At 64.8% G+C, this 55,277-nt stretch carries 59 protein-coding genes (1 of these 59 running past the window's edge); 35 read left to right on the forward strand and 24 right to left on the reverse strand.

Annotated features, from left to right (window positions below):
* Positions 1–120 precede the first annotated feature (120 nt).
* Together otsB and J1M87_RS06815 are read right to left on the reverse strand one after the other, a co-directional pair.
* Entirely contained in the window at positions 121–2,673 is a 2,553-nt protein-coding gene (gene otsB, locus J1M87_RS06810; protein WP_206488818.1) for a trehalose-phosphatase, read from the reverse strand.
* Between the two features lie 59 nt (positions 2,674–2,732).
* Positions 2,733–3,476 (reverse strand): FadR/GntR family transcriptional regulator, encoded by a 744-nt coding sequence (locus J1M87_RS06815; RefSeq protein WP_206488819.1) that lies wholly within the window; start codon positions 3,474–3,476, stop codon positions 2,733–2,735.
* A 79-nt stretch (positions 3,477–3,555) separates the two neighbouring features.
* Between J1M87_RS06815 and J1M87_RS06820 the strand changes: the two genes are divergently transcribed.
* Positions 3,556–4,113 (forward strand): gluconokinase, encoded by a 558-nt coding sequence (locus tag J1M87_RS06820; protein ID WP_206488820.1) that lies wholly within the window; start codon positions 3,556–3,558, stop codon positions 4,111–4,113.
* A gap of 254 nt (positions 4,114–4,367) precedes the next feature.
* Positions 4,368–4,670, forward strand: coding sequence for a WhiB family transcriptional regulator (locus J1M87_RS06825; protein ID WP_206488821.1), 303 nt, complete (start codon positions 4,368–4,370; stop codon positions 4,668–4,670).
* 58 nt (positions 4,671–4,728) lie between these two features.
* On the opposite strand, the gene J1M87_RS28530 is transcribed toward J1M87_RS06825, so the two are convergent.
* Positions 4,729–5,067: a hypothetical protein gene (locus J1M87_RS28530; RefSeq protein ID WP_241256527.1), complete on the reverse strand. Its 339-nt coding sequence runs from the start codon at positions 5,065–5,067 to the stop codon at positions 4,729–4,731.
* Here J1M87_RS28530 and J1M87_RS06835 point away from each other — a divergent pair.
* Positions 5,066–5,848 (forward strand): DUF2637 domain-containing protein, encoded by a 783-nt coding sequence (locus tag J1M87_RS06835; RefSeq protein ID WP_206488822.1) that lies wholly within the window; start codon positions 5,066–5,068, stop codon positions 5,846–5,848. The genes J1M87_RS28530 and J1M87_RS06835 overlap by 2 nt on opposite strands.
* Before the next feature lie 36 nt (positions 5,849–5,884).
* Complete coding sequence (locus tag J1M87_RS06840; protein WP_206488823.1) at positions 5,885–6,397, forward strand: DUF427 domain-containing protein; 513 nt, start codon at positions 5,885–5,887, stop codon at positions 6,395–6,397.
* Between the two features lie 4 nt (positions 6,398–6,401).
* On the opposite strand, the gene J1M87_RS06845 is transcribed toward J1M87_RS06840, so the two are convergent.
* The 3 genes from J1M87_RS06845 to J1M87_RS29245 are packed head-to-tail and all read right to left on the reverse strand — an operon-like array spanning position 6,402 to position 10,344.
* A complete protein-coding gene (locus J1M87_RS06845) occupies positions 6,402–7,445 on the reverse strand; it encodes a hypothetical protein (RefSeq protein WP_206488824.1) in 1,044 nt (347 codons plus the stop codon).
* Positions 7,442–8,062, reverse strand: a complete 621-nt coding sequence (gene bluB, locus J1M87_RS06850; protein WP_206489071.1) for a 5,6-dimethylbenzimidazole synthase — start codon at positions 8,060–8,062, stop codon at positions 7,442–7,444. The genes J1M87_RS06845 and bluB overlap by 4 nt, the downstream gene beginning before the upstream one ends.
* An 11-nt stretch (positions 8,063–8,073) precedes the next feature.
* Positions 8,074–10,344, reverse strand: coding sequence for a bifunctional diguanylate cyclase/phosphodiesterase (locus tag J1M87_RS29245; RefSeq protein WP_206488825.1), 2,271 nt, complete (start codon positions 10,342–10,344; stop codon positions 8,074–8,076).
* A gap of 133 nt (positions 10,345–10,477) precedes the next feature.
* Here J1M87_RS29245 and dinB point away from each other — a divergent pair, with 133 nt between their 5' ends.
* A complete protein-coding gene (gene dinB, locus J1M87_RS06860; RefSeq protein ID WP_206488826.1) occupies positions 10,478–11,698 on the forward strand; it encodes a DNA polymerase IV in 1,221 nt (406 codons plus the stop codon).
* Here dinB and J1M87_RS06865 read toward each other — a convergent pair whose 3' ends face one another.
* Positions 11,699–13,096 (reverse strand): cytochrome P450, encoded by a 1,398-nt coding sequence (locus J1M87_RS06865; protein ID WP_241256528.1) that lies wholly within the window; start codon positions 13,094–13,096, stop codon positions 11,699–11,701.
* A gap of 96 nt (positions 13,097–13,192) precedes the next feature.
* Here J1M87_RS06865 and J1M87_RS06870 point away from each other — a divergent pair, with 96 nt between their 5' ends.
* Together J1M87_RS06870 and J1M87_RS06875 are read left to right on the forward strand one after the other, a co-directional pair.
* Entirely contained in the window at positions 13,193–13,768 is a 576-nt protein-coding gene (locus J1M87_RS06870; RefSeq protein ID WP_206488828.1) for a TetR/AcrR family transcriptional regulator, read from the forward strand.
* A 22-nt stretch (positions 13,769–13,790) separates the two neighbouring features.
* A complete protein-coding gene (locus J1M87_RS06875; protein ID WP_206488829.1) occupies positions 13,791–14,066 on the forward strand; it encodes a DUF2277 domain-containing protein in 276 nt (91 codons plus the stop codon).
* A gap of 8 nt (positions 14,067–14,074) precedes the next feature.
* Here the strand turns inward: J1M87_RS06875 and J1M87_RS06880 are convergent, their stop codons facing one another.
* Positions 14,075–14,494, reverse strand: a complete 420-nt coding sequence (locus J1M87_RS06880; RefSeq protein ID WP_206488830.1) for a helix-turn-helix domain-containing protein — start codon at positions 14,492–14,494, stop codon at positions 14,075–14,077.
* 269 nt (positions 14,495–14,763) lie between these two features.
* Here J1M87_RS06880 and J1M87_RS06885 point away from each other — a divergent pair, with 269 nt between their 5' ends.
* Positions 14,764–15,435 (forward strand): hypothetical protein, encoded by a 672-nt coding sequence (locus tag J1M87_RS06885; protein WP_206488831.1) that lies wholly within the window; start codon positions 14,764–14,766, stop codon positions 15,433–15,435.
* Between the two features lie 22 nt (positions 15,436–15,457).
* Here the strand turns inward: J1M87_RS06885 and J1M87_RS06890 are convergent, their stop codons facing one another.
* Positions 15,458–16,621 carry a globin domain-containing protein gene (locus J1M87_RS06890; protein ID WP_206489072.1) on the reverse strand — a complete coding sequence of 388 codons (1,164 nt, stop codon included), beginning with the start codon at positions 16,619–16,621 and terminating at the stop codon, positions 15,458–15,460.
* 213 nt (positions 16,622–16,834) lie between these two features.
* Here J1M87_RS06890 and clpB point away from each other — a divergent pair, with 213 nt between their 5' ends.
* From clpB to pyrE, 5 genes are all read left to right on the forward strand, one after another.
* Positions 16,835–19,381 (forward strand): ATP-dependent chaperone ClpB, encoded by a 2,547-nt coding sequence (gene clpB / locus J1M87_RS06895; protein WP_206488832.1) that lies wholly within the window; start codon positions 16,835–16,837, stop codon positions 19,379–19,381.
* Positions 19,382–19,472: 91 nt separating this feature from the next.
* Positions 19,473–20,504: a DUF5666 domain-containing protein gene (locus J1M87_RS06900; protein WP_206488833.1), complete on the forward strand. Its 1,032-nt coding sequence runs from the start codon at positions 19,473–19,475 to the stop codon at positions 20,502–20,504.
* Between the two features lie 85 nt (positions 20,505–20,589).
* Complete coding sequence (locus J1M87_RS29250) at positions 20,590–21,657, forward strand: hypothetical protein (protein ID WP_206488834.1); 1,068 nt, start codon at positions 20,590–20,592, stop codon at positions 21,655–21,657.
* Between the two features lie 57 nt (positions 21,658–21,714).
* Entirely contained in the window at positions 21,715–22,290 is a 576-nt protein-coding gene (locus J1M87_RS06910) for a LemA family protein (RefSeq protein WP_206488835.1), read from the forward strand.
* A 119-nt stretch (positions 22,291–22,409) separates the two neighbouring features.
* Entirely contained in the window at positions 22,410–22,958 is a 549-nt protein-coding gene (pyrE, locus tag J1M87_RS06915; RefSeq protein WP_206488836.1) for an orotate phosphoribosyltransferase, read from the forward strand.
* A gap of 37 nt (positions 22,959–22,995) precedes the next feature.
* On the opposite strand, the gene J1M87_RS06920 is transcribed toward pyrE, so the two are convergent.
* From J1M87_RS06920 to J1M87_RS06940, 5 genes are all read right to left on the reverse strand, one after another.
* Positions 22,996–23,493: a class F sortase gene (locus J1M87_RS06920; RefSeq protein WP_307830748.1), complete on the reverse strand. Its 498-nt coding sequence runs from the start codon at positions 23,491–23,493 to the stop codon at positions 22,996–22,998.
* Positions 23,494–23,590: 97 nt separating this feature from the next.
* Positions 23,591–25,426 (reverse strand): hypothetical protein, encoded by a 1,836-nt coding sequence (locus J1M87_RS06925; protein ID WP_206488838.1) that lies wholly within the window; start codon positions 25,424–25,426, stop codon positions 23,591–23,593.
* Positions 25,427–25,698: 272 nt separating this feature from the next.
* Entirely contained in the window at positions 25,699–26,925 is a 1,227-nt protein-coding gene (locus J1M87_RS06930; RefSeq protein WP_206488839.1) for an MFS transporter, read from the reverse strand.
* Positions 26,922–27,383: a MarR family transcriptional regulator gene (locus J1M87_RS06935; RefSeq protein WP_206488840.1), complete on the reverse strand. Its 462-nt coding sequence runs from the start codon at positions 27,381–27,383 to the stop codon at positions 26,922–26,924. Before J1M87_RS06935 ends, J1M87_RS06930 begins: the two co-directional genes overlap by 4 nt.
* 75 nt (positions 27,384–27,458) lie before the next feature.
* Positions 27,459–28,058 carry a hypothetical protein gene (locus J1M87_RS06940; protein ID WP_206488841.1) on the reverse strand — a complete coding sequence of 200 codons (600 nt, stop codon included), beginning with the start codon at positions 28,056–28,058 and terminating at the stop codon, positions 27,459–27,461.
* A gap of 123 nt (positions 28,059–28,181) precedes the next feature.
* Between J1M87_RS06940 and J1M87_RS06945 the strand changes: the two genes are divergently transcribed.
* Positions 28,182–28,820: a lysoplasmalogenase family protein gene (locus J1M87_RS06945; RefSeq protein ID WP_241256529.1), complete on the forward strand. Its 639-nt coding sequence runs from the start codon at positions 28,182–28,184 to the stop codon at positions 28,818–28,820.
* Here J1M87_RS06945 and J1M87_RS06950 read toward each other — a convergent pair.
* Positions 28,788–29,240, reverse strand: a complete 453-nt coding sequence (locus J1M87_RS06950; RefSeq protein ID WP_206488842.1) for a hypothetical protein — start codon at positions 29,238–29,240, stop codon at positions 28,788–28,790. The two genes, J1M87_RS06945 and J1M87_RS06950, sit on opposite strands and share 33 nt — an antisense overlap.
* A gap of 48 nt (positions 29,241–29,288) precedes the next feature.
* On the opposite strand from J1M87_RS06950, the gene J1M87_RS06955 reads away from it, so the two are divergent.
* The 4 genes from J1M87_RS06955 to J1M87_RS06970 all read left to right on the forward strand — a co-directional run bounded on the left by J1M87_RS06955 (position 29,289) and on the right by J1M87_RS06970 (position 32,742).
* Positions 29,289–30,119, forward strand: coding sequence for an SDR family oxidoreductase (locus J1M87_RS06955; protein ID WP_206488843.1), 831 nt, complete (start codon positions 29,289–29,291; stop codon positions 30,117–30,119).
* 86 nt (positions 30,120–30,205) lie between these two features.
* Positions 30,206–30,859 (forward strand): DUF6636 domain-containing protein, encoded by a 654-nt coding sequence (locus tag J1M87_RS06960; protein ID WP_206488844.1) that lies wholly within the window; start codon positions 30,206–30,208, stop codon positions 30,857–30,859.
* The gene (locus J1M87_RS06965; protein ID WP_241256530.1) at positions 30,856–31,542 is read left to right on the forward strand and encodes an RNA methyltransferase; all 687 of its coding nucleotides are present in this window, start codon (positions 30,856–30,858) and stop codon (positions 31,540–31,542) included. The genes J1M87_RS06960 and J1M87_RS06965 overlap by 4 nt, the downstream gene beginning before the upstream one ends.
* Positions 31,543–31,605: 63 nt before the next feature.
* Positions 31,606–32,742: a glycoside hydrolase family 76 protein gene (locus J1M87_RS06970; RefSeq protein ID WP_206488845.1), complete on the forward strand. Its 1,137-nt coding sequence runs from the start codon at positions 31,606–31,608 to the stop codon at positions 32,740–32,742.
* A 60-nt stretch (positions 32,743–32,802) separates the two neighbouring features.
* On the opposite strand, the gene J1M87_RS06975 is transcribed toward J1M87_RS06970, so the two are convergent.
* A complete protein-coding gene (locus J1M87_RS06975) occupies positions 32,803–33,396 on the reverse strand; it encodes a DedA family protein (RefSeq protein ID WP_241256554.1) in 594 nt (197 codons plus the stop codon).
* Positions 33,397–33,541: 145 nt separating this feature from the next.
* On the reverse strand, positions 33,542–34,282 hold the full coding sequence (locus tag J1M87_RS06980) for a VTT domain-containing protein (protein WP_374222364.1): 741 nt from the start codon (positions 34,280–34,282) through the stop codon (positions 33,542–33,544).
* Between the two features lie 184 nt (positions 34,283–34,466).
* On the opposite strand from J1M87_RS06980, the gene fbaA reads away from it, so the two are divergent.
* Entirely contained in the window at positions 34,467–35,507 is a 1,041-nt protein-coding gene (gene fbaA, locus J1M87_RS06985) for a class II fructose-bisphosphate aldolase (protein ID WP_206488847.1), read from the forward strand.
* Positions 35,508–35,571: 64 nt separating this feature from the next.
* Here fbaA and J1M87_RS06990 read toward each other — a convergent pair whose 3' ends face one another.
* Positions 35,572–36,369: a hypothetical protein gene (locus J1M87_RS06990; protein WP_206488848.1), complete on the reverse strand. Its 798-nt coding sequence runs from the start codon at positions 36,367–36,369 to the stop codon at positions 35,572–35,574.
* 146 nt (positions 36,370–36,515) lie between these two features.
* Between J1M87_RS06990 and J1M87_RS06995 the strand changes: the two genes are divergently transcribed.
* The 3 genes from J1M87_RS06995 to J1M87_RS07005 all read left to right on the forward strand — a co-directional run bounded on the left by J1M87_RS06995 (position 36,516) and on the right by J1M87_RS07005 (position 39,094).
* Positions 36,516–36,947, forward strand: a complete 432-nt coding sequence (locus J1M87_RS06995) for a DUF3151 domain-containing protein (protein WP_206488849.1) — start codon at positions 36,516–36,518, stop codon at positions 36,945–36,947.
* Positions 36,948–36,987: 40 nt separating this feature from the next.
* A complete protein-coding gene (locus tag J1M87_RS07000) occupies positions 36,988–38,079 on the forward strand; it encodes an aromatic acid exporter family protein (protein ID WP_241256531.1) in 1,092 nt (363 codons plus the stop codon).
* An 88-nt stretch (positions 38,080–38,167) separates the two neighbouring features.
* On the forward strand, positions 38,168–39,094 hold the full coding sequence (locus J1M87_RS07005) for a cation diffusion facilitator family transporter (protein ID WP_206488850.1): 927 nt from the start codon (positions 38,168–38,170) through the stop codon (positions 39,092–39,094).
* Here J1M87_RS07005 and J1M87_RS07010 read toward each other — a convergent pair.
* Positions 39,084–39,548, reverse strand: a complete 465-nt coding sequence (locus J1M87_RS07010) for a pyridoxamine 5'-phosphate oxidase family protein (protein ID WP_206488851.1) — start codon at positions 39,546–39,548, stop codon at positions 39,084–39,086. The genes J1M87_RS07005 and J1M87_RS07010 overlap by 11 nt on opposite strands.
* Before the next feature lie 53 nt (positions 39,549–39,601).
* Between J1M87_RS07010 and J1M87_RS07015 the strand changes: the two genes are divergently transcribed.
* On the forward strand, positions 39,602–40,543 hold the full coding sequence (locus J1M87_RS07015; protein WP_206488852.1) for a YafY family protein: 942 nt from the start codon (positions 39,602–39,604) through the stop codon (positions 40,541–40,543).
* Position 40,544: 1 nt separating this feature from the next.
* On the opposite strand, the gene J1M87_RS07020 is transcribed toward J1M87_RS07015, so the two are convergent.
* Complete coding sequence (locus J1M87_RS07020) at positions 40,545–41,318, reverse strand: site-2 protease family protein (RefSeq protein ID WP_206489077.1); 774 nt, start codon at positions 41,316–41,318, stop codon at positions 40,545–40,547.
* The gene (locus J1M87_RS07025) at positions 41,315–42,019 is read right to left on the reverse strand and encodes a hypothetical protein (protein WP_206488853.1); all 705 of its coding nucleotides are present in this window, start codon (positions 42,017–42,019) and stop codon (positions 41,315–41,317) included. The genes J1M87_RS07020 and J1M87_RS07025 overlap by 4 nt, the downstream gene beginning before the upstream one ends.
* A gap of 163 nt (positions 42,020–42,182) precedes the next feature.
* Between J1M87_RS07025 and J1M87_RS07030 the strand changes: the two genes are divergently transcribed.
* From J1M87_RS07030 to J1M87_RS07065, 8 genes are all read left to right on the forward strand, one after another.
* A complete protein-coding gene (locus J1M87_RS07030) occupies positions 42,183–43,472 on the forward strand; it encodes an adenylosuccinate synthase (protein WP_206488854.1) in 1,290 nt (429 codons plus the stop codon).
* A gap of 433 nt (positions 43,473–43,905) precedes the next feature.
* Positions 43,906–44,454, forward strand: a complete 549-nt coding sequence (locus J1M87_RS07035) for an alternate-type signal peptide domain-containing protein (RefSeq protein ID WP_206488855.1) — start codon at positions 43,906–43,908, stop codon at positions 44,452–44,454.
* Between the two features lie 10 nt (positions 44,455–44,464).
* Complete coding sequence (locus J1M87_RS07040) at positions 44,465–45,025, forward strand: hypothetical protein (RefSeq protein ID WP_307830749.1); 561 nt, start codon at positions 44,465–44,467, stop codon at positions 45,023–45,025.
* Positions 45,022–45,621 carry a signal peptidase I gene (locus J1M87_RS07045; protein ID WP_206488856.1) on the forward strand — a complete coding sequence of 200 codons (600 nt, stop codon included), beginning with the start codon at positions 45,022–45,024 and terminating at the stop codon, positions 45,619–45,621. Before J1M87_RS07040 ends, J1M87_RS07045 begins: the two co-directional genes overlap by 4 nt.
* Positions 45,618–46,127, forward strand: a complete 510-nt coding sequence (locus J1M87_RS07050; RefSeq protein ID WP_206488857.1) for a hypothetical protein — start codon at positions 45,618–45,620, stop codon at positions 46,125–46,127. The genes J1M87_RS07045 and J1M87_RS07050 overlap by 4 nt, the downstream gene beginning before the upstream one ends.
* A gap of 86 nt (positions 46,128–46,213) precedes the next feature.
* Entirely contained in the window at positions 46,214–46,735 is a 522-nt protein-coding gene (locus J1M87_RS07055; protein WP_241256532.1) for a SipW-dependent-type signal peptide-containing protein, read from the forward strand.
* A 3-nt stretch (positions 46,736–46,738) separates the two neighbouring features.
* Positions 46,739–48,382 carry a signal peptidase I gene (locus tag J1M87_RS07060; protein WP_206488859.1) on the forward strand — a complete coding sequence of 548 codons (1,644 nt, stop codon included), beginning with the start codon at positions 46,739–46,741 and terminating at the stop codon, positions 48,380–48,382.
* 90 nt (positions 48,383–48,472) lie between these two features.
* Positions 48,473–48,886 (forward strand): LGFP repeat-containing protein, encoded by a 414-nt coding sequence (locus J1M87_RS07065; RefSeq protein WP_206488860.1) that lies wholly within the window; start codon positions 48,473–48,475, stop codon positions 48,884–48,886.
* 70 nt (positions 48,887–48,956) lie between these two features.
* On the opposite strand, the gene J1M87_RS07070 is transcribed toward J1M87_RS07065, so the two are convergent.
* Entirely contained in the window at positions 48,957–49,481 is a 525-nt protein-coding gene (locus J1M87_RS07070) for a methylated-DNA--[protein]-cysteine S-methyltransferase (RefSeq protein ID WP_206489079.1), read from the reverse strand.
* Positions 49,482–49,572: 91 nt separating this feature from the next.
* On the opposite strand from J1M87_RS07070, the gene J1M87_RS07075 reads away from it, so the two are divergent.
* Positions 49,573–51,054: a PLP-dependent aminotransferase family protein gene (locus J1M87_RS07075; RefSeq protein ID WP_206488861.1), complete on the forward strand. Its 1,482-nt coding sequence runs from the start codon at positions 49,573–49,575 to the stop codon at positions 51,052–51,054.
* A gap of 118 nt (positions 51,055–51,172) precedes the next feature.
* Here the strand turns inward: J1M87_RS07075 and J1M87_RS07080 are convergent, their stop codons facing one another.
* Positions 51,173–52,249 (reverse strand): CaiB/BaiF CoA-transferase family protein, encoded by a 1,077-nt coding sequence (locus tag J1M87_RS07080; protein WP_206488862.1) that lies wholly within the window; start codon positions 52,247–52,249, stop codon positions 51,173–51,175.
* Between the two features lie 86 nt (positions 52,250–52,335).
* Here J1M87_RS07080 and purT point away from each other — a divergent pair, with 86 nt between their 5' ends.
* Both purT and J1M87_RS07090 read left to right on the forward strand, forming a co-directional pair.
* Positions 52,336–53,541, forward strand: a complete 1,206-nt coding sequence (gene purT, locus J1M87_RS07085) for a formate-dependent phosphoribosylglycinamide formyltransferase (RefSeq protein WP_206488863.1) — start codon at positions 52,336–52,338, stop codon at positions 53,539–53,541.
* A 39-nt stretch (positions 53,542–53,580) separates the two neighbouring features.
* Complete coding sequence (locus tag J1M87_RS07090) at positions 53,581–54,063, forward strand: DUF456 domain-containing protein (RefSeq protein ID WP_206488864.1); 483 nt, start codon at positions 53,581–53,583, stop codon at positions 54,061–54,063.
* Here the strand turns inward: J1M87_RS07090 and J1M87_RS07095 are convergent.
* Positions 54,060–54,794 carry an amidohydrolase gene (locus J1M87_RS07095; RefSeq protein WP_206489080.1) on the reverse strand — a complete coding sequence of 245 codons (735 nt, stop codon included), beginning with the start codon at positions 54,792–54,794 and terminating at the stop codon, positions 54,060–54,062. The two genes, J1M87_RS07090 and J1M87_RS07095, sit on opposite strands and share 4 nt — an antisense overlap.
* 67 nt (positions 54,795–54,861) lie before the next feature.
* Between J1M87_RS07095 and J1M87_RS07100 the strand changes: the two genes are divergently transcribed.
* Positions 54,862–55,277, forward strand: partial view of an SMP-30/gluconolactonase/LRE family protein gene (locus tag J1M87_RS07100; RefSeq protein ID WP_241256534.1) — the start only. Its footprint extends 454 nt past the window's final position; 416 of the gene's 870 nt are visible here — the first part of the coding sequence; it begins with the start codon at positions 54,862–54,864; its stop codon lies off the right edge, out of view.

The raw sequence follows: 55,277 nt of genomic DNA on the forward strand, positions 1-55,277 counted from the left end.
CTGCACGGCTCAGACGTATGCAACGCGCCATTGACGCAGCCGAGCCCAGCGGGTCAATGAACCACTGCAGCGGTCAGACGTATGCACTGGTCCATTGACGCGGGGGCAGCGGGCGAGGGGTCAGGCAGGCTGAGCGCTGAGCAATCTGGCGCAGCGCAGCAGACCCAGGTGACTGTAGGCCTGCGGATGGTTGCCGAGGGAGCGTTCGGCGATGGGGTCGTACTCCTCGCTGAGCAGTCCGGTGGGCCCGGCGGCGCTGACGAGTTGTGCGAACAACGCCTCAGCCTCCTCGCGCTGGCCGACCAGCAGATAGGCCTCCACGAGCCAGGCCGCGCAGAGGTGGAATCCGCCCTCTCCGCCGGGCAGGCCGTCGTCGTGGCGGTATCGGTACACCGTGGATCCGCTGCGCAGTTCGGCTTCGGTGGCGGTGACGGTGGCGGCGAAACGAGGATCGGCCGGATCGATCAGCCCGGACAGGCCGATGAACAACGTCGCGGCGTCGAGGTCGGTTCCGTCGTAGGCGGCGGTGAAGGACTGGACCTCGTCGTTCCATCCATTCGCGAGGACTTCCGCACGGATGGTCTCACGCAGAGTCGTCCAGCTCGATTCTGCTCTGCGGCCGAAGGTTTCGGCGAGTCCAATGGCTCGGTCGACGGTGATCCAGCCCATCACCTTCGAGTAGACGTGGTGACGGGGATTGTCGCGAATCTCCCAGATGCCGTGATCAGGCTCGAACCAACGTCGCTCGACGGCCTCGACCATCGCGCGGACGAGTTCCCAATCGTCGTCGGACAGTGCGTTTTCGCCGCCTTTTGCCTTGCGTGCATGGGCGAGGGCGGAGACCAACTCCACGATTGGGCCGAAGACGTCGAGCTGAACCTGTTGGTTGGCAGCGTTTCCCACGCGGACCGGACGCGAACCTGCGTATCCGGGCAGTTCGTCGATGACAGCTTCCGGGGGAAGCCCGAGGCCCCAGATGGTGTACAGCGGGTGCAGCCGCTCGGGGCCGGACACCGATTCGAGTACGCCGTGGATCCAGGAAAGGTAGTTCTCTGCTTCGGCAACCGATCCCACGTCAACCAGTGCGTTCGCGGTGAGTGCTGCATCACGCAGCCAGCAGTATCGGTAGTCCCAGTTGCGCACCCCGCCTATGTCTTCCGGTAGCGACGTGGTGGCAGCTGCCATGATCGATCCGGACTCGGCGTGCACCAGCCCACGAAGAGTCAGCGCCGAACGCTTCATCAGATCGCGCTTGAGTGGTGGGAGGTCGAGGCCGTCGGCCCAGTCTTTCCAGTAGGCCTCGGCGGCGCGTCGACGGTCCAGCTCGGGCGTGGAGTGTTCACCGAGATTGTCTGTGCCCAGCCGCAATTCGAGGATGATCGGCCCGTTCGAGGGATCGACCTCTGCATGCGCGGTCTGCTGCGATCCATCGGAGACGATGTTCCACGTCACGCCGGGGCTACGCAGCACCATCGGGTCCGCAGTTCCGAGAATGCGTAAGCCGTCGGCATCGGGTTCGATCGAGGCCCAGGCCTTTCCGAACTCCGGACGCGGCGCGAAGGTCACCACGGCAGAGGCCTTGCCGGTGATGACGCGGGTGAGGGCCGTCTGGCCCTGGCCGATGTCGTGTGGCAGATAATCGGTGACCTGCAGGCTGGCCCACTTCGTCTGCACCGTCATCGTGCCGTCCACGTACTGCTGGCTGAGCGGCAGTGATGCCCGGGTGGGGCCGACGCTGAAGTGTCCGGCCTGGTCGCCGCCGAGCAGGTGCGCGAACACGGCTGCGGAATCGGGTTCGGGGTGGCACAGCCAGGTGACGTCTGCGTCGGGAGTGAGCAGGGCGATGGCGTTGGGGCTGGCGAGCATCGTCAGCCGCTCGATGCGGGGGGCGTCGGCTCCCGAGAGCCATTGTCGGCGCTCCTCCAGTAGGAATGCCAAGGCCAGCGCGACCTGCTCGGTACTGTCGATGCGGAACTCGGCCAGAGTGTCGCCCGGCCCGATCTTGACTCCGATATCGGGCCCGTGGAGATGCGAGAAGGCCTTCTCGTCGGTCACGTCGTCACCGAAGAAGACTGCGGCGGTGGATGCTTCCTGATGGCGGAGAATATCGAGGGCGACGCCCTTGTCGGTGACGATGACGGCGAGCTCGATGACGGACTTGCCTTCGGTCACCTGAACTCCGTCGCGGGTCGCCGCGCCGGCTCGGACGGCCGCGAGTGCCTTCTCTCCGTCAGCAGCTTCGGCATTGCGTACGTGCAGCGCAACACTGGCGGGCTTGGTCTCGACGCTGACGCCGGAATAGGCGTCGGCGATGGTTTGTAGTTCGCCGGTGATGACGATGAGAAGTTTCTTGGCGTCCTCGTCGATGGCGCTGACGAAACCGGCATCGAACTCGCTGCCGTGGCTACCCACGAGCTGCACCTCCGAGGGCAGCCGGGACAAGATCGCGAGATCACGGAGTGCACGGCCGGAGATCACGGCCGCATTGGTGCCGACGAGTGAGGCGAGCCCGCGCATCGCGCTGACCGACTCGGGGTGCGGAAACGCCTTCTGCGGGTCGGAGACGATCGGTGCCATGGTGCCGTCGTAGTCCGAGGCCACGAGTAGGCGCGGCGTTCGCGCTACCCCCACTAGTGCGCGGCGAAGGTCGAGCGGCAATTCGAGAGCAGTCACCAGTCGAATCTAGGCGATAATCCTCGGGTCGGTGCACCTGGCTTCGGGCGCTCGGTGCATCACTGCTGGTCGGGCACCAGACCGGGCGAAGGCGTCACACCGGAGGCGGCCGACATCGATGCGGCGGACATGGTGACGATGGCCAACATCGCCCTTTGCGCGGCGTCGGCATCGCCGGATTGGATCGACGAGGCCACCACGCCGTGCAGACGAATCGCCTCCGGATCGGCCTGCCGTGACATCAGCGCGTGGCGGGTGCGTCCGGCGAGTACCTCCACCACGATGTCCGACATGGACCGCAACATGGGATTGCCCGACGCGGCGAGCAACGTGCGATGGAAATTGCAATCGTGCTCGAGGTAGGCCTCCGAATCGGCGGACCGTGACGTCGAGGACATGCCGATGACGGCTGCTGTCAATGCGCCGCACTGCTCTGGTGTGGCTCGGTGGGCTGCCAGCTTGGCGGCCAAAGGTTCGATGCCCGAACGTAATTCGCTGAGCAGGAGCAACTGTTCGGCACGTGCGGGACCGGCCAGCTGCCAACGGATGACGACCGGGTCGAGTGAGTTCCAGTTCTCCGAACTCTGCACTGTGATTCCGACGCGTCGACGAACGGTGAGTAGACCGAGCGACTCGAGCACGCGGACGACTTCGCGGACGACGGTCCGCGAGACGTTGAACCGGACAGCGACGTCGTCCGCCGAGATTCGGGTCCCGCTGGGGACAGCGCCGCTCACGATGTCGCGCCCGAGCTCGTCGAGCACCGAATCGTGCAGCTGGCGGAAATCGTTGGTCTCGGTCATGTCCACCGATCGTCCCACGGGTGGCCCGGATTCTCGCGTCTGTCCGATCCGCTTGGCTCGGATGGAGCAGTATCGAGGGATGGCACAGACGACAGGCAGAGCGCACCATCCGGTTCTCGTGGTGATGGGAGTGTCCGGATCCGGCAAGTCCACAGTGGCGGGCATTCTCGCCGGAGCGTTGAAATGGGACCTGCAGGAGGGCGACGATCTTCACCCGGACGCCAACGTGGCAAAGATGGCGGCAGGTGAGCCACTGACCGACGAGGATCGGTGGCCGTGGCTGGACGTCATCGCCCAATGGATCACCGACCACACCACCGAGGGCATCTCGGGCATCGTGACGTGTTCGGCCCTCAAGCGCTCGTATCGGGACGTGTTGAGCGCGGGGTCCAGGGAGGGTTCGGAGGTGATATTCGTGCATCTGGCGGGAAGCAAGGACCGGATCAGTGGACGCCTGAATGCTCGAATGGATCACTTCATGCCGTCGTCGCTGCTCGACACCCAGATCTCGACGCTGGAGCCACTCGGGGAGGACGAGAATGCGATCGTCGTCGACATCGGTCCTCCGCCGACCAAGATCGCCGAGAAGGTCCTCATCGAGTTGGAAAAGCGTGCAGGGATGTCGGAAAGCCACTGACCTGTCGGGCGGTCGGGTGTCGTGGTTCGTACGCCCTGGTGGCAACGGATGCGACATTCGATCGCCGAGGGCATGAACGGGGCATTCGTCCATGTCCGGCGAACCATCGGCCGGCGAGGACCAGATCATCGGCGCGGTGCTGTTTTCAATCAAGCACGCTTGATTTTAAGTACTACGAATGAACGAAGGAACTTGTAAAAGTATGACGAATGCGGGAGAGTGACCTTGTTCACCTTTTAGCGAGGAGGCAGCTCATGGTGCGAGGCGCACCCGCCAGACCGGTACAACTCCCCGTCCCCAACGCAGACGTCTGGGACTGGCAACTCGACGGTCTGTGTCGTGGATTCGACTCGTCCGTGTTCTTCCACCCCGAAGGCGAACGAGGCCGCGCCCGTGCCTCGCGGGAACAATCAGCGAAACAGGTCTGCGGCCGTTGCCCGGTGCTCGAGCAGTGCCGTCAGCACGCGCTCGAAGCGAACGAGCCCTACGGTGTGTGGGGCGGAATGTCCGCTCACGATCGCGCCGACTTCTACCGCAGAGCCGTCCGTACCGCTTGATTCTGCTGCGCCGATTGGGCCGGTAGCGGTACGGTAAACCGTTCTTGCTGAACGAGATTCAGTCTTGCACGCTCGTTGCAGGCAACCATTCCAGTATCGCAGCGACGAACTCCTCCGGTGCGTCGGATTCGACGTATGTGCCCGCACCCTCGACGATCACCGTCTTGTGGTCGGGGAACGTGGCTTCGAGCCGTTCGCGCTCCTGAGGTCGAGAAGCGATGTCGGCACCACCTTCGTCGACGGGCTTGCAGCCGGCGCACTCGATGTCGATACTGCTCAGGCACTCGGTCTTGTCGACATCGACGGCGACGACGCCATCGTCCGAGCCGCCTTTGCTTGTTGACCTCGCGGCCGCGGAGGGAAGTTGTCGGTGGTGTCGTGTTTCATGACGACCCATGAACAAGGTCCTGCGTGCGACGCTCATCAGTGCGGTCGTCATCACCACCGTCATCGGTATCGCGTCCTTCGTGCTGAGTTTTGCCGCGTTGTGGGACCTCGCCACGATGGCAGGCGTCCCGCGCTCGCTCTCGTGGTTGTGGCCGGTGATCGTCGACGGCACCATTCTCCAAGCCACGATCTCCGTCATCGCACTCGCTCAATTCGAGGATCAACGCAGTGGCCGACGCTTCTTCTGGGGTGTGTTGATCACCGCAGCATTGGTGAGTATCAGCGCAAATGCCATGCACGCCTTCATCGCCGACGCCGGCATGCTGCATCCGGCGCTGTCGGCGGCAATTGCGACAGTGGCACCGGTGAGCCTCTTGGCCGCGACGCATGGCCTCGGCATCCTCGTCCGCGTCCCTGCGGAATCGCCGCAGGCCGCCGCTGCCTCGGACGCCGCAGCGATTGATACCGAGGTGCTCGATACCGCCGTGCCAAATATCTCTGTGCCCGATACCGCGGTGCCAGCTACCGCCGTGCCCAATACCTCTGTGCCCGTCGCTGTGGTTTCGACAGCCGACGCGGCGGCTCCCGGACGGCCCAGCCAGGAGACGCCGGTGCCCGCGATGTCGGTGCGATCGGTGCCTCTCCCGGATGACGCACCCACCCAGCGGGTCCGCATCGAAAACCCCGCACCCGAGCCTTCGGTCCGCACCACCGAGCCCCTCGACGAGGTCGATCGCTGGATTCTCGACGAGGAACGGGCGGACGATCTCTACCCCGTCGACGCACCATGACAGACACCAAGTGAGATCCGGTGGCACCATCGAAGGATGAGTTCACACCTGCCGAGATCGGTCGTTCCCGAGAAGCCGAAGCCGGGCCAGGAGTCGGTCTGGGATTATCCCCGTCCGCCCAAGCTCGAGGCCTCGAACCGTTCCCTCGTCGTTCGGCTCGGCGGCGAGGTGGTGGCCCGCACCACCGCCGCGTACCGAGTTCTGGAAACGAGCCACCCGCCGACCTGGTACATCTCACCCGCCGACATCGTCCCGGGTGCGCTGACACCCTCGCAGGCCCATTCGACTCACTGCGAGTGGAAAGGTGCCGCCACGTACTGGGACGTGCACGGCGGAGACGCCATCGCCGAGGCCGCCGGGTGGAGCTACGAGAATCCCACCCCTCGGTTCGCCGAGATTGCCGGATACCTGGCGTTCTCGCCCAGCCGCCTGGACTGCGAAATCGACGGTGAAGCGGTCCGGCCCCAGGAAGGCGGATTCTACGAGGGCTGGATCACCGACGACGTCGTCGGACCGTTCAAGGGAATCCCGGGCTCCTACGGGTGGTGACGCCTCAGCTACCGGGCAACTCGGCCCGAGCGATGATCTGAATCGAACTCGTTGCGCCGGGGTCGCTGCCGGTCACCAGCACATTGCCGGTGCGCGGATCCACCGCGACGGAATTGGCCTGCGTCACTGTCGGGACGTCGCCGAGTATGCGGGGCGCAGCGGGATTCGATACGTCGACCACACGCAACAGATTCGACGCTGTCAATGTCACGAACAGCAGCTGACGGTCGGAGTCCACGGCAAGCCCGTACGGGTTGCCGGGTGCGTCTATCGACGCGATCTGACGGATGCCACCGGCGGCGTCGACGGTCGCGAGAATCACTGCCCCGCCGTCGGTGTCGGCGAATCCGGCTGTCGTCTCGTTCACCGTCACCGCGTGCGTGAGTTTGACACCGATCGGGGCCTGAGCGACCTCCCGCCGCGTCGCACCGTCGTACACCCACACTCCGTTGCCCTGCACATCCGCGACGGCCGCGTACGGCCCGAGGGCGGCCACTCCACCGGGCTGGACGGGGCCCGGCGGCAGTTCCGAGACCACCGAGCCGTCGCGCAGAAATATCACGCCGCCACCCATCTCGTTGGTGGCCACGATCGTGCCGTCGGAGGTCGCAACCGCATCGTGTGGTTGCCGGCCGACACCGGTGGCGGTCGACAGGATCGCGCCATCGTCGAGCGAGACCTCGACCAGCTCGTCACTGCCCTCGAGTGGTGCCAGCACCGGACCGTCGGGCCCGGCGAGGGAGAGGTGGCGCGGCGCACCGCTCGTCGAGACCATCTGTCGAACGACTCCGGTGGCCGCGTCGAACAACACAACACCGTCGGGCCCACGGACCGCGGCTGCAGCGATCCCGGACGAGCCGACCACCACACCCTCGGGAGCACCGGGAAATGCGATGACGGTTCCGATCGGGTCGGACGATTCGGGGGCCTGCGCGGGCTCGGCCGCGGGAGTGGTTGCCGGAGTGGATGGTTCGGGAGGCGATTCGGGCGTCGAGCAACCGGCTGCCATCAGGCAGGCCGCGGCGACTGCAACCAGGCGCGCCCTCATCGTCGGTACTGCTCGAAGTGCACGGCGTCGTCGAGAGGTCGACGAGTACGCCAGCCGAAGCGCTCCAGGTCGGGTACCTCCTGAAACGATTCGACCGGACCCACACACAGCCAGGCGATCGGACGGACCGGAGCAGGGATGTCGAGCATCTGCGTCAGGTAGCCCTCGTCGTAGAACGAGACCCAGCCGACGCCGACGTTCTCGGCTATCGCTGCCAGCCACAGGTTCTCGATGGCCAGAACAGCCGAGAACAGCCCGGTGTCGTCGACGGTGTCGCGGCCCAGCACGTGCCGTCCGCCCCGGCTCGGATCGTAGGTGACCACCACCCCGGTACCGCTGGACTCGATACCCTCGATCCGGATGGGATCGAATGTCTTGCGCCGTTCCGGATCGAGTTTGTCCGCGAAATCCTGCCGACAGTCCGCGACATGTGCGGCGAAAGCACGCAGCGTCTCGGGCCTACGGACCACGACGAAATCCCAGGGCTGGGTGTTGCCGACACTGGGGGCCTGATGGGCTGCGCCGAGGATGCGGCGCAGAGTCTCGTCCTCGACGACGGTACCGTCGAACTCCGCGCGCACATCGCGACGCGATCGAATCGCGGCGTATACCGACAGGGCTGCCTCGGTCATGATATCCGTTCTCCTGTAGCAGTTTTCAGATGTGCATTCACTTCGGCGACGACGGCGGGTATGCGGTGTGCCGTGCTCGGCCTGCCGAGGTGGAAACCCTGGGCCCGGCTGCAATGCAGTTCGCGCAGCGTGGTCATCGTCATCTCGTCCTCCACGCCCTCGGCGGTCACCGACAGTCCCAGCGTACGGGCGAGGTCGATGGTCGATCGGACGATGGCCGCGTGGGCTGGGCTGTGCGCCATCCCGCTGACGAAGGCTCGGTCGATTTTGAGTTCCTGCACCGGCAATCGTTCGATGTAGGCGAGTGAGCTGTACCCCGTTCCGTAGTCGTCGATGGCGACCTGCACCCCCATCGCGTGCAGTGCCGACAACACCTCGGTGGCACCCGCCGGATCTGTCATGGCCGAGGTCTCGGTCACCTCGAGCGTCAACAGTTCTGCACGGCAATCGAATTCATCCAAGATGGTGCGAACCTGATCTATCAGGGTGTCGTCGAACAGGTTGCGTGTGGAAATGTTGACGGCCATCCTCAGCGGTAACCCCTCCTGCTCCCACGATGCATGCTGAGCAAGCGCCTGGGTGAGGACGTAGCGAGTCAGCGGCCTGATGAGGCCGGTGCGCTCGGCGGTGGGCAGAAATGCGCTGGGGCCAAGGACTGTGCCGTTCGGATGGTGCCATCTCAGCAACGCCTCCACGCCTACGACCGTCATCGACGCGAGATCGACTTGAGGCTGGTACAGCAGTTGCAGCTGGTCCGATTCCAGTGCGGTGGTGAGTTCGCCGAGCATGATCAGCTGCTCGCTCTTGTCTCGGTCCATCGACCGGTCGTAGAACGCAACGCGTGATTGCGTTGCCTTCGCCGCTTGGACGGCGAGGTCGGCGCGTTGCACGAGCCGGTCCGGCGTGATCTCGTCGTCCTCGGCGGCGGGAGAGTTCGATGCCACACCGACACTCGCTTCGATCAGCAGCGTCATGTTCCCCAGTTCCACCGGGGTGGCGAATCTGCGCTGAATATCGAGGGCCAGGGCGGCCGGATCCATCGAATCCGTCGGCCCGCACAGTGCGAACTCATCACCTGCCAAGCGCGCCAACATGATCGACTCGTCGACGACGCCGTGCAGGCGCTCGGCGACGGCGACGAGAACGCGGTCGCCGAGGCCGCGTCCGAAGGTGTCGTTGATTTCCTTGAATCGGTCGATATCGACGGCCAGCACGGTGGTGTCGCCCGCACCTTCCCAGATTCTGTGTTCGAGGGCGCGCAGGTTGGCCAGGCCGGTGAGGTGATCGGTGTCGGCGACGGCGCGGAGCTGCACAGTTTGGGTGTGCAGCAACCGCAGCAGATCGGTGATGCGGAGGATCACGAGGATCACCAGGGCTCCTGCGGAAATCAGTACCGCCCAGCCCCATTCCGAGATGGGTTCGGCGCGGATCACCTCGATGTACATCACGATCGGAGCCGTGAGGGTCGCCGCGGTCAGCACGACCACGGTGGGAGTGGTGAACGACGCCATCAGGTGGGCGTCGGGTTCGATGTTCGGCCTGGTGATTCTCCGCATCGAAGGATGGAGTGCGGCGACCCCGGCGAGCACGTACGACAGCGTCCACCCGACGTCGAGTATCGAGCGGTCGGCGGAGGATTCGGACACGATAGCGAAGTTGGTGAGGGTGTCGGTCACCACGAGGAGCAGCACTGCAGCGGTCAGTAGCCGGTAGGACACCGCACGCCACTGATGCGAGCCGACGAAGTGGGCCAACAATCCCAGGAGGAAGATGTCCATGGCGGGGTATGCGACGTCGACGAGCCCCGCGGTTCCCGAGATGCCGCCGTCGGACAGTGCGGGCTGGACCGCGAACGTCCAGGTCAACAAGCCGAATGCGACCATGACGATGGCGCTGTTGGCGACATGGCCGCGTTCGCTGGCTCGCCACTTGTGCCGAACCAGCAGGAACAGGCCGAAGCCGTACACCGGATAGCCGACGAGGTACAGCGCATCGGCGAACGACGGATACGGGACGCTGCCTTCGGTGATGTGGATCCACTCGAAGGCGATGTCGCCGAGCACCCACAGTGCGGTTCCTGCAGCGATGGTCAACCATGCCGTGTGGTTGCGCGGTCGGTGCATCCTGGTGCCGATCACGGTGGCTGCAACGGCGGAGGCTCCGACGAGTACGAACACTGATTGCGCCATGACCACGGTCGGGACGAGGAAGTAGGCGACGCAGCCGAATGCGCCGAGTACTGCGTACCACCGCCACCAGGCCGTCACGATTCTCTCCAGCCGTTCACGCCGATCCGACGGTTTCAACAATGACACACTTGGTGATCTGGGTCACTTCGTCCATCCCGATTGCTCGGGTTGTGTCCACAGGAGTGTCGGTAGCACGTGCGAGCATGATTTCGTGGAGTCGAACAATCGAAATCCGGCGAGCATCATGCACGCCGACCTCGACTCTTTCTATGCCTCGGTGGAGCAGCGCGACGATCCTCGGCTGCGGGGTAAACCGATTATCGTCGGTGGGGGAGTGGTGCTCGCCGCCAGCTACGAGGCCAAGGCGTTCGGGGTGCGCACGGCGATGAGCGGCGGTCAGGCGCGGGCGGTGTGCCCGCAGGCCATCGTGGTCCCGCCGCGTATGGAGGCGTATTCGCAGGCGAGCAAGGATGTGTTCGACGTCTTCCACGACACGACCCCGTTGGTGGAGGGCATTTCGATCGACGAGGCGTTCCTCGACGTCGGCGGCCTCCGGAATATCGCGGGCAGCGCCCTCGAGATCGGGGAACAACTGCGACGCGACGTCGCCGAGCAGGTGGGGTTACCGATCACCGTCGGCATCGCGACCACCAAGTTCTTGGCCAAGGTGGCCAGCGCCTTCGCCAAGCCCGACGGCCTGCTGCTCGTTCCGCCCGGCGGCGAACTGGAGTTTCTGCACCCGTTGAACATCGAAAGGCTCTGGGGCGTGGGTAAAGTGACCGCTCAGAAGCTGCACGTCCTCGATATCAGGACCGTTGGCGATATCGCAGCCTACGGCGAGCGATCGTTGGCTGCGGTGCTCGGCAAGGGTGCGGGCGCACACCTGTCCGCGCTGGCCATGGGCCAGGATCCGCGACGCGTCACGCCGGGGAAGTCGCGTAGTTCCATCGGCGCACAGCGAGCGCTCGGACGCGGCAGGCACGACGCGGCCGAGGTGGAGGCCTCGTTGATCGGGCTCGTCGACCGCGTCACGCACCGGATGCGTGGGGCGCAGCGAACCGGTCGAACCGTGATGTTGCGCTTGCGGTTTGCCGATTTCACCCGGGCCACCCGGTCGCATACTCTCGATCGTGCGACCGCCGACACCCAGGTCATCCTCGAGGCGGCACTGGCGTTGCTCCGCCAAGCAGCACCGCTGATCGCGGACAAGGGCATCACTCTGGTCGGTGTGACGGTGTCGAGCATCGACAAGGGCGGGTCCGAGCAACTGGAGTTGCAGTTCGACAGCAAGGCGGTGCGGACCCCGCCGGAGGCGTCAGCGCTCGATCGTGCCCTCGACGGGGTGCACAAGAAGTTCGGGTCCACCTCGCTGACCCGCGGGGTGCTGCTGGGGCGCGATCCGGGAATCTCCGTTCCGTTGCTGCCGGACTGATCAGCGGCGGGTCGAGGGTGTCACGCGAAATTCGCTTGGCATCATGGTCAGTCTTTCCTGAATCCGTAGTCGGTACGAGGGATCGGCCCGCAGATCGAAGCGCTGCAGAATTGTTCCGAGTACCAGGACCGCCTCGTGGATGGCGAATTGCCTTCCGATGCAAGCTCGTTCGCCGGTTCCGAAGGGCTTGTAGACATGGGCCGGGCGAGCTTTGATGCGCTCGGGTAGAAAGTTGTCCGGGTCGAACTCGCCGGGGTGATCACCCCACACCGGATCGCGATGAAGGGCCGTCACCAGCACGACGGCCCAGTCCCCGGCGTCCATGCGGTAACCGTCGCCGATGACGGTCTGTGCTCGTGCGGCTCGGCCGAACGCGGGAACCGTAGGCCACAGCCGCAGGGACTCGTCGAGGACTCGGCGAACGTACCGGAGTTTGGGTACCTGGCCGAACTCCGGCGAGCCCGTGCCCCAGACCTCGTCGACCTCGGCGCGGGCGCGCTCGAACACCTCGGGATGCGTCGCCAAGTAGTACAACGCGAACGACAGCGCTCCCGAGGTCGTTTCGTGGCCGGCGATCAGGAATGTCAGGATCTGGTATCCGATGTTCGCTTCGCTGAGCGCATTCGGATTGTCGACATCGCGCGCTGCGTCCATCATGATCTGCAGCAGGTCGGTGAAGTCTCCGGTGGATTGCCGACGGGTGCGAACGACATCGGCGAGAACCTCGGCCAAGTACTGCTTGTTGCGGCTGTATCGACGATCCGACCGGGCGAACAGTGGCCGGGCGAACGCGGGCACCGACAGAAGCGATCGCCGCTGGTTGTAGGTCAGGGCCCCGACCATGGCGGACACGAACGGGTGTGTCTCGACGGACGCGAACGAATCGAAGCTGTAGCTGAATCCTGTTCGGCCGATGGTCTCGAGGGTCAGCTTCGTCATGTCCGAGGACACGTCGGTCGGCGAACTGTTGCGCGAGAGGCGTTCCCAGTGCTCGATCAGATCGTCCGCGACCTCGACCATGATCCGGTGGTATCCGCGCATGGCACCGGCCGTGAACGCCGGGCGGAGCAGATCGTGGGCTCGTCGCCAGTTCGGTTCGTGGTTGTACGCGGTGAACAGCCCGTCGGCTCCGATATCGCGCAGACTCTCCACTCCAGGGGGTAGGAACTTCTCGAAGCGCTTCTCGTCGCACAACTCGCCCACCACGTCGGCACCAGAGGCGAAGACGAAGCGCCGGCCGAGGATCTGTCGCTCGAACATCGGGCCGAGCCGAGCCGCCAACGCGGTCGAATCCTGAATCGGAGTGCGCGGGTCGACGCCGACGATGTCACCGAGCACGGGAAGTCGGTGCGGTGGATGCGGGAGCGAGTAGCCCTGTGCTGCGAATCGTGTCGACATCGGCACCCCATCGAGTCGAGGCCGACCCTTGTTGAATCGGCGTCTAATAGAGACCGTACCCACTGTTGAACCCGTGTCAACTAGCATTCGAAGCCCATGACGAATCGCCGCACACGCATGACGCCCGAGCAGCGGCGTGCGCAATTGATCGAGATCGGATCGGCCCTGTTCGCCGAGCGGCCCTACGAGGACGTGTGGATCGAGGAGGTGGCCGACCTCGCGGGAGTCTCGCGAGGGCTGATGTACCACTATTTCCCGTCCAAGCGAGAGTTCTTCGTCGAGATAGTACGAACGGAATCCGAGCGCAACCTGGCCATCACGGCCCCGGACGTGTCGCTGCCGGTCCTGGAGCAGATCGCCGCCGGGCTCGACGCCTACATCGCCTACACCGACGAACACGCGCACGGCATCCGGGCCGTCAATCGAGGCGCGCTGCTCGGCGATGCCCGCATCAACGACATCCTGACGCGCGAGTTCGATATTCAGCAACAGCGCATTCTCTCCGCATTGCCCGTCGAGTTCCACGACGACGAGGTGGTTCGGGCCGCGCTACGTGGGTGGGTGGCTTTCGTGCGCGAGGTCTGTCACGACTGGGTCGAACGTCGAACGCTCGAGCGGGAACAGGTTCGCGAGCTGTGCCTGAAAGCGATTTCGGGTCTTCTCGAGGTGTGAGCTGCGGAGCTATCGTCGACGTATGTGCCGAAACATCACCACCCTGCGAGGGTTGGAACCGCATGCCACGGACGAGGAGATCGAAGCGGCCGCGCGGCAGTACGTCCGCAAGATCAGTGGCGTGCAGAAGACCTCCGACGCCACCCGTGTAGCCTTCGAGCTGGCCGTCGCCGAGGTGACCGCGACGACGCATCGCCTGCTGCACGCTCTGCCGGAGCGGCGTCAGCCACCTCCCACGGTGCCGCCGCTGAGGCGTCCGGAAGTGCAGGCCAGGATCGCGGCCAAGGCCGGGTCCTAGGGGCGGACCTATCGGGTGCTGTCCGGAGGCACCTCGGGGAGGCCTTCGCTCACGCGCAGCTTCTCGGCCATCGAGCTGAGGAGGTTCTGAGACTCCTCGGACAGATCGAATGCCCGGGCGGACAGGCGGCGGAGGCCGTATCCCTGTAGTTGGGTGAGCAATTCGAGGTCGTGATCGATCTTGGACGCGTAGATGTCGTCGAAGAAGTAGTCGGGTTTGACCTTGAAGAATGCGGCCAGGGCGGTCACTGTGTCGGCCGATGGGTTGGCCCGTTGCCCCGAACGTAGTTGCGAGATGTACGGCTTGGAGATCTGGTGGCCGCGCAGGGCGAGGTCATCGGCGACTTCGGCGTTGGTGTGCGGTTTGCGTCCGGGCGGGTGAATCGTGGCGAAGAGGTGGTTCAGACGCGCGGCGAAGTCAGCGGACATCGGGTACGTGTGTGCCTTTCTGATCTGACCGCTGCCCACCCGGGCAGATCGATCCGCCGCGGATCGAACCGGCTCATAGTAGCCGCTGCCGAGTTTCGGCAAAACTAGGGCTGACCTGCGCAAACTCGAGCGAGAACAGTACTGTTCGGTTTCTTGCACCGGCGCGTCCATGCCCCGCAGGTTCGGTTCGAACGGATGGTTTTCCGTGGAACCGTCGGCGTGAGCCCGGCCTCGGTGGCAGACTGGATCGCCAGGCGAAGGGGGTGGACATGACCGATCGTCGACGAAGGACGTTCGATTCACGAGATGGGGACGCGGAGGTGGTCGAGCCGCTGCTACGTGCGGTGCTGTCCTACGCCCCGCGGGACGAGTCGCCCACACCGCATCCGTCCGAGGGGATCGTTCTCGGAGCCGAGAACGGCTCCGGCACCATTCGGCTCGAACTCGTCATCGCGGGCGATCTCGACTCCGGAATTCCAGGTCCGTTCGGGTCCAGGTTCTACGAATGTGGCTCATTCGAAGTGATTGTGCCGCAGCGGGATCCGCGAGACGGAGCGCTGCTGATGATCCATCTGCTCGACGCGAGTGCGCCGCGAAAATTCGAGTTCGCCACCTCGATGCCGCCGTCGTGGAAACTGCGGCTCGAGTCCGACGGTTCGGTGTCGGTACTCGATGAACTCGGCGAGGCCGTGATATTCATCGGCCGCCCATGGGCCTTCGATGCCGATCTGCATCCGGTCCACGTGTACTACACCATCGAAAGCGGCCTGCTGGTGCAGAACGTCCAGGCCGAGGCCGACACCGGATATCCCATCCTGATCGATCCTGATCCCGACGCGATCATCACCGGAGACGGTCGACTCGTCACCGAAGCCTGGACCCCACGGCTGGTGGCGGGCGGTGTGGTCGAGGAGGTGTCGCCGCGGTCGTTGTCGAGCTGAGCGACAACCGCGCATCATGATTTCAGAACGGATCGTGCTGAATGTGCTCCATCGGGGTACCGACCTTGCGGAGGGCATAGAGCGTCGTGCGAACCATCGACGGTGACCCACAGACCTGAATCTGGCGATCCGCCCACGATCCGAACTGGGTCACCACCTTGCCCACCGCGCCGTGCAATCGATGGTGCATTCCCCACGGCAATTCGCGTGGGGGACCGGAATACCACCACGGATCCTCGGACTCCTCGGTCACCGGAACGACCGTGAGCCACGGATTCGACAGCGACAACTGCCACAGTGTGTCCAGATCGTAGAGATCGCACGGGTACGTACCGCTGACGAACAGGTGCACTCGCGGATTGTTGCTGCGCTGCGCCATCTCCATCACCTGGGCGCGCAACGGTGCCAGACCGGTACCGCCTGCGATCATCAACACGTCCTCGCGGATTGCGCGATCGACGTACATCCCGCCCAACGGCGGACTGATGGACCAGCGGTCGCCGACGGCGGTCTCGGTGACCATCGCCGGAGACACCCAGCCACCGGATACGCGTCGAACATGGAACTCGATCTCGCCGTACGGGTTGCTCGGAATGGCCGGGGACAGGTAGCGCCACAGCTTGGGTCGCTGTGGAATCTGCACACTGACGTACTGCCCGGGGAAGTAGGGAATCTCGCCGTCGGTCTTCAGCCGTACCACTGCGAGATCGTCGAGCAGGCGCTGATGTTCGACGACGGTCGCACTCCAGTAAGGCGGCAATTCGTCGTCGTCCGCGGCGACGGCCATGGCATTGCTCACCACGGTGAGGGTGTCGTGCCAGGCCTTCTCGACCTCGTCGGTCCACACCTCGTTGCCCACGAACGTCCGGAACGCGTTGATCAGAGCCGAGCTGCCTGCACGAAAATGGGCGCCCGATATTCCGTGCTTGCGATGATCCCGGCCGAGCTGAGCGAGGAACGGCTCCACCCGGTCGGTGTCGTCGAGGTGTTCGAAGACGTACCCGAGGGCCAACACGAAATGTTCGCGCAGGGCGTCCATCGACGCGGGAAACAGCGCGCGGAAGTCGGGGTATTCGGCGAACAGGTGGGCGTAGAACGACCGCGACAAACGGGCTGGACCGTCCTCGGCCGCGATCACCGATTTGAACCCGGTACGCACCAAGGAGATCGTTCGTGCGTCGAGCAACCTCCACCCCCACTGCTTGACCTTGTCGACGGACACCAAAGTAGACCGATCGAGACCATCTCGCACGGGCTTCGCCCTCGTGCGCCTTTTGCGTACCTCCATGTACGCAAAAGGCGCACGACAAGAAAAGTAGGGTTGAGCGGAACAGACTCAACTTCGCTATGGTTGTACTCAGCGACAGGCTCGAATCCCACTCTGGAAAGAAGGTGACCGGTGGACAGTTTCACTCCCACCACGAAGTCGCAGGCAGCGTTGTCCGCTGCCCTGCAGGCCGCGTCCGCGGCCGGCAACCCGGACATCCGTCCGGCACATTTGTTGGTGGCGTTGCTCGATCAGACCGACGGCATCGCCACACCGCTGCTGAAGGCCGTCGGCGTCGACCCTGCAACGGTGCGTCGAGAAGCACAGAACCTGGTGGATCGACTGCCCTCGGCATCCGGTTCCACCACGACACCGCAACTCGGCCGTGAAACCCTCGCCGCGATCACTGCAGCGCAGCACCTGGCCACCGAACTCGACGACGAGTACGTCTCCACCGAGCATCTGATGGTCGGCTTGGCTTCGGGAAACGACGACATCGCCAAGCTCTTGACCGGCCACGGAGCCGGACCGAACGAGCTGCGTGACGCTTTTCAAGCAGTGCGGGGAAGTGCCCGGGTCACCAGCGCCGACCCCGAGAGCACCTATCAGGCCCTGGAGAAGTACAGCACCGATCTGACCGCGCTTGCCCGCTCGGGAAAGCTCGATCCGGTCATCGGCCGCGACACCGAGATCAGGCGCGTCGTGCAGGTACTCTCGCGCCGCACCAAGAACAACCCGGTGCTCATCGGCGAACCCGGCGTCGGCAAGACCGCCATCGTCGAAGGGCTCGCCCAGCGGGTCGTCGCCGGTGACGTTCCGGAAAGCCTGCGGGGCAAGACCGTGGTCTCCCTCGACCTCGGTTCGATGGTTGCCGGAGCGAAGTTCCGCGGTGAATTCGAAGAACGGCTCAAGGCTGTGCTCGACGACATCAAGAACTCCGCAGGCCAGGTGATCACGTTCATCGACGAGCTGCACACCATCGTCGGTGCCGGAGCGACCGGTGAATCGGCGATGGACGCGGGAAACATGATCAAGCCCATGCTGGCGCGCGGCGAACTGCGCCTGGTCGGTGCGACGACCCTCGAGGAGTACCGCAAGTACATCGAGAAGGACGCTGCCCTCGAACGTCGGTTCCAGCAGGTCTACGTCGGCGAGCCCTCGGTCGAGGACACCGTCGGCATCCTGCGCGGTCTCAAGGAACGCTACGAGGTGCACCACGGCGTGCGGATCACCGACTCCGCACTGGTCGCCGCGGCCACGCTCAGTGACCGGTACATCACCGCACGCTTCCTGCCGGACAAGGCCATCGACCTGGTCGACGAGGCGGCATCGCGCCTGCGCATGGAGATCGACTCACGCCCGGTCGAGATCGACGAAGTGGAACGGGCCGTGCGTCGCCTCGAGATCGAGGAGATGGCGCTGGCGAAGGAGACCGACGACGCGTCGAAGGCGCGGCTGGACAAGCTCCGCCAGGAGTTGGCCGATCTGCAAGAGAAGCTCGCCGGTCTGAGCACGCGCTGGCAGAACGAGAAGGGTGCCATCGACTCGGTGCGGGCACTGAAGGAGGAACTCGAGAATCTACGCGGAGAATCCGACCGGGCGGAGCGCGACGGCGATCTCGGCAAGGCCGCCGAGCTGCGGTACGGACGCATCCCGACGCTAGAGAAGGAGCTCGCTGCCAAGACCGAGGCCTCGTCTGCGCAGGGCGAGGTGATGCTCAAGGAAGAGGTCGGTCCGGACGACGTCGCCGACGTCGTGGCGGCCTGGACGGGAATTCCGGCGGGCCGGATGCTCGAAGGCGAGACGGCCAAGCTGCTTCGGATGGAAGACGAACTCGGCAAACGAGTCGTCGGACAGAAGGACGCGGTACAGGCGGTGTCCGACGCCGTCCGACGCTCCCGCGCCGGGGTGGCCGATCCCAACCGCCCGACGGGGTCGTTCCTGTTCCTCGGTCCCACCGGTGTCGGTAAGACCGAGCTCGCGAAGGCGTTGGCGGAGTTCCTCTTCGACGACGAACGCGCGATGGTGCGGATCGACATGAGCGAGTACAGCGAGAAACATGCCGTTGCTCGCCTCGTCGGTGCGCCTCCGGGCTACGTCGGCTACGAGGCCGGCGGGCAGTTGACCGAGGCAGTGCGCAGGCGTCCGTACACGGTGGTGCTGTTCGACGAGGTCGAAAAGGCGCATGCCGATGTGTTCGACATCCTGCTCGCCGTGCTCGACGAGGGCAGGCTCACCGACGGTCAGGGTCGGACGGTCGACTTCCGCAACACGATCCTGATCCTCACCTCCAACCTCGGTGCAGGCGGCACCAAGGAGCAGGTGATGGATGCGGTGCGGCGCTCGTTCAAGCCCGAGTTCGTCAACCGTCTCGACGACGTCGTGGTGTTCGACGCCCTGTCCGAGGACCAGCTCGAGTCGATCGTCGACATCCAGCTCGGCTTCCTCGCCACGCGGCTGGCGGCTCGTCGCCTGACGTTGGAGGTGTCGTCGCCGGCGAAGATGTGGCTGGCGGTGCGTGGTTACGATCCGCTGTACGGTGCTCGGCCATTGCGTCGACTGATCCAGCAGGCGATCGGGGACCAACTGGCGAAGCTGCTGCTCGCCGGCGATGTTCACGACGGCGACGTGGTCTCGGTCAACGTGAGCCCGGACGGCGAACAGCTGATCCTGGGTTAGTCACCAGGGACGACACGGCCCACACGAGCTCGGCTCGTGTGGGCCGTTTCATGCCACCACCTGCGGGCTACCGGGTAGGTACCCTCGAGGAATGACGAATCCGGACGAACCGCGGTCCGCTCGCGAGCGCGATCAGGACGCGGCGCATCAGCCGGAGTCGGCACAGCCTCAGGACCAGAGCGGGCCGCACCCCGGTGCCCAGCAGTACCCCGATGACGCTCATCCCACCGAGGTGTATCCGACTCAGGCTTATGGAAGTCCGGGTTACCAGAACCCCGCATACCAGAACCCCGCGTACCAGAACCCCGCGTACCAGAACCCCGGGTACCAGAACCCTGCGTACCAGGATCCCGCGTACCAGAACCCGACCGGCCAGAATCCGGACCCGCCCGCCTATCCGCCGGGCTACAACCCGACGCAAGCCCTCCCGCCGTACGATCCCGACCAGCACGCTGCGGCCAACCAGGCCTACGGCCAGACCCAGCAATACGGCCAGCCCCAGCAGTACGGCGACACCCAGCAGTTCGGTCAGCCCCAGCAATACGGCCAGCCCCAGCAGTACAGCCAGCCCCCGCCGTACGGAGCTGCGCCCGGAGCGGAGCAGCAGGGCACAGCGGAGCAGCAGGGCACAGGCACTGGCAGCAAGGGGCCGCGCCCGTGGGTGCTGGCACTGATCGGCCTCGTCGTACTCGTCATCGTCGTCACGTTCGGAATTGCTTTCCTCAGTGGCGGCTCGGACGATTCCAGCAGCGTCGCCGCCGCTCCGTCCACGTCGATCCGGCCGAGCACGTCCAGTGCTCCGACGACCACCCCACAGCCAACCGAGACGGGTACGACCACCACACCAGGGCTGATCCCAGGGGGAATTCCCGAGATTCTCGGTCAACTCGGTTCGGCCGTGGGCACCATCACCGCGAACGACGGTTCGACGTTGACCATCAACGGACTCGACGGTGCTCCGGTGACGGTGCAGACCACTGCGCAGACCCAGATCATTTCGCTCAGTGGTGGTGATGTGGCGTCGTTGACGGTCGGCGCGGGGGTCGTGGTGCAGGGCGAGTCGGTCGAGGACGGAACGATCCGCGCCAACGTCATCATCGAAGCCCCGAACTTCGGCGGGTAGGCAACCGAGGTACTCGTAGGGATCGTTCACAGGACCTGGCGGTGGTGGGCGGAGATGGTGTGGATGTCGATTAAGGTGGTTCCCGATGACGGCAATGTGGTTCGGCCTTGCGGCGATTGCACTGATAGGTGCAGTGGCGCTGCTCTACATCGACAGGTCCAAGCGAGATCAGTCCGGGCGGTTGCGGCAGATGTGGGCCAAGGCGCAGGGATACGAGTATCGAGCGCATGATCGAGAACTGGTCACCAGGTTCTCTCGTGCGGCACTGGCCAAGCCTGAATTCGACGTGGCTCTCGGCGTGGTGACGGGAGTTCGGCGCGGTGAGGAGTTCGTTCTCTTCGACGTCGAGGAGACGGGCACCATCGTGGCCGTGCAGCGCTCGGTTGGTTCGGATGTCGATATAGATCTGCGCCCGAGGTCGACGCCACCGCCGCGCGAGGAAGACATGGAACTGCTCGGGTCCATCGGTCCCCGAGTGGTCTTCGCTACCGATGTCGATATCGCTCGTCGTGTCTGCGACCAGCGAATGGCTGCGTTCACCGAGTCCATTCCGGCAAATCTGCAGCTGCTGTGGAGCGAGCAGGACTGGACTCTCGGATCGCTGCCGCTCGGCAGTTCGGGACGCGACTGGGATGCGGCGATCGACGCTGTGGCGCGACTGTCGGGCATGCTGCACGTTCTGCCTCCGGTGCGTGGCAGCGCGGTGTACGGCGCTCGTGCGGGCGGCGAGCCGGGCCGTGATCGTTCGGACCCGGGCAGGCCGCTGGTCAAGGAGCCCCGCGATCGGCAGGCCGACCAGCCGCAGAACAGTGGCCCGAGGGCGCCGGAGTCCGGTGTCCAGGTGCCTCGAGACCCGGAGCCGCGGGTCGCCGAGCCCAGAACACCCGATCCGCGGGTTCGACCGCCGCGCGAGTCGGATGCGCGCCTCCAAGCGGAGCGCCCGCAGGCGGTGCGCCCTCAAGCGGTCCGCCCTCAGGCGGTGCGGCCCCAGGAGCCCGTTACTCGGGATCCCGATCGCAGGCCTCGTCCTCCCCGGCCCGATTCGGCCGGCCCGCAGAGCGAGCGGTCCGCGAGCCCGCCGCGGTCGGTGCCTCGTCCGCCTGCCTCGCGTCCCATTCCGTTCGATGCGGAGCGTCGACGCAAGCAGCCCTGATGTCGTTCGGGCGTGTTGACGGCCCCGGCAGCGTCGAGACGACTAAATTCGTACCTCGTGACGGTTTCTGTGCTTGTAGCAATCCTGGTGTTGGTGATCGCCGTGGTCGTGTACGTCGCCGGCTCGGTGCGTCGCCTCGGTCGGTACCGCGAGCAGACTGTGCAGAGTCTGCATCTGGTGGACGTCGAGATCGAACGGCGTCACGCGCAGCTGGTTCCGTTTCTCGATGCCGCTGAGGAGTCCGGGCTGTCCGCCGACTTGCTGCTGCAACTGAGCGGTGCCCGCTCGTGGTCCAAGGCCGTGCGTGAGCGTGGGCTCGGTCTGCAGACGCAGGCCGCCGCCGAGAACGCATTGTCCGCCGCATTTCACTCGGTTCTCGCGGAAGCAGACGCCGGCCGTAACGTATTGGGTAACTGGGCCTTTCAGGGGCCAGCGGGCGAGCTGATCGTCACCGAGCGGCGAATCGCAGGCGCAGTGCGGGTGTACAACGACACTGCGTATCGGCTGTCGCAGGCCGTCGGCACTTTTCCGTCCTCGATCGTTGCCAAGTCTCGCTCGGTGTCTGCGCCCGAACCGTTCGTGGAGACCAGGGAGCAGTCCGACGAGCAGCGGTCGGTCCAGGCGGTCGCGTAGAGGCCCGGTCGTACCGGGTTCGACGGGGACAGTGGAGCCGGCAGCAACGGCCGGCGTGTCCGGTGGGTAAGTTCGTACCGACTCATCGAAAATCCGTGTGCGACGAGAGGAACCCGATCATGGCCGACAGTGCCGCGAATTCGGCTCGGCAAGAACTTGCCGATTTGGTGAAGGAGCTGGCCGTCGTGCATGGAAAGGTCACGTTGTCCTCGGGCAAGGAAGCCGACTACTACGTCGATCTTCGGCGCGCGACGCTGCATCATCGGGCGGGTGCGTTGATCGGTTCGTTGATGCGTGAGCTGGTCGCCGATTGGGACTTTGCGTCCGTCGGCGGGTTGACCATGGGTGCCGATCCGGTCGCGATGTCGATCATGCATGCCCAGGGGCGTCCGATCGACGCGTTCGTGGTGCGCAAGGCAGCCAAGGCGCACGGCATGCAGCGTCAGATCGAGGGGCCGGACATCGTCGGCAAACGTGTTCTGGTGGTGGAAGATACGACGACCACCGGCAATTCGCCCCTCACCGCGGTCCAGGCGCTGCGGGACGCTGGTGCGACCGTCGTCGGGGTGGCCACTGTGGTGGACCGGGCGACCGGGGCGGACGAGGTCATCGCTGCCGAGGGTCTCGAATATCGCTCCTTGCTCGGTTTGTCGGACCTCGGCCTGTGACCGGGGCCCGACGAACCGCTCGCTGACGAACCGCTCGCTAACGAACCAGTTGCGCGACGACGACGTAGTTGTCGTCGGTGGGTTCGCCGCCCTGTACATCGCAGTTGGCCAGGATCAGTCGTCCCGGCACCGAGCGTCTGAGTTCGTTGTCGGCCAACAATGATCCCTTGGGCAGGGGCCCGACGGATTCGACCGTGTACTCGAGAACGCCGTTGGCCGTGCGTAATACGACGGTGTCCCCAGGCGTCACCACCCGCAAGGCCTTGAACGGAGCGTCACGCTTCGAGTAGTTGTGTCCGGCAACTACTACCGTTTGTTCGGTGCTGGTTCCTGGCATACCGCTCTCGGCCCACCAGGCCGGCAATTCGTCCACCGGATTCAGTACCTGACCGCTCTCGCCGCCGCGGTAGAGCGGATCGGGATGGATGGGGCTGCTCAGATAGGTCGTGCCGTCCGAGGATCGAAGCTCGATGTGTTCCGGCGCAGCGGGAGCGATATCGCTCGCCGGGGCAGCCACCGAAATCTGTGACTGCACCGGCGATCGATCAGGTGCGGCGATCCCGACTTCGTCACTCGCGCAACCTGATACGAGTAGAACGAAGGTCAGGATCGCCGCCGACAACCAGCAGGTGTTACGAGGTGGCATCGGTGGAGTTGCGGCGACGCAGGTAGAACGCTCCACCCGCAGCGGCCACGACGACCACGCCGACGCCCGCGAGAATGGCCGGGGTGTTGGAGGAGCTGTCGGAGCCGCCCGAGGCCTCGTCGGACGAGTCGCCGAGGGCCAGATCGACCGGCGGCAGATTACCGGCAACACTGACGACGCCGTTGTCGTCGGTGGTGAAGTAGTCCGCGACGGTGAACGATCCGTCCTCGTTCTTGACGCCGATCAGGGAGACCCCGGTCTCGTCGACGACCACGGTGTTCTCGTCGACCTCGGTAACCGGAACATCGTCACGGACGGTGTCGCCGAGATTGATCGTCCACTCGAACTTCGGTCCGCTCGCGGCCAGTTCGGCTGCTGCAGCCTTCAGTTCGGCCTCGGCCTCGGCTTTCTCGTCTGCAGTCGCCTTGGCTGTTGCCGCGTCGTCCTGGGCGGTCTTCAGCGCTGCGGCGGCCGCGGCGGCCTTCTCCTCGGCTGCGGCGGCGGCCTCGGTCTTGGCTTGCAGGTCTTCGTCTGCGGCCTCGGCTGCGGCGTTCGCGTCCGCCAGTGCCTGCGCAGCCTGATCGGCTGTCGTCTGCAGGTCGGCGATGTCGGCGTCGGACGGTGCCGCGTCGAGTGCGGCCTGGGCTGCGGCAGCTGCCTCGGCCTTGGCATCGGCATCGGCCTTGGCCGAGTCGGCGGCTGTCCTTGCCTCGGCTGCCGCCTTCTGGGATTCGGTCTGCTCGCCCGCCGCGGCCTCAGCTGCTGCTTGAAGGTTCTTGGCGTTCTGCTCGGCCATAGCGGCCACTGCGGCTGCAGTCTGTGCTTCGACGTGCAGAGCGAGCGACTTGGCCGCGGTGGCAGCTGCGGCCCTGGTGGCAGCTGCGATCTTGGCGACGTTGAAGGTCTTGAAGGAGTCCTGCAATGCCTGCGCCGCGTCTTCGACTGCCTTGTTCGACGCCTCCGCTTCCGCCTGCGCGCTGGCGGCGAGTTCGGCCTTGGCGTCTGCGTCGGCGCGAGCGGCGGCGGCCGCTGCGGTGGCTTCGGGGTCGCCGGAGACGGCCTCGGCTTCGAGTTCGACGGCGATCTGCTCGGCGGCGGCAGCGTCGGCTGCGGCCTGGTCTGCCGCGGACTTGGTTTCTTCGGCCTTGTTCTGCAAGTCCTGCACATCATTCTTGGCCGCGGTGACCGCGGCACTGGCGGCCGCGCTGGCAACTCCGGCGGCCTTGGCCTCTGCGGCAGCGGTCTTGGCCTTGACGTCTGCCTCGGCTGCGGCAACCTCGGCCTTGGTGGCGTCGTTGCTCGCGGTGGCCTCGGCCGCCTTGGCGGTCTCGAGTCGCACCTGAGCGGCTGCGGATGCAGCGGCTGCATCCTTGCTCTGTGCTTCGGCGTCGGTGATCGCCTTCTTCTCGGCATCCGAGAGCTGTGGGATGACGTCGAGATTGACCGTCGCTGTTCCGTCCTCGTTGAAGACGACGCCACCGGTCACCTGCGGCAACGGGCGGATGGCGGACGGGGTCTCGGGAGCCGGAACCGCAGCGGCGGCAGCCGCTGCTGCATCTTCTGGGGAGACCGCAGGGGCTGGTGCTTCGACCTGCCCGTCGGCGGTGGCCGATCCTTCGACCGCTGCACCGTTTTCGCCGGTGGGAGTTCCGGACTCGGTATCGCCCTCGGTGGGAGGCTGCTCGACGGCGGAGCTTCCGGGCGTCGTGGGTTGCTGGGCACTGGCGATTGCCGGTGCGGCGATGGAGAGGGACAGTGCCATGGCGGCCCCGGCAGCGGCGAGGCGCGCCTTCTTGGACCTGGCGATCGACTTGTGCGACATGGAGATGGTGGCCCTTCGGTCGGTGGCAGCATCGTGCTGCGCGCACTCGTCCTCCCGCGCGGAACGAGTGTTGTTGGTGAGTCACACGAACAAGCGTGATCCCGGAACCGTAAACCAACCGGACGGTCCAACAAACCGAAAAGCCCTTTACCAGTCGTTTGGTTATAAAAGTGTTACGTATGGGGTCAATGTGACGCAAGGGGTTGCCGATACGGCGCGACGGCCGAGATCGGTGATCTCGGCCGTCGTCGATGTCTGTTCGATCGGGCGGATCAGTCCCCCACGGTCACCGCGCGCGCCTCGTCGATGCTGTGCGGCGCAGGATCGTGATCGTCGACGTGCGCCAGGACAGCGCGGCCGGTGGACAGCACGATGATCGCGAGCAGTGTGCACACGGCACCCACCCAGAACGGCACATGCATGTTCGACTCGCCCAGCTTTCCGGCCAGGTACGGCGCGGCAGCGCCACCGACGAAACGAACGAAGCTGTACGCCGCCGATGCCGTAGAACGCTCCACCGGTGCCGAGATCATCACGGTCTCGGTGATCAAGGTGTTGTTGACGCCGAGGAACAACCCGGCGACGACGGTTCCCACGATCAGGACGGTCTTGTTCTCCGTGAACAGCGCCATCACGCCCAGATCGACGGCGAACAGCAGCAGCGAGAGCATCATCATGTTCAGCGTTCCGTAGGCACGCTGCAGCTTCGGTGCGATGAACACCGAGGCCACCGCAAGGCACAGGCCCCAGCCGAAGAAGATGAAACCGATCGAGTACGTGCCCATGTCCAGCGGGAACGGTGTGTACGCGAGCAGGGTGAAGAAGCCGTAGTTGTAGAGCAGAGCGGTGATGCCCACGGTCAATAGTCCGCGGTGCCTGAGCGCGCGAAACGGATCGAGGATCGACGTGGTGCGCGCGGGCTTGGGGGTGTCCGGGAGCATGACGATCAGCAGGATGAACGCGATGGCCATCAAGGCGGCGACGCCGAAGAACGGCCCGCGCCAACTGAACCCGCCGAGAACACCGCCGACGAGGGGACCGGTCGCGATGCCGATTCCCAGTGCTGCCTCGTAGAGAATGATCGCCCGCGCGACCCCACCGGATGCGGCGCCGACGATCGTCGACAGCGCAGTCGCGATGAACAGGGCGTTGCCGAGTCCCCAACCGGCGCGGAAACCGATGATCTCGCCGACCGATCCGGACGTGCCTGCGAGGGCGGCGAATACGACGATGATCGCCAAGCCGACCAGCAGGGTGCGCTTGGGTCCGAAACGGCTGGACACCACTCCCGTGATCAGCATTGCGACACCGGTGACGAGCATGTAGCTGGTGAACAGCAAGGACACCTGAGACGGTGAGGCGTCGAGCTGCTCGCCGATGGGTTTGAGGATGGGGTCGACCAGGCCGATGCCCATGAAGGCGATGACGCTGGCGAACGCGACGGCCCATACCGCGCGCGGCTGTTTCAGCAGGCTGTCGGGGGACGTACTGGTGGTCACGACAGGGTTCCTCTCGTTGTGCGATCGACGGGTTCGAGGATGCTGCGCAGCTCGCTCAGACCGTCGGTCAGTTTCTGAATCTGTTCTGGGTCACGGTCGGACAGGTACGGGACCAGGCCGTCGACGATGTGGCGTCGACTCGCGGCGAGCCATCGGTGGCCTGCCTCGGTCATCTCTACGAGAACGGCGCGCGAGTCCTCGGGATCGGGTCTCCTGGTGACGAGGTCGGCCTTGTTCAGCTTGGCGAGCAGTGCCGTCGCCGATGGTTGGGAGCAGCGGTCCAGCTCGGCGAAGGTGCTGATGCGCAGGGGCTGGTACTCCTCGAGCAGCGACAGGGCGCGCATCCATGCGCGGGGCCATTCGTCACTGCCGAACCGTGCGGCCAATCGGGCGAAGCGTGACGAACTGGTGACCAGCTGCGAGAGCAGGTCCCGGATGATGTCGTCGTCGTGGCTCACCGATTTATTGTTACATACTCTAACTATCTATCACAAGGCGGGAAAACGGCCTCGAACGAAACAGGTCGAGCCCGGTCAGTGCTTGCCGAGGAGATCGGCGATCTCGCGATCCCACTCGGCGTACCGCATGCCGTCGTAGCGCAAGCGCATCAGGTGGTAGAAGCCGAGAAGAACGGTCGCCACCAGCACCCAACTACCGATCGTGTCGAAGATGTACGCGGTGGTGACATCGGCGGACGTCAGTGGCCGTACCGTCCGGTCACCGTTGTTGTCGACCCAGATCGGTGTGGTGGTGCCGACCGGAGAACCGGTGTCGACACTGACGAGTCCGGTGTGCTCGACGCCTTGATACGTCCAGCGCGAGTCGACCGAGGTGCTCGATGCGACGACGGTCGAGCCCAATTCGGTCGAGCCGACGGGCGCGGCCTCTGCCGCTGCCGTCGTCGTCGCGGTGACCTGGTGAATCGAGCTTCGCTGGTTGTCGAGACGCTGTTGCTGAGCGGTATGGGCGGATGCACCGATCCACAGCGATACCGGAATCATGACGACCATCAGTGCGATGACCCAATGCTTGATGCGGGTCTGGCGGACATCGCAGTCGCGCAGCAGAGGATTGAGGTGGCCGGCGATGTCGTCGTGTGCGGAACTGCTCTGCCCACTGGCTTTTCGGCGCATGATGGTTCCCCACAGTGTTCGAGATGATCCGACCTACCAGTCCACGATGCCCACGCGAACTGCGAGTATCAAGCAATAGGGGGCAGCGTCACATGTGACGATCGTCGTGATGGAGGTGGCGGATTGAAGAACACTCGGATACGTCGTGCTCGCGCAGCTGCACTGGTCGCCGGTGCCGTGACGGTGGTCGGGGCCTGCACCGGCTCGTCGGCGCTGCAACGCCTCGCCAAACCGTTGATCGTCCCGGCCCTGGCCACCGGGCTCGATCCGGCCCGGGATCGGGTCTTGTTGACGGGTCTCGCCGCGGCCACCGTCGGCGACGTGCTGTTGATCGATCCTGACGACGACTCCGCACTGGAGTGGGGAGCGCGTGCCTTTGCGGTGATGCAGTGCAGCTATGCGTACCTGCTCCTGTGCCGGGGCGCGCGCCCCACCCCGATCGACGCCATTGCTCGGTACGGCGGGTGGGCGGCGGTGACGGTGCTGCTGTTCGAGCGGCAGCCCGCCGTGGCGGCGACCCTGTCGGGGTACGGCGCAGCGCTGGCCACCACATCGACTTTGTCTGCCGCTTCGCCGTCGCGCGGCGGCGATCGACGGCTCGTGATCGGCGGCGCGTTGTTCACCGCCTCCGATGCGCTGATCGTCTTTCGGCGACTCTTCCTGACCCGGGAGCGGCATCGCCGAATTGCGGAGGCCTTCGTTCTGTCGTCGTACGTCGCTGCGCAGGTCCTACTCGTCGAGGCCGCGAGGTCGGGGCAGTAGTAGCACCCGTTCGCGATGAGCGGGGTCGACGCGGACCGCGATGACGGTGCCCGGCTCGAACCGCGTCGTGTCCGACTTCGGGACGGCGTGGACGATCGTGCCGAAGTAACTGCCCGAACCGGGCACGGTGAATTCCAGATCCAACTCGGCCGTCTCGTCGTCGATGCGGCGGAGGGCATCGACCGTGGCCCAACCCTCGACGCCGTGTTCGATCAGGGCCTTCTGCTCGCGAGTGGGGCGTCCGGCGATCATCATCGCCAGCCCGAGGGCCGCACCGAATCCAGCGACCAGGGCCGCCAATTGATACGGCAGCGTTTCCGGGGGAGTTCGATCGCGGAGCCAACCGATCCAGACGGCCAGGGCTATCGCGTAGGCGATCGTCACGCTGACCACGGCTCGTACGCTTCTGGCGTCGTTCACTTCGGTGCTCCTGGGGCCGCGGGCGGCGGTGATTCGGTATTCGACGATATGGGGTTACCGGTAAGTAGGGTTACATGTACGGTGTTCGATGTGACTCGACCAACTGTTTTCATCTCCGGCGCAGCAGCAGGAATCGGTAGAGCGACTGCTCTCAAGTTCGCAGCCAGTGGCTACCTCGTCGGTGCATACGACATCGACGAGACCGGCTTGGCGTCGCTGGGCCGAGAGGCCTCCTCGCTCAGCGGTCGCGTGATCACCGGTACCTTGGATGTAACCGACTCCGACCAGTGGGAAACCCGGTTGAAGGAGTTCGTCGGCGAGGGCGACGGTCGACTCGACATCTTGATCAACAACGCAGGCATTCTGGTGGCAGGCCCGTTCGAGGACATGCCCCTTGCGGTGCATCGCCGCCAGATCGACATCAACTTCAACGGCGTCGTCTACGGCACGCTGGCCGCGTTCCCGTATTTGAAGGACACCCCGGGGGCGCAGGTGATCAACCTGTGTTCGGCGTCGGCCATCTACGGTCAGCCCGAGTTGGTGACGTACGGCGCAACCAAGTTCGCCGTGCGCGGCATCACCGAGGCGTTGGATCTCGAGTGGAGTAAGTACGACATCTCGGTCAAGGCCATGTGGCCACTGTTCGTCCAGACGGCGATGACCAAGGACGTCTCGACGGGAACCACGAGCTCGTTGGGTGTCAAGCTCACCGTGAAAGATGTCTCCGAGGCGATCTTCGACGCGACCCGTCCGGTCAAGCGTCGGTTGCACAAGGTGCATTTCCCGGTCGGCTTGCAGTCCAAGGCCCTCTCGCTGGGTTCACGCTTCTCACCCGCGTGGCTCACCCGCGAGGTGAACCGGCGGCTGAGCCACACCTAGGACTCCTCCCCGGACGATGCCGGCCCGCCGCCGGTATCGTCGGTCTTTCGAGAGCGCTGTGTCGAGAGGTGGGTCGGGGTTTGTTCATGCTGCCAACGTCGGGGTCGAGCTGGGCCGCGAAACCGGGCTCGGTGCGAGCCTGGACCATAGGGATCGGCGTGAGCACGGTTCTCGCCCTCGCCGGATGCGGCGGTGAATCCGCCGCCCAATCTCCGCCGCCGGCGTCGACGACCACCACGACCACGGAGCCCGCGGTCACCACGACGATGCCGACCACCGAGGTTGCGCCGCCGACCACCACCGAGGAACCGCTTCCGCCTCCTCCGCCGCCGGTCGAGCCACCCACCGCAGAACCGCAGACGACATACGCCCCGATAGGCGGCGCGTACTACTTCAGTTCGCCCGACGGCCTGTTCCAGTGCGGCATCGTGCCGTTGTCGAGCCGCACCGAGGCCGGATGTCAGGGCACGACCACGCCGGTCCCGCCCCGGCCCGACGACTGCATGGTCAACTGGGGCAATGGCATTCGGGTGACCAACGAGGGCCCCGCCGCGTTCATGTGCTCGGGCGGAGTGGTGTACACCTCGGGCGGTGAGACGATCGATCCACCGCTGGCTGTAGGCGCGACCATCACCGGCAACGGCTTCACCTGCTCGTCCGCCGAGAACGGCATCTCGTGCGTCGACGATGCCACCGGCCACGGATTCCGAATCGCGCCCGACAGCAACGAAGTCTATTGAGCGAGAAGCCGATCGACCGCCGTTCCCCGGAGGACGTCGGTCCCACCGAGTGGGGCGTCAATCCCCACGGTGTCGGGCCCTGGGTCGACACCCACACCGAACCTCCGCCCGACGATCCGCGGTTCGATCCCGAACTACTTGCCGAGGGCGATCGCCGCAACGTCGTCGACGCCTATCGCTACTGGCGACGTGAGGCGATCGTCGCCGATATCGACACCCGACGGCACTGCTTGCACGTTGCCATCGAGAACTTCACCAATGATGCCAATATCGGCACGGTCGTACGCACAGCGAATGCCTTTGCCGCACAGACGGTGCACATCGTCGGGCGACGCAGGTGGAATCGCCGCGGCGCGATGGTGACCGACCGGTATCAGCACATCCAGCACCACGATTCGGTGGCGGCGCTGATGGCGTTCGCAGCGGAGCAGGGCCTCGTCGTCGTCGCCGTCGACAACACCCCGGGATCGGTACCGATCGAGACAGCCGAGTTGCCGCGAGAGTGTCTTCTCCTGTTCGGCCAGGAGGGACCGGGTGTCACCGACGATGCACGTGCGGCGGCCTCGATGACGGTGTCCATCGCGCAATTCGGGTCCACCCGCAGTATCAATGCAGGTGTTGCCGCGGGGATCGCCATGCACTCGTGGATTCGGCAGCACGCCGATCTCGACGCCGCGTGGTGAGCCTGCCCCCGGTTTCTGGGCGTGATGTAACGAATCAGCAACGGTAGTGGCAGGATCAGAAGAATGCAGCAGTTGTGGTCGCAGCGTGCAGACGCTGCGGAGGGGGCCGTCCTCGAGCGGCATGCGCGCCGGCTCTGGGGCTTGCCGGGAACGACGCTCGGCGTCGTCGCCTGGCCCCCGGCGCGCCGCGAGCGACTATTCCTGCGTTGGCATTACTGGTGGCAGGCACATCTGCTCGACTGCGCCGTCGACGCCACAGACCGCAATCCCACCGCCAAACGTCGTCGCCGACTGAACAAGATCACCCGGGCACACCGCATTCGGAACATCACCGGGTGGACCAACAACTACTACGACGACATGGCCTGGCTCGGGTTGGCGCTCGAACGGGCCCAACGACAGCAGCTCGTCGCCAACCGCCACGGCATCGCACAGATAGAGATGGCGCTGTTCGACGCGTGGGCTCCGGCGGAGGGCGGCGGCATTCCCTGGCGTCGCAAGTCCGATTTCTACAATGCCCCGGCCAACGGTCCGGCCGCGATCATGCTCGCGCGCACCGGTCGACTGTGGCGAGCGCAGGAAATGTCGGACTGGATGAACCGCACTTTGCTCGACACCCGAACCGGTTTGATCTTCGACGGGATGCATTCCACGCGCGCACTCGTCGAAGCAGGACAACCGGGCGAGCTCGAGCGCGCGATCTACAGCTATTGTCAGGGCGTCGCCCTGGGCCTCGAGACCGAACTCGCTGTGCGGCTCGGCGAAGCCAGGCACGCGGAGCGGGTTCATGCGCTGGTCGACGCCGTCGAGAACCACCTGACCCGCACTCTCGTCATCACCGGCGGCGGCGGGGGAGACGGTGGCCTGTTCAACTCCATCCTCGCCCGCTACCTCGCCGTGGTCGCCGTGGAACTACCCAGCAACTCGGACGCCGACGACCGAGCGCGCGAAACCGCAGCGGCGATCGTGCTGAACTCGGCCGAGGCCGCGTGGGAGAACCGACTCGAAGTGGAGGACAACCCCCTGTTCGGGGCCGACTGGACCCGCGAGGCCCGGTTCCCGGGGCAGGGCTTGCGCATCGCCACCTTCGCCGAGGGGACCGTGCGCCCCTCCGAGGTGCCCGAGCGAGACCTCTCGGTGCAGCTGGGTGGCTGGATGCTCATGGAGGCGGCCTACCGCGTCTCGGCCGCAGGATTCTGAGCTAGTGGATTCTGAGCTGCTGGATCCTGAGCTGCTGGATTTCGATACTGCCCGCAGCCGCTACTCGACGACCTCGTCGACCTCGATGGTCTCCTCGGGTCGAGCCATTTCCTTCCGGTACTGCCAGATGCCGAGACCGGTGCCGACCACCAACACCAGGATCATGCCGATGAGAACTGCGGGCAGCAGCCACGGGATGTTCTCGAGGAACGAACCGAAGTAGAACCCGACCAACAGCAGCACCGGGGCCCAGATGATCGCGCCGAGCGTGCTCGCGATGGTGTACCTGCGGTGATCCATCTTTGCCGCGCCTGCCACCAGCGGGCACAGTGTGCGCACCCAGGGGATCCACCGCGCAACGAGCACCGCCTTGAATCCGTGCTTCTCCAGCAGGACATTGACTCGGTGGAGGTTCTTGGTATTGAGGTACTTGCCATTCTTGCGCGCCACCAACGTCGACCCGGTCCGGTGCCCGATCATGTATCCCACCTGGTTGCCCGCGATCGCGGCCACCATCGCACCGACCGACAGCGCCCAGATGTGTCCGGTGCCCGAGGCGTGAGTGGCCATCACGATGCCCGCCGTGATCAGCATCGAATCTCCGGGCAGAAACAGGCCGATGATCACAGCGCATTCGACGAATACGAATGTCATCACGACGATCCATACGACGAGCGGGCCCGCGCTCTGCAGCGGACCGAAGGTGCCTGCGGCGTCATGCGACACCGTCGGCAGGGCCGCGGCGCTCAGCGCAGTGGTAATCGAATGCACGGTCTTGATCGCTTTCGCAAGATCTGGATCAGGACGTGGAGTCCGAGGCGTCGGCCTCGATCGCGTCCGTCGCCTCGCCGAGCGGAGTCTTGCGCGCCTTGACCATGCGCTTGCCGACCTCCATCGCGATGGGCACCACGGAGACCGCCACGATCAGCAGGAAGATGATGTCGACGTGCTCGCGAATGAAATCGATCTGGCCGAGCAAGTAGCCCAGGACGGTCACGCCCGCGCCCCAGGCGACGCCGCCGATGACGTTGTAGGTCAGGAACAGTGAGTACCTCATGTGCGAAGCACCGGCGACCACGGGCGCGAACGTACGCACGATCGGCACGAAGCGGGCCAGAACGATGGTGATCGGGCCATGCTTTTCGAAGAAGATGTGCGATTCGTCGATGTACTTCTTCTTGAGGAATCGCGCGTCGTTGCTCTTGAAGAGGGCAGCACCGCCCTTGGTGCCGATCAGGTAGCCGACCTGGTCACCGAGGATTGCCGCGATCGGAATCAGAATGACCAGTGTCCAGATGGACGCGAACGGCTCGATTTCGGTGGACTTCGAAGCGGCGATCAAACCGGCCGTGAACAGCAGCGAATCGCCGGGGAGAAGCGGGAACAACAGCCCCGACTCGATGAACACCACCAGCAGGAGGCCGATGAGCACCCAGTGGCCGAACGAGTTGAGCAGGTTCACCGGGTCGAGGAATCCAGGCAGCAGGGCCAGATTTGTCGTCACCGATTCCGATGCAGCTTGAAGACTCACCGCGCCCACACTACCGGCCGAGGCTGTGAATTCCTGAACAGCTGGTGTCCGGCTGCTGTGAACGCGATTGCCTGTTCGTGGGACTCGGTGGCCGGGTTCGAATGGCGAACGCGAGTGGGTACGCACGACACCGGGGCGCGAGGTTGCCATACTGCACAGGACACAATCGAACTCTCAATGGAGGAATGACGCCGTGCCTATCGCAACTCCCGAGGTCTACGCCGAGATGCTGGGCCGGGCGAAGGAACACAAGTTCGCTTTTCCGGCAATCAACTGTGTGGGTTCCGAGTCCATCAACGCCGCCATCAAAGGCTTCGCCGACGCAGGTAGTGACGGCATCATCCAATTCTCGACCGGCGGTGCCGAGTTCGGATCCGGCCTGGGCGTCAAGGACATGGTCGTCGGCGCAGTCGCGCTCGCGGAGTTCGCGCACGTGATCGCCGCGAAGTACGACGTCACCATCGCTCTGCACACCGACCACTGCCCCAAGGACAAGCTCGACACGTACGTGCGCCCGCTGATCGCGGTGTCGCAGGAACGCGTCGACGCAGGCAAGAACCCGTTGTTCCAGTCGCATATGTGGGACGGCTCGGCCATCCCGATCGACGAGAACCTCGACATCGCCAAGGATCTGCTGGCGCGCGCTGCAGCGGCGAACATCATTCTCGAGATCGAGATCGGTGTTGTCGGCGGCGAGGAAGACGGCGTCGAGGCCGAGATCAACGACAAGCTCTACACCTCCAACGAGGACTTCCTCAAGACGGTCGAGGCTCTCGGCGCAGGTGACGCGGGCTCGCGGTACCTGCTTGCGGCGACGTTCGGCAACGTGCACGGCGTCTACAAGCCGGGCAACGTCAAGCTCAAGCCGTCGGTGCTCGCGGACGGTCAGAAGGTCGCGTCGGAGAAGCTCGGCCTGGCCTCGGGCTCGAAGCCGTTCGACTTCGTCTTCCACGGCGGATCCGGCTCGGCGAAGAGCGAAATCGAGGAGGCGCTCGAGTACGGCGTGGTGAAGATGAACGTCGACACCGATACCCAGTACGCGTTCAGCCGCCCCATCGCCGGGCACTTCTTCTCCAACTACGACGGTGTCCTCAAGGTCGACGGCGAGGTCGGCAACAAGAAGACCTACGACCCGCGCAGTTACCTCAAGAAGGCAGAGGCAGGCATGAGCGCGCGCGTCGTCGAGGCGTGCAACGACCTCAAGTCCGCCGGTCGTAGCGTGAGCGCCGGATAGAGCGGCTTCGCCGCATGTGAGCGGAAATTCGTAGTGGACTACGAATTTCCGCTCACATGCAGCGTCAGCTGCACACCTTCCACTGATCGTCCTCGAGGCGTAGGTCGAAGGTGCGCGGCGACCGATCGTTGGGGTTGTCCTCGGTGTGTGTGATCACCTGAGCAATGGCGGTGCCGTCGTCGGCGACCTGGATGGCGTCGATGCTGTCGAGGGTCGGGATGCTGCCCTGTTCCTGCGTGACGCGGTGGACGTCGGCGAACTCGGCGTCCGGGATGTCGCGATAGAAGGCCGCCAGATCCCCGCACGAGCTGCTGCGCAACGTCGCGAGGTCCCCGCTCGCGAGCGCCCTGGTGAACGATTCGACCGTCGACCGGATCTGCGCCTCCGGGGAATCGTCGACGCTGGAGCGGTCGAGTAGCAGGTACGCTCCGGCGGCCACCGCAGCGATGACGACCACCGCCGCGACCAGTGCCGCCCACCACTTCTTGTGGCTCGGCTGTTCGGTCCGGGCAGGCGCGGGCCCGATGCGCTGGGGTCCGACCTTCTTGGGAACCACCTTCTGGGGCCTGTCTTGCTTGGGTTCGACCTGCTCGGGTTCGTCGGTTCGAGGTTCCGCCGCCGGGGTCGGCTTCGCGGTCTTCGACACCGATTCCTCGTCGGCCGAGACCGAGTTCTCATCGGCGGAGACCGAGTTCTCATCGGCGGAGACCGAGTTCTCATCGGCGGTCGCGGAGGACTTCTCGGTCGGCACGTTCTCGGCAGGGTCCGACTCAGGGGCAGTGGTGGACTCGACCTCGGCGCTGGACTCAGGGGCAGTGGTGGACTCGACCTCGGGGGGCGCATTGTTCTTCTCGTCCGGCATGCGTTCTCCCTCGTTCACCGAATTCTTCCGAGCGGTGTGTCTCGATTTCGTCCGCTGGCAGCCTATCGACCGTCTGTGCGGCCCGGCGTGAGCGGCACCGGGGGTGTTCGGACACGATTCGGTGACGTAGGGGCACAATGAGCGCCATGACTTCTTTCGGTGATCTGCTCGGACCCCAACCCACCCGACCCCAACCCACCCTGTTGCCCGGAGACGACGAGGCCGAATCCGCACTGTTGAACCACGAGGCCCCCGAGACGGTGGCCGCTGCGCATCCGACTGCGTCCATCGCCTGGGCGTATCTCGCCGAGGGCGCGCTCGACTCGGGTGCGACCATCACCGCGTACGCCTATGCACGTACCGGGTACCACCGAGGTCTCGACCAGCTGCGTCGTAATGGATGGAAGGGATTCGGGCCCGTCCCGTACAGCCATGAGCCCAACCGCGGATTCCTCCGATGCGTCGCAGTCCTCGCCAAAGCTGCCCGTGACATCGGCGAGCACGACGAGTACGCGCGCTGCCTCGACCTCCTCGAAGACTGTGATCCCAGGGCAGCAGAAGCGCTCGGCCTGGGCTGATCGAGCCCGCGCCAGTCGTGCGCGTGGCCGGACGCGACTGATGACGGGTTCGGCCCGGCTGAGATTGTCGATGCTGCCGATCGTTCAGTGCGCTCTTGCCGCAGGGGTGGCGTGGTGGGTCGCGACGGACATCGTCGGTCACGAACGACCGTTCTTCGCGCCGATCGCCGCTGTCGTCTCGCTCGGCGTCTCGCTCGGCGCGCGGTTGCGCCGGTCGGCAGAGCTCGTCGTCGGGGTGACCGTCGGCATCGGCGTCGGCGACCTGCTGATTGCGCTGATCGGTAGTGGGCCGTGGCAGATCGCGCTCGTGGTGGTGCTGGCGATGTCCGGTGCCGTGTTCCTCGACGGCGGCCCCATCATTTCGATGCAGGCCGGCTCGTCGGCGGTTCTGGTGGCGACGCTCATTCCGCCGGGCGACATGGGCGGCCCCAATCGCATGGTCGACGCGTTGGTCGGTGGTCTGGTGGGCATCGCGATCGTGGCGTTGATTCCGACGCATCCGGTCTGGCGGGCTCGTAAGGACGCGGCGAACGTGCTGGCCACGGCGTCGAACATCTTGCAGAAGGTGGCCGACGGCTTGGTGGCCAACGATCCCAAGCCGATCGAAGAGGCCTTGCGGAAGGCGCGCGCGACACAGTCCGGTATCGATGCTCTGCGGACCGATCTCAGGGGCGGTCGGGAAATTGCCCGGATCTCGCCGATGTACTGGAATCACCGCACGCGTTTGGCGGCTCTCGCGGCGACCGCCGATCCCATCGACAATGCGGTACGCAACATTCGGGTCCTTGCGCGGCGATCGCTGACGCTGGTGCGAGACGACGAGATTCTCGATCCCCGCGTGGTCGACGAGGTGGAGAAACTGGCGCATGCGGTGGATGTGCTGCGTCAGATGGTTCTCGCCGATCCGGGGCAGAAGCCGGATGCGGCTGAGGCGGCTCGGGTGTTGCGTTCGGTTGCCGCCGGTGCGAAGCCGGAGCTGATCGCCGATGCCGGTCTGTCGGCGACGGTGGTGCTGGCGCAGTTGCGGTCGATCATCGTCGATTTGCTGCAGGTCGCCGGGCTCAAACGCATCTCCGCCTTGGCCACGCTTCCGCCGACGGTGAAGAATCCGCACGTCCCGCCGGAGGAATAGAGGTCTGCAGACGGCAGACCATTGCACATATGCGTATGTACGCATATGGTGACTCCCGGAAGCAGATTTCGGTGAGCGAGGGGGAGTCATGGGCGCGGGTCACGGGCACAGTCACGGCGTGGGAGGTTCCCACGCCGGTGCGGGGCCGCCGAAGTCCCGGGTTCGCAAGATGGTCATCGCCTTGGCGATTCTGGTGGTGTTCCTCGTCGTGGAGGCCACCGTCGCGCTTGCGATCGGATCATTGGGTCTGCTCGCCGACGCCGGGCACATGCTCACCGATGTGCTCGGAATGTCGATGGGGTTGATTGCCCTGCTGCTGGCCCGCAAGGGAAGTGCCGCTGCCGGAAGAACTTTCGGCTGGCACCGCGCCGAGGTCCTCACGGCCATCGCGAATGCCGTTCTGCTGCTCGGTGTTGCGGCCTTCATCATGTACGAGGCCATATCCCGCATCGGCGACGCTCCGGAAATCCCCGGTGTGCCACTCGTTCTCACGGCAACCGCTGGACTGGCCGCCAATATCGTCGTCATGCTTCTCATTCGCGGCGACGCCAAGGATTCCCTCGCGGTCCGCGGCGCGTACATGGAAGTGCTGGCCGACGCGGTCGGCAGTGTCGGAGTTCTCGTCGCAGGCATCTCGATGGTCGCATTCGGGTGGACCTGGGCCGATATCGTCGTCGGCGTCCTGATCTCTCTGTGGGTGATACCGCGTGCGATCAAGCTCGCCGGTTCGGCGCTGCGCATTCTCACCCAGGCGAGCCCGGCCGATATCGACGTCTACGCGCTGACCGGGGATCTGCGTGCGCTGCCAGGGGTGACGGGCGTGCACGACCTGCACGTGTGGACGCTGACCACCGGAATGGATGTGGCCACAGTGCATCTCGAGTGCGAGGGGGCAACGTCGATGGTGCTCGACCGCGCCAGGTCGTTGCTCTCGACCTACGGACTCGACCACGCGACGGTGCAGGTCGAGCCGGCCGCACACGGTCGAACATGCAAGGAAGAGCTCACCTGGTGACGGTGCGGACCTCGTGTCCGGGCCGCCACAGGTCGATCTGCATGTGATCGTCCACCAGTGAGGTCAGCACCACCTCGGTGATGTCGATGTCGAACACGTGGTACGGGGCCATGTCGGGTGCGGCTTCGAATATCGGTTGCAGCACAGCCGGGTCGGTGATCTCGATGGCTCGCCCGCCGATCTTCGCGTCCCCGCCCTCCATCGTGTGATGACCCGGATTGCTGTGCAGTGCACACCGTCCGTCGCGCTGCAGGTCCAGGACCTTGACCGCGCCGAGCATCGAACCCAGCCGCGCTTGGCCACCGTCGGTGAACTCGACCTCGGTACCGCTCACCCGGGGTGAGCCGTCCGCTCGCAGCGTCGCGAGCACGTGGTGTTTGTGGGCGGTGAATCTGGCCCTGACTGCCGATGCCAGGTGTGGTGCTGCCGTCGAGAACTCGTTCCACGTCGTCATGAATTCGAGTATTCGCCACTATTACTGACATCTTGTGTCAGTAATATCGAGCAATGCGTTCCGTGCGGTTGCTCCGCATCATGCTGCTGCTCCAGAGCGGGCGGACAGCGACGGCGCAATCGCTGGCCGAGCAGGTCGAGGTGTCCGTCCGGACCATCTACCGCGATATCGGTGCACTCGGTGCGGCGGGCGTGCCGCTGTGGACCGAAACCGGCCCCGGCGGCGGCATCCGGCTGCTCGACGGTTGGAACTCCGCGCTGACCGGCATGACCGGCACCGAGACATCGGCACTGATGTTCCTCGGTCTGCCGTCGGTCGCCGCCGATCTGGGGTTGTCCGATGCCACGGCGGCGGCCGAGAGCAAACTCCTCGGCGCGCTGCCCGCGCCGCTTCGGTCGAGTGCTCGACTGTGGCGTGATCGCCTCCACGTGGACGTGCCCGGGTGGTTCACCGTTCCCGCATCGAACGACGTCGTTCCCGTGTTGGCCCGGGCAGTGCTGGCCGGTCACGATATCGAGATGACCTACCGAGGCGAACGACGCGTCGTCGGTCCGCTGGGTCTGGTGGTGAAAGCTTCGGTCTGGTATCTGGTGGCGCGGCTGGGGACGAAAATACTGTCGTTTCGGGTGGACCGGGTCGGCGAGGTAACGGAGTTGGCGTCTGCGGTGATTCGGCCCGAGGGGTTCGATCTGGCCCAATGGTGGACCGCGTCGATGGCGGAGTTCGATCGATCGTTGCTGAAGTATCGGTGTCGAGTTCGACTGTCCGATCGAGCATGTCGTGCACTGCCGCGGGTCATCGGCACCACGGCGATGCCTGCCGTCGCACCGCCCGACCACGATGGCTGGACCACCCTCGACCTCGTGCTCGAGAGCGAGGAAGTGGCACTGGGGCAGCTCCTGTCCCTCGGCGGGGGAGTTCGCGTTCAGGCGCCGGCGTCGCTGCGGCGATCTCTGCATGACCTCGCGTCCGAGATCGCTCTCGACAACCGTTGAGCTACAACCAGAAACGCATCAGGAAGTTGCCGTTGCCCGCGTAGAACTCGGGAATGCCGGACAGCCCGAAGAGGGTGTATATCGCCCCGAAGAATGCGGAATTGACTGCCGGTACGAACAGCAGGGCTACGAGGACGAGCAGACCGTAGGTCTTGAACTGGGCCAGCGACGCCCGAGTGGCGGGTGAGAGCGAGGGTTCGAGTGCGGCATATCCGTCGAGACCGGGCACCGGAATCAGGTTCAACACAGTGGCCATGATCTGCAGGAACGCCAGGAAACTGAGCCCGTACCAGAATGCGGAGTGGGTGCCGTCGGTGCCGAACAGCCTGATGGTGACCAGAAGGGCCACGGCAACAACGGCATTGGCGAGCGGGCCGGCGAGAGCGATGCGTCGCTGCGTCGACGGCGTGAACTGGCCCGTGCGTAGGTACACCGCACCGCCCGGCAAGCCGATACCGCCGATTGCGATGAAAACCACCGGCAGCACGATCGAGAGCAACGGGTGGGTGTATTTCAGCGGGTTGAGCGTCAGATAGCCGCGAAGTTCGACCTCACGATCTCCGGCGCGAAATGCGGTGACCGCATGGCCGAACTCGTGCAAGCAGACCGAGACGATCCATCCGGCCAGGACCAGCACGAACACTCCGAGGCGCGCGGTGACGGACGTGACGTCCTCGGCCGTCCAGGCAAGAGCTCCGCCCACTGCGGCGACGGCCAGAACAGCCACGAACACCGGGCTCGGCAGAACGGGGCTGCGGCGCAGCGGCACGGTCATCGGACCAGCAGCCATTCCTGATCGTGGCGGTAGAACGTCGAACGCTTCACCGTTCGGTCGCCGGCAATGCCGTCGCGCAGCAGTTGAGCGGCGGGGGAGCCGAGTTGCATCGCCCGCCCGCTCACCCAGCGGCGGGGCAGCAGGCGTCGTCGACTGATCACGCGTGCACGCAGGCCAGGCAGCTCCGGGGTCGGTGCCACCTCGACGCCGGGGACGAAGCCGGAGAACAGCCGAGCGTCGTCGACGTAGGCCTCGCCCTCGAGTTCGGCGCCGTCGGCACCACCGAGTAGGGCCCGACCGACGACGGCTTTGCCTGCGTCGTCGCGAATCAGGGGCGTGCTCGACGCCGTGCCGGTCAGTGCCACCTTGGCCGCGCGCGATCCGGTGCCGAGTTTGTAGATGTGCGCTGCGTTGGTTGCGGTCTCCGGCACGAACGCGATCTCGATGTGTAGGCGGTCGGTGCGCATCAACCGGGTCAGGACTGCGGCCAGCGAGGCATCGTCGCCCAGGACGATGATGCGGGGGGTCGAGGCCGATTCGATGTCGGAGAAGATCGCGCTGCAGTCGTCATCGGTTGGAACCGGTTGTGCGCTGCGCAGAGGGACGTCGGTCAGCGTGATCGGCAGCGGCGGGCTTCCGCACTGCAGAACGAACGGTGTCACAGCGCTCCTCGATCTCCGATGAATCCTCGTCACGACCATAGTGCCCCCGTTTCGGCCCGACCGTAGTGGCATGCGGGCCAGCTCACCGCCTCGGCTAGACTGTTCTCCCGGCCACTGTCGCGCCTGCGGCAAATGGTGACTGCTGGGTTCGTTCGAGCAGACCCGCAGCACGTCCTCGCACGAAAGCAACGTAGGAGAGCACATGCCGGCGATAGTCCTGATCGGCGCCCAGTGGGGCGACGAGGGCAAAGGCAAGGCCACCGATCTGTTCGGCGAACGCCTCCAGTGGGTCGTCCGCTACCAGGGTGGCAACAACGCCGGGCACACCGTCGTTCTTCCGAACGGCGACAAGTTCGCGCTGCATCTGATTCCCTCCGGAATCCTCACCCCTGGCGTGAAGAACGTGATCGGCAACGGCGTCGTCGTCGATCCGGGTGTGCTGCTCACCGAGCTCGACGGCCTGGAAAAGCGCGAGGTCGATACCTCGAACCTGCTGCTCAGCGCCGATGCGCACCTGATCATGCCGTACCACGTGGCCATCGACAAAGTGACCGAGCGCTTCCTCGGAGCCAAGAAGATCGGCACCACCGGGCGCGGCATCGGGCCCTGCTACCAGGACAAGCTGGCGCGGGTCGGAGTGCGAGCAGCCGATGTGCTCGACGAGAAGATCCTGACCCAGAAAGTCGAAGCCGCACTGGAATTCAAGAACCAGGTGCTCTCGAAGATCTACAACCGGCGCGCCTTGGACTCGCAGCAGGTCGTCGACGAGGTGCTCGAACAGGCAGAGGGCTTCAAGCACCGGATCACCGACACCAGGCTGCAGCTGAACCTGGCACTCGAGCGCGGCGAGACCGTGCTGCTCGAGGGATCGCAGGGCACCCTGCTCGACGTCGATCACGGCACCTACCCCTATGTCACGTCCTCGAACCCGACGGCGGGCGGCGCATCGGTCGGATCGGGAATCGGTCCCAACAAGATCACCACGGTGCTCGGCATCCTCAAGGCGTACACGACGCGGGTCGGTTCGGGTCCGTTCCCGACCGAGCTGTTCGACAATCACGGTGAGTACCTGGCCAAGCAGGGCGGCGAGGTGGGTGTCACCACCGGTCGCGCGCGGCGGACGGGTTGGTTCGATGCCGTCATCGCGCGCTACGCCACCCGTGTCAACGGCATCACCGATTACTTCTTGACCAAGCTCGACGTGCTCTCGAGCCTCGATACGGTGCCGATCTGCGTCGCGTACGACGTGGACGGCGTTCGGCACGACGAGATGCCGATGACGCAGACCGGTTTCCATCATGCAAAGCCGATCTACGAGGAGATGCCCGGTTGGTGGGAGGACATCTCCGGTGCCCGTACGTTCGAGGAACTGCCGGTCAACGCGCAGAACTACGTGCTGCGCCTCGAGGAGCTGTCGGGCGCATACATCTCGTGCATCGGCGTCGGACCGGGGCGCGACGAGACCATCGTGCGTCGAGACATTCTGCGGTAGGTAGTTCGCGCGAATCGACTGCCCCGAGGCTTATCGCCTCGGGGCTTTTTCGTGCTCGGAGGCCGCCACTGGTGGGTGGACCGCGGGTGGGACGGAAAACCAGCGGGTCCGTCCGGAACAGTGCAGTGAATGCGGATTCGCTCGCTGTAAAAATGCGCCCGAGCAGCGGGGATTCGATTACCCGTGGCGGGTTTCGGAACCGATGCTGATTTACGAATGATGTTTATGTGTAACGGAATTTATTCCTCGAGTGCACCTGAAGTCCGCCAAAAAATCCCTTGGTCTTTTTCTTCCGGATGGGTAACAGACCGTGCGGTCCTTGCGAAACACTGGCCAACGCACCAGTTGCGGAGGCCTCCTTCGGATGGCCGAAGGCCCAACCGGGTCAACCCCTCGGCCTCCTGAACGAAGGCCACCGAAGAAAGTAGAAACGATGAACAAGGCAACCAAAGGTGCCATAGCCGCGGGGGCGGCAGCTGTACTGCTGCTCGGCGGTTTGGGATCCTATGCACTGTGGCAGGACACCGAAACGGTCACCGGTGGCACCATCAACTCGGGCGAACTCAATTTCGATCCGGTCGCGAATACTGCGAACTGGACCGAAACGTCGGTCACTCCGAATGCAGATCTCGGAACCGACCCTTCTACCTTCCTCATCGTTCCCGGTGACGTCCTCGAGTACTCCACCCAGTACACGGTCAACTGGGCGGGAGACAATCTCCGGGCGACCATCACCGCCGACTTCACCGATGTCGCTGGCGACGCCGACCTTGCTTCCAAGCTACTGACCCAGGTGTCCGTCAACGGTGGAACGCCACTGCCCAACGGCTCGGCCGTCCCGCTACCGCTGACCACATCGCCGCAAACCATCTCGGTCGAGGTCACCATTACGTTCGATCAAACGACCGCCGCACTCATCGCGCAGAACGAGAGCGTCGATCTGAACGACTTCACCCTCACGCTCGATCAGGCTCGTCCCTGATCCGAATGACGTGAGCACGAAGTACGGCCGATACTGGGCGCTCGCAGCAGCGTCCGTCGTCGTGGTGGTCTTCGGATCGGCCCAGGCGACGGGCGCTCTGTGGCGTGAGGAAAATGTGGTCAGTGGCGGCACCATCAACTCCGGCACCCTGGACATCAAGGTGGGGCCCGCGGGTGCCGAGGTGAACGATTACGTTCTGGCTGCGCTCGGTTCGACGAATCTGGCCCCCAACGGTTTTTCGCAGGCATCGCTGTCCATCCGAAACGCGGGCAATGTGCCCTTCGACTATCGCCTGCAAGGAACCACAGTGACCGGTGCTGTGCCGCTCACACTGACGGCAACATTGGTGATGTCGGCGGCGCAATGCCCCACCGTGGGTGCGCCGACAGGCTCGACGACGGTCCTGTACAACGGAAATGCCAGTGGCGCACAGGCACCCACTGCTCCTGCGGCGCGTCTACTGGCCGCAGGCGCGAACGAAGTATGGTGTTTTCGGCTCGCTGCCGGGGCCGACCCGCCGCAGAGTCAGTCGTCGACGGTGTCGTTCTCCTTCAGGGCGGATCAGACATGAGCGCGAACGACGATACCGACGTGATTCCCTCTGCCACAACGGTGGACGAGGATGAGCGCACCGGTGTCCTGTGGTGGGTCAATCGGGTTGTCTCGTACACGCTGTTGGCCTTCATGCTGTTCGTTCTGGCTGTGACGATCGTGATCCCACGACTCAGCGGTTCGACTCCGTACACGATCCTCACCGGGTCGATGCGGCCGACATATCCACCCGGAACCCTGGTAGTGGTCAAGCCTGCCGATGTCGCCGAGCTTAGGGTCGGAACACCGATCACCTATCAGATTCGTTCCGGTGAACCAGATGTGGTGACGCACCGTATCGTCGCTATACAGCAGAGCGGACGGGGCATCACTACGTACATCACGCGCGGAGACAACAACAACTCCGACGACGAGAACCCGGTGCAGATCGGTCAGATTCGCGGCAAAGTCTGGTACTCGGTGCCGTACATGGGCTACGTCAACAACTGGCTCAACGGTGAACAACGCAAGATCACGGTCGCGGTGATCGTGATCGGCCTATTCGGTTACGCCCTGGTGATGTTCGTCGGTGCCGGTGTCGATCACTACCGGAACCGAAAGGAGCAGGCACCATGAAACACAGCACATGTGTCGCATGTACGGCCGTCTTCGCTGGTGTCGCAGTCGTGTTGTTCCTCGGTGCCGGGTCTCCCCGAGTGCACACGGTCAAGTACAGCGCCGACGGGAAGAACTGGGCGACGAGCTTTCGAAGCGCATTCTTCGACAACGACATTCGGTGGGTTCCGGGCGACTCACGTGAATCACGGTTCCACGTGTTCAACGACACCGACCGGGACGGACGTCTTCGGCTGACCGTCGACAGCAACAACCCGGCGTTCCTGCGAGCGTTGAGTGTCTCCATCGGCGGCGGCGACCTGGTCGAATCGTGTGCGTGGATCGACCTCGAGTCCGGACAGAAGAAGCTCATCATTGCCACGATCACGATGGCGGAAGCGGCTGGAAACGACACCCGATCATCCTCTGCTGCAGTCGATCTTGTTGTTCAGTGGGACAACGGAAACAGTGCCGAGTGCCCGAATTCATCGGGTGCGCGGACGGATATGGAAGGGGCGCAGCCCTGATGCCGCGTCACAGTGACACCGCCGGTCCGAGGGCGGTTCTCCGCCGAACTGGCTCCGCGCTCATCAGCGCACGAGCTCGAGCGATCATGTCGATCGGTATCGTCCTCGGCCTCGGCGCCGTGGGAACGCTCGCCGCATGGTCGGATACGGCAACTGCGACGTCGGGCACCTTCACGACGGGCAAGCTCGACATCAAGGTCGGCAACCCCGCGGTCGACAACAATCCGACAGCGTTCTCGACGACTCTGACGAATCCCGCGATTTTTGCCGGCGATACCGTGGCGGCCGGACTGCTCGTGTCCAACGCGGCTGGGTCCGTGGCCAACACGTACACGATCTCAGTGGTGGCCAGTAATACAGCGCTGGGTGATCTGCTGGATTCTTCTGTGCGAACAGGTCTCCCGTCAGGCAATTCATGCGGGGGCACGTTGATCGGGTCGGTAAGCGGCCTCGGAACGTCGAAGCAGTTTTCGGCACAGGGTCGTCTGCTTCCAGTCAATGGCAGCGACCAATTGTGCATCAGTGTGACCATGCGAGCCGGACAGGCTCAACCGACCCCAGCTGCGACCGGCACCGTGACCTACACCATCACCGCGATGTCGAGTTAGATCATGCCGGATATCGTCGACGGCCCCGCGCCGACTGCCACCCCGCGATCTCGAGCTCGGGTCTATCGCGAAATTGCCCTGAGCGTTGGAGCATTCGCCGGGCTGATCTGTGTGTTGTTCGCGCTCGCCGCTGTATTCTTCGGAATCACTCCGCTGATCTTCCGTTCGGGATCGATGGCGCCGGCCATCGAGACCGGCGCATTGGCTTTGAGCAAGAAGACGCCCGCCACGGAGATTCAGGTCGGGGACATCGTCAACGTGAGAAATGCGGCGGGCAACGGCATCACTCACAGGGTCGTCGAAATCGGAGCGGTGGGAACCGACAGCGCGCAGTTGATCCTTCAGGGCGATGCGAACTCCGATGCCGACGTGGAAACGTACATCGTCAGTGAAGCCGGGCGTGTGTTCTTCAGCGTTCCGAAACTCGGCTACGCGGTGGCCTGGCTCAGCGGACCGGTCGCGGTCTTCATCGGCGGAATCCTCGTCGGGGTCTTGCTGATGTTGGCCTTCAGACCCGAAGGTCGTCGAGAAGCCATGCCCGATGGTGTGCCATCAGCGCACACGCCACGTGCGCGACACAGCAAATCTCCGCTTACCGTTGTGCTCGCCATTGCTGCCGTGAGCGCTGTGGGAGTGACTGCGTCGAACACTCCGACAACCCTTGCGGCTGGACAAGATACGGCAACGGCAGTCAGCGGAACGATTACTACGGCCTTGCCGATTCCAGCACCGCTTTCCCTGACATGTACAAATGCCGAGCGGGGTCTTCTTGGTGCTATCCGCTTCGTGAATCTCACCTTCCCATCACGGGGGGCGCAATACGCCTACCAGTTGACATTGAAGAAGGCCGGTGAGAACGCCCGCGAGTTCGCGGTAGACGGTACCGCTGCTACCGGGGTAGTCATAACTCAAGCAGTGGAAAACGGAGCCCTCCTGGAATTGCTGCCGTTGCCCCTTGCTCCGGTGCTCGACGGCGTCTACACCGCATCGATCCGAACCAAATCAGGCACCGGGTTCTCACAACCGAGTCCTACCGTGAACATAACCATGAATAACGGTCTACTTCTCGGCTTGGCTGCCAGTGCTCGTTGCGGGGGCACCGCCGCTGCCGCTCGCAACGCCCCGAGAGCGATCGTTCCCGAAACTACGACGCCGTCCTCCACGGCGACGTCGCCGATTGTTCCCGAGTCGACAGTCGTACCGATCCCGACCACGACGGAGCCGTCGCGCACCGACGAGTCTCCGGTTCCGCCGCCAGCCGAGGTGCCGACAACGACGACTGTTCCTCCCTCGACGACAACAACAACTGTCCCACCGCCGACCACGACCATCCCACCGACCCCGGAGGTTCTGTCCGCACCGCAGACCTCGCCGTCGGGCGCTTCGACAGCCCGGGTCGTCGGCATCGACGGCTCCCCGACTCTGCAGATCCTCGACAGTACCGGCGCAGTTCAGTACAGCGCCCCTGCTACATCCAGCGACGCCTACGGCTACGGCGTGAACTGGTCGGCCGGGGATCAGCTCTGGATACTCGGTCCCGATCAGCTCGTTCGTCTGGACAGCACCGGTGGTTCATGGTCGCGCACGCTGGTCGATCCGGCGGCGACGGATGAGATTCCGGCAGACATTCTCGCGCTTCTGAAATAGCGCTCATTTGCAGATATGTCCGAATTGGACTGCGCCGACCCGGGTGAATGTGGATAATTGCTCTCACGTACAGCGACGGAGGGCCGGTCGATGACTGAGAATTACAACGGATTGGAAGTTTTCGGGTACCAATTCGATCGCTTCGCTTACGAACATCCATGGATCGGCGCGCAAACCGGCGAATTCATGCTCGGCCCCGAAGGCGGGGGAATGCTCGAATTTGCACATGCCACGGTCTTCGCGTTGCCCGATGGAGGTGCGCACGAGGTGCACGGCCCCATCCTCGACTGGTATCTCGGTCACGGCGGACCCTATGGTGCACTTGGTTATCCGATCAGCAATGAGCGTCCGACGCCGACGGGATCCGGTCGATACAATCGATTTCAACGCGGAGCCATAGGGTGGTTGCCGGATCTGGGTGCCTTCACCATCGGCGGTCGGCACGAGGAATCGGGTGTGGAGTCGGTGCCAGAAGATCGGTCGTTCTTCGAGGTGTCTGCCTGAAAGAATTCTTCGCCGCTGTTTCGAGCTGATTATCCGGTCCGAAAGTTCGATTTACCCGTCGGAAATCAGTTCAGAACAAAGTCGGCTCGTCGAATCCCGCGACACCTTCGATGCCGAGAATTCGCTGTTTGGTATTCGCACCACCCGGTGCCGAGAAGCCGCCCACTTCCGTTCCCGCCCCGAGAACGCGATGGCACGGAACGATGATCGGCACCGGGTTGCGTCCGAGCGCCCCGCCCACCGCTCGGGCTGCGCCGGGGTGGCCGAGTCTGCGCGCGATATCGCCGTACGTCAGTGTCGCACCACGGGGAATCGTGCTGCAGACGGTGTAGACCGCCGCATCGAACTCGGAGACGTTCAGTACCAGCGGAATCGGGCTCATGTCCACCGTCCTGCCCTCCAGGAGTTCGGAGACTCGAGCGATCGCGTCGCCCGCCACGGCTTCGATCGGACCCGCCGTGGCTCCGAAGCCGGCCAGGTAATCCGTCATGGCCTCGCTCGACGGCTCGGGCAGCGCGACGGCGATGACACCGTCCTCGGTCCACGCAAGTCCGCAGCGGCCGATGGCGGTGTCGAAGAGCGTGTAGCTCGGCATTGCCTCAGTATCCACCTGAGTGCGTCCAGCAGTCCAGTAGGTCAGGCAATGGACTTGAATATTCGAGGCCAGTGGGCGAATACTGGCAATCATGGCCTCCAGAGTCCTCAACGCAACGTCACTGGCCCGCGATCTCGGCAGCTGGCGGGGTGAGGCGTCCTCGGAAGGATCGGGCAAGCGCAAGACCTCGCGTCCGACTTATCGTGCGTTGGCGGACGGCGTGCGACTGCTCATTCACGACGGACGTATTCCACTCGGAGTCGGTCTGCCGAGTGAACGTGACCTGTCGGCGGCCCTCGACCTGAGTCGTACCACCATCACGTCCTCGTACTCGGTACTCCGTGACGAGGGCTATCTGATTAGCAAGCAGGGCTCGCGCAGTACCGTGGCGCTGCCCGCTCCGCTCACCCCGAACGGATTGCTGATCCACTCGAGCGCGCCGTCAGGACCGGTGGTGGACATGTCTCACGCCGCGATGTCCGCGGCCGACGGCACCATGACGGACGCCTACGAATCCGCGCTACAAGCCCTCCCGACGTATTTGTCGACACACGGGATGGAACCCATCGGGTTGGCCGTGCTGCGCGAGGCCATCGCGCAACGCTTCGTGGAACGTGGGCTGCCCACCACCGCAGATCAGATCATGGTCACGTCCGGTGCGCAGCAAGCGGTTCGGCTGCTGCTCGGTACGTTGACCGCGCCCGGCGACCGCGTCCTGATCGATCACCCCACCTATCCCAATGCGCTCGAAGCCATCAGGCGGGTGGGCGCTCGGCCGGTGCCGGTGCCGGTGCGCCCAGCCGAAGGCGACTGGGATCTCGACGGAATCGGTAGTGCCGCAAGACAAACCGCCGCGAAGATCGCGTATCTGATTCCGGATTTCCACAACCCGACCGGGCAGGTTCTTGACGCCGAGGGTCGGGCCGAACTGGCCCGCATCACCCGAGATGCCCGCATGACGCTCATCGTCGACGAGACGATGGTGGATCTGTGGCTCGACGCTCCGCCGCCGCCCCCGGTGGCCTCGTTCGGGCGAGTGTCGGGATCGGACATCATCACGATCGGTTCGGCATCCAAATCGTTCTGGGGTGGTCTACGCATCGGGTGGATCAGGGCGCACCCGTCCTTGGTCTCGCAGCTCGCAGGCTCGCGCGCCGCCCACGACCTCGGCACCTCGGTCATGGATCAATTGGCCTCCTCGTTTCTGCTGCAGGACGCGGAACCAGCCCTCGAGCTACGCCGTTCACAGCTGCGTGAGCGCCGCAACGCGCTCGAAGACGCTCTGGCCGAGCATGTTCCGAGTTGGCGCTATCGCCGATCCTCCGGAGGCATGTCGCTGTGGCTGCAGCTGCCTGCGCCGGTGTCGAGTGCTCTGGCCGCTACCGCTCCTGCCTTCGGGGCGGTGCTGGCGGCGGGGCCTCGATTCGGCGTCGAAGGTGCCTTCGAGCGCTACCTCAGGCTCCCGTACACCCGTGAGCCGCAAGAGCTTCGGGCTGCGGTGGTGGCCACTGCCGCAGCGTATCGAGCCCTCGCCACGGGCGTCGAATCGGAGCAGCCTGCGTTGGTCTTCTGAGTGGCCCAGTCCTGTCGGCGAACTCGAAGTCAAGGACGGAAATCAGCCGAAAAGCATCCATAACTTCGAGTTCGGCACCGGGAGTGGAGCCTGCGGAATGACCCAGTTGTGCGGCAGGCTAGCTCCAGACAGAGGCGATATCGGTTGCCGCAGCAGGCGGTGGCGTCGGGACCGCGTTTTCGGTGCGAGAGAACCGCGGTGCCGGACGGTGCTGCGTGACGCCGCCGACATCGATGAGCGAGCCGCGATCCTTCATATGAGGGTGCGCCGGGGCCTCGGCGAAGGTGAGGACCGGCGACACGCACGCGTCGGTGCCGTCGAAGATCGCGGCCCATTCGTCGCGGGTCTTCGAAAGGAATGTGGCAGTGAATCTCTCGCGCAGCTCCGGCCAGCGGGACTTGTCCATCTGCGGGGGCAGGTCGGCGTCGGTGAGGCCGAGGCCCTTCAGCAGTTCGGTGTAGAACTGCGGCTCGAGCGATCCGACGGCCATGTAGCCGCCGTCGGACGTCTCGTAGGTGTCGTAGAACGGGGCACCGGTGTCCAACAAGTTGGTGCCGCGGTCATCGCTCCATGCGCCGACCCCGCGCCACGCCCAGATCATGTGCGACAGCGCAGCGGTGCCGTCGACCATGGCCGCGTCGACCACCTGGCCCTGCCCGGAGTTCTGACGCTCGTAGAGCGCCGCCATGATGCCGAAGACGAGGAACATCGAACCGCCACCGAAATCGCCGACCATGTTCATCGGCGGCACCGGACGCTCGCCGGCGCGGCCGATGGCGTTGAGCACCCCGGTGACCGAGATGTAGTTGATGTCGTGGCCGGCCGTCTGCGCCCACGGGCCGTCCTGCCCCCAGCCGGTCATCCGGCCGTAGACCAGGCGCGGATTGCGGGCCAGGGCGTCGTCGGGTCCGAGTCCGAGGCGTTCGGTGACGCCGGGGCGGAAACCTTCGATCAGCACGTCGGCGCGCTCGAGCAGCCCGAGAATCTTCTCGATGTCGGCGGGGTCCTTGAGATTCGCCTCGACGACGGTGCGGCTGCGTAGCTGGTGGTCGTGGGGCGCGATCTGCCCGGCGCGTTGGACGCGTACGACGTCTGCGCCGAGGTCTGCCAGCAGCAATGCCGCGTGTGGGCCGGGTCCTATGCCTGCGAGTTCGACGACGCGAAGCCCTGCGAGCGGTCCACCATTGTTCGACACGTTGTTGCCCCGTTCCGACTCGTCAGCTGCGAATGTGACTGGAGACTAACGTGTACTAGGGCGTCCAACCGATTCGGGTGTGGATAATGATGGCCGTGACTGCCCCAGATTCCGTCCGCATCGGTACTCCGCTGACTCCCGGGGCCACCCGGGTGATGCTGCTCGGAGCAGGTGAGTTGGGCAAAGAGGTGATCATTGCGTTCCAGCGCCTCGGTGTCGAGATCATTGCCGTCGACCGTTACGACAACGCCCCCGGCCATCAAGTGGCCCATCACGCGTTCACCATCGACATGAGCAACCCCGAAGAGCTGCTGGCACTGATCGATGCGCAACAGCCGGACTTCGTCGTCCCGGAGATCGAGGCCATCGCCACCGATGCACTGGCCGAGGTGGAGGCCAAGGGCAGAACCACGGTGGTTCCGACGGCTCGGGCTACGCAGTTGACGATGAACCGTGAAGGCATCAGGCGACTCGCAGCCGAGGAGCTCGGACTGCCGACGTCGCCCTACGCCTTCGCCGATTCGCTGGGCGAGGTTCGGCAAGCGTTGTCCACCATCGGCTTTCCCGCCGTCATCAAGCCGGTCATGTCGTCCTCGGGCAAGGGCCAGTCCGTCGTTCGCAGTGAGGACGATGTCGAGGCGGCCTGGGAGTACGCGCTGAAAGGCGGCCGGGTCGACCTCGGCCGCGTCATCGTCGAGGGGTTCGTCGACTTCGATTACGAGATAACACTTCTGACGGTCCGCGGGGTGGACGGAACGTCGTTCTGCGAGCCGATCGGCCACCTCCAGGAATCCGGGGACTACGTCGAATCCTGGCAGCCGCAACCGATGTCGGACGCAGCGCTCGCGGGTGCCCGCGAAGTCGCCGAGCGCATCACGACGGCGCTCGGTGGGTACGGGTTGTTCGGCGTCGAGCTGTTCGTTCAGGGCGACAACGTGTACTTCTCCGAGGTCAGTCCTCGGCCGCACGACACCGGCCTGGTCACGCTTCGTACGCAACGGTTCTCGGAGTTCGAGCTGCATGCCCGCGCGATACTGGGTCTGCCGATCGACACGACACTGCTCTCGCCGGGCGCTTCGGCAGTGATCTACGGAGGCGTCGACGCGGACGGAATCTACTTCGACGGCGTCGCCGCCGCGCTGAAAGTCCCCGAGACCGACCTGCGGCTGTTCGGCAAGCCGACCAGCTTCGTCCGCCGCCGGATGGGCGTCGCTGTGTCGACGGCCTCGGACATCGACACCGCCAGGGCCAGGGCACGCGAGGCCGCGGGCGAGGTGCGGCCCACTGCCTGACCCACCGCGCCTGCTTCCGGGACAAGGCACACTGACTCCATGAGTGTGTTCGGAGAGACCCTGGTCGGCCTTGCGATTGTGATCGGGCTCGTCGGCATCGTCGTCCCGATTCTGCCCGGCACCATCGTGATCTTCGCGGCCGTCGCAGTGTGGGCGTGGCTCACCGGCGGCGCCGCCGCCTGGACCGTGTTCGCGATCGCGACGTTGCTGCTGGTGATCAGCGGGGTCGTCAAATACACGTGGCCGGGCCGACGCATGCGGGAGGCCGGCGTGCCGATGCGATCGCTGGTGCTCGGCGGACTGCTCGGGATCGTCGGGTTCTTCGTCATCCCCGTCGTCGGACTGTTCATCGGCTTCATCGGCGGGGTGTACATCGCGGAAGTGCCCAGGCATCGCAATCATTCCCAGGCGTGGCAATCGACAGTTCACGCCACCAAGGCGGCCGGGCTGTCGATTCTGGTCGAGCTGTTCGGGGCTTTGCTCGCGTCCGCAGTGTGGCTCGGCGGAGCAGTGCTGGTTTAGTCGATCCGGTACCAGGCCCTGGCATTACCGTCGAGCACAGCGGGGAGATCGCCGCCGACGGCGTGGGAAATGATGTCGATGTCGTTCTCCGAGAACGGACGTGGGGCGCGGGTACCAGGTAGATCGGTGCCGAACATCAACGCCTCGGGATTGACCCGATGAATCTGCTTCAGCGTATCGGCGATGTCGAGGTCGACGCGGCCGAATCCCGTTGCCTTGACGCGTACTCCGCGGTCGACCAGGTTGAGCAGATACGGCAGCCCCTGAGTCGACAGGCCGAGGTGATCGATACTCACCGCCGGTAGCTTCGCGAGAATGGGCTCGAGCGAGAGCAGCAGGGATGCATCGACATACAGCTCTGCGTGCCAGCCGACCAACTCGTGCACGCGCCGAGCCTGAGTGGTGAGCATCTCGACGTCGGTCTCGCCGCGTTTGAGGTTGAACCGCATTCCCCGCACGCCCGCGTCGTGCAACGCGAGGATGTCCTCGTCGGAGCACTCGGGATCGATCTGAGTGACGCCGGCCCAGCCGCGCCCGAGGGTCGCGAGGGCCGAGAGCAGATAGCTCTGATCGGTACCCTGGAACGAGGCCGATACCACCGCTCCTCCGGTGATGCCGAGCCCGTCGACGTCGTACAGGTAGTTCGAAACCGTGTAGGGATCGGGCAGAAATCCATGGTTCTCGACCAGCGGAAACCGGGGGTCGATGATGTGCAGGTGGGCGTCGAACACGGGTCCAAGCATGCCAGCTCGCGCAATTGCCGTTGCGACCGACCGTCGCGGTGTTTGAATGCGAAACATGAAACCGGAGACCACTGTCGTTCTCGACGGCTACACCTATTTCGAATGTCCACGCTGGCACGAGGGAAGGATCTGGGTATCGGACTTCTACTCTCACCGCGTCGTGTCTGCTCTGGAGGACGGCTCCGATGCACGAGTCGAAGCCGAGGTACCCAATCAGCCCTCGGGACTGGGGTGGCTACCCGACGGCCGACTGCTGATCGTGTCCATGCGCGATTACAAGCTGCTGCTGCGTGAGCACGACGGTTCGCTGACCGTCCACGCCGACCTCTCGACCTATGTGACCGCGAACCTCAACGACATGCTCGTCGACCCGCAGGGCCGCGCCTACGTCGGGAATTTCGGGTTCGATCTGATGAATTTCGCCCCGGTGGAGACAGCCGATCTGATTCGCGTCGACCCGGACGGTTCGGC

It is taken from the genome of Rhodococcus sp. KRD162 (assembly GCF_017168335.1).
Taxonomy (GTDB): Bacteria; Actinomycetota; Actinomycetes; order Mycobacteriales; family Mycobacteriaceae; genus Rhodococcoides.

What these genes read in the sequence shown, in the direction of transcription:
- J1M87_RS06825 (WP_206488821.1), top strand. Translation starts at nt 4,368, where the DNA reads ATGGTGCGAGGCGCACCCGCCAGACCGGTACAACTCCCCGTCCCCAAC.
- J1M87_RS06995 (WP_206488849.1), top strand. Translation starts at nt 36,516, where the DNA reads ATGACTTCTTTCGGTGATCTGCTCGGACCCCAACCCACCCGACCCCAA.
- J1M87_RS07015 (WP_206488852.1), top strand. Translation starts at nt 39,602, where the DNA reads ATGCGTTCCGTGCGGTTGCTCCGCATCATGCTGCTGCTCCAGAGCGGG.
- J1M87_RS06975 (WP_241256554.1), bottom strand. Translation starts at nt 33,396, where the DNA reads ATGACATTCGTATTCGTCGAATGCGCTGTGATCATCGGCCTGTTTCTG.
- J1M87_RS06820 (WP_206488820.1), top strand. Translation starts at nt 3,556, where the DNA reads ATGGCACAGACGACAGGCAGAGCGCACCATCCGGTTCTCGTGGTGATG.
- J1M87_RS07010 (WP_206488851.1), bottom strand. Translation starts at nt 39,548, where the DNA reads ATGACGACGTGGAACGAGTTCTCGACGGCAGCACCACACCTGGCATCG.
- J1M87_RS07060 (WP_206488859.1), top strand. Translation starts at nt 46,739, where the DNA reads ATGCCGGATATCGTCGACGGCCCCGCGCCGACTGCCACCCCGCGATCT.
- J1M87_RS07005 (WP_206488850.1), top strand. Translation starts at nt 38,168, where the DNA reads ATGGGCGCGGGTCACGGGCACAGTCACGGCGTGGGAGGTTCCCACGCC.
- J1M87_RS06880 (WP_206488830.1), bottom strand. Translation starts at nt 14,494, where the DNA reads ATGTCCGCTGACTTCGCCGCGCGTCTGAACCACCTCTTCGCCACGATT.
- J1M87_RS28530 (WP_241256527.1), bottom strand. Translation starts at nt 5,067, where the DNA reads ATGGGTCGTCATGAAACACGACACCACCGACAACTTCCCTCCGCGGCC.
- J1M87_RS06990 (WP_206488848.1), bottom strand. Translation starts at nt 36,369, where the DNA reads ATGCCGGACGAGAAGAACAATGCGCCCCCCGAGGTCGAGTCCACCACT.
- J1M87_RS07075 (WP_206488861.1), top strand. Translation starts at nt 49,573, where the DNA reads ATGGCCTCCAGAGTCCTCAACGCAACGTCACTGGCCCGCGATCTCGGC.
- J1M87_RS07070 (WP_206489079.1), bottom strand. Translation starts at nt 49,481, where the DNA reads ATGCCGAGCTACACGCTCTTCGACACCGCCATCGGCCGCTGCGGACTT.
- J1M87_RS07030 (WP_206488854.1), top strand. Translation starts at nt 42,183, where the DNA reads ATGCCGGCGATAGTCCTGATCGGCGCCCAGTGGGGCGACGAGGGCAAA.
- J1M87_RS06900 (WP_206488833.1), top strand. Translation starts at nt 19,473, where the DNA reads ATGACGAATCCGGACGAACCGCGGTCCGCTCGCGAGCGCGATCAGGAC.
- J1M87_RS06815 (WP_206488819.1), bottom strand. Translation starts at nt 3,476, where the DNA reads ATGACCGAGACCAACGATTTCCGCCAGCTGCACGATTCGGTGCTCGAC.
- J1M87_RS06940 (WP_206488841.1), bottom strand. Translation starts at nt 28,058, where the DNA reads ATGCGCCGAAAAGCCAGTGGGCAGAGCAGTTCCGCACACGACGACATC.
- J1M87_RS06865 (WP_241256528.1), bottom strand. Translation starts at nt 13,096, where the DNA reads ATGTCGACACGATTCGCAGCACAGGGCTACTCGCTCCCGCATCCACCG.
- pyrE (WP_206488836.1), top strand. Translation starts at nt 22,410, where the DNA reads ATGGCCGACAGTGCCGCGAATTCGGCTCGGCAAGAACTTGCCGATTTG.
- J1M87_RS29250 (WP_206488834.1), top strand. Translation starts at nt 20,590, where the DNA reads ATGACGGCAATGTGGTTCGGCCTTGCGGCGATTGCACTGATAGGTGCA.
- J1M87_RS07065 (WP_206488860.1), top strand. Translation starts at nt 48,473, where the DNA reads ATGACTGAGAATTACAACGGATTGGAAGTTTTCGGGTACCAATTCGAT.
- J1M87_RS06960 (WP_206488844.1), top strand. Translation starts at nt 30,206, where the DNA reads ATGCTGCCAACGTCGGGGTCGAGCTGGGCCGCGAAACCGGGCTCGGTG.
- J1M87_RS06840 (WP_206488823.1), top strand. Translation starts at nt 5,885, where the DNA reads ATGAGTTCACACCTGCCGAGATCGGTCGTTCCCGAGAAGCCGAAGCCG.
- J1M87_RS07025 (WP_206488853.1), bottom strand. Translation starts at nt 42,019, where the DNA reads ATGGTCGTGACGAGGATTCATCGGAGATCGAGGAGCGCTGTGACACCG.
- J1M87_RS07055 (WP_241256532.1), top strand. Translation starts at nt 46,214, where the DNA reads ATGTCGATCGGTATCGTCCTCGGCCTCGGCGCCGTGGGAACGCTCGCC.
- J1M87_RS07035 (WP_206488855.1), top strand. Translation starts at nt 43,906, where the DNA reads ATGAACAAGGCAACCAAAGGTGCCATAGCCGCGGGGGCGGCAGCTGTA.
- J1M87_RS07020 (WP_206489077.1), bottom strand. Translation starts at nt 41,318, where the DNA reads ATGACCGTGCCGCTGCGCCGCAGCCCCGTTCTGCCGAGCCCGGTGTTC.
- J1M87_RS07000 (WP_241256531.1), top strand. Translation starts at nt 36,988, where the DNA reads ATGACGGGTTCGGCCCGGCTGAGATTGTCGATGCTGCCGATCGTTCAG.
- J1M87_RS06885 (WP_206488831.1), top strand. Translation starts at nt 14,764, where the DNA reads ATGACCGATCGTCGACGAAGGACGTTCGATTCACGAGATGGGGACGCG.
- J1M87_RS06925 (WP_206488838.1), bottom strand. Translation starts at nt 25,426, where the DNA reads ATGTCGCACAAGTCGATCGCCAGGTCCAAGAAGGCGCGCCTCGCCGCT.
- purT (WP_206488863.1), top strand. Translation starts at nt 52,336, where the DNA reads ATGATGGCCGTGACTGCCCCAGATTCCGTCCGCATCGGTACTCCGCTG.
- J1M87_RS06875 (WP_206488829.1), top strand. Translation starts at nt 13,791, where the DNA reads ATGTGCCGAAACATCACCACCCTGCGAGGGTTGGAACCGCATGCCACG.
- J1M87_RS06835 (WP_206488822.1), top strand. Translation starts at nt 5,066, where the DNA reads ATGAACAAGGTCCTGCGTGCGACGCTCATCAGTGCGGTCGTCATCACC.
- J1M87_RS06970 (WP_206488845.1), top strand. Translation starts at nt 31,606, where the DNA reads ATGCAGCAGTTGTGGTCGCAGCGTGCAGACGCTGCGGAGGGGGCCGTC.
- J1M87_RS07045 (WP_206488856.1), top strand. Translation starts at nt 45,022, where the DNA reads ATGAGCGCGAACGACGATACCGACGTGATTCCCTCTGCCACAACGGTG.
- J1M87_RS07050 (WP_206488857.1), top strand. Translation starts at nt 45,618, where the DNA reads ATGAAACACAGCACATGTGTCGCATGTACGGCCGTCTTCGCTGGTGTC.
- J1M87_RS07090 (WP_206488864.1), top strand. Translation starts at nt 53,581, where the DNA reads ATGAGTGTGTTCGGAGAGACCCTGGTCGGCCTTGCGATTGTGATCGGG.
- J1M87_RS06845 (WP_206488824.1), bottom strand. Translation starts at nt 7,445, where the DNA reads ATGAGGGCGCGCCTGGTTGCAGTCGCCGCGGCCTGCCTGATGGCAGCC.
- J1M87_RS06955 (WP_206488843.1), top strand. Translation starts at nt 29,289, where the DNA reads ATGGGGTTACCGGTAAGTAGGGTTACATGTACGGTGTTCGATGTGACT.
- J1M87_RS06870 (WP_206488828.1), top strand. Translation starts at nt 13,193, where the DNA reads ATGACGAATCGCCGCACACGCATGACGCCCGAGCAGCGGCGTGCGCAA.